The organism is Priestia iocasae (assembly GCF_016909075.1).
In the GTDB taxonomy this organism is placed as follows: Bacteria; Bacillota; Bacilli; order Bacillales; family Bacillaceae_H; genus Priestia; species Priestia iocasae.
Genome location: NZ_JAFBFC010000003.1, coordinates 55145 through 112815, shown reverse-complemented (window position 1 = coordinate 112815; position 57671 = coordinate 55145). Strand labels below are relative to the sequence as shown.

Genomic DNA, 57671 nt, shown 5'->3' with positions numbered 1-57671 from the left:
ACTTTACAGGAAGTGACACATTTACGGTATTGGTTAGTGATGAGCAAGGTCTCGGTGCTGTATCAACCATCACGATTAACGTTTTAGCGGTAAATGATCCACCTGTAACAGGTGATTTGAATCTTACTATCGATGAAGACACAACAGTGAATGGGCAAGTGGTAGCAACGGATCCAGATGGAGATCCACTGACGTTTACGTTACAAGCTGCTCCACAAAACGGTATAGCGATTGTGAATGAGGATGGAACCTATACGTATACCCCGAATAATAATTTCACAGGAATTGATCTCTTTACAGTTTTAGTAAGTGACGGTCAAGGAGGCACAGCTACTTCAACCATTACCATTACCGTGCTACAGGTAAATGACCCACCGATTGTTCCGAATTATACAGTTAGCACAGAAGAAGACGCGCCCGTCGTTGGGACGGTTGTAGGCACGGATCCGGAAGGAAGTCCACTAACGTACAGCTTACAATTGGAACCTAGTAATGGAACAGTTGTTGTGAACGATGACGGTATGTTTAAATATATGCCAAATGAGAATTTTACAGGAACGGATACGTTCACAGTACTTGTGACTGATACCCAAGGCGCGACAGCCATTTCTACGGTTACAGTCAAGGTTGTCGCAGTAAATGATCCACCTGTCACAAGTGATGTTAGTTATACGATTGATGAAGATACAACGGTAAGTGGCCAAGTGGTGGCAACTGATCCGGAAGGAGATTTATTGACATTTGAGTTAGAAAATAGCCCTCAAAACGGTGTAGCAATCGTGAATGTTGATGGCACGTTTACCTATACGCCAAATGAGAACTTCACAGGAACCGATATGTTTATGGTGTTAGTTAGCGATGACCAAGGAGATGCAGTGGTTTCCACGGTTACAATCAAGGTTATCCCAGTGAATGATCCACCAGTTGTTCCAGATTATACGTTTACTACAGAAGAAGATGTATCTCTAGACGGAGCGATTGTTGGAACAGATGTAGAAGGAAGTCCACTGACTTACACACTACAGTTATCCCCATCGAATGGAACAGTAGTTATCAACGTCAATGGCACGTTCACATATACGCCCGATGAGAATTTTACAGGAACGGATACGTTTTCAGTGCTTGTCAGTGATAGTCAAGGAGGCTCGTCGATATCTAGCGTGACAATCGATGTAGTGCCAGTGAATGATCCACCAGTTACATCGGATGTGAGTCTTACAACAGATGAAGATATACCTGTTAACGGCCAAGTCGTTGCGACCGATCCAGAAGGAGATCCGTTAACGTTTAGTTTGTTTAATAGTCCAACAAATGGTACAGCAGTTGTAAACGTCGATGGCACGTTCACCTACACTCCAAATTTGGATTACAATGGCACAGACGTATTTACGGTACTTGTCAGTGATGGTCAAGGAGGTACTGCAGTCTCCACGGTTATGGTGACCATTAATCCAGTTGACGATCCACCTGTTGCATTTGATCAATCCATTTCAACTGAACAGAACACGTCGATTATTAGCACGGTGCAAGCAACAGATCCAGAAGGATTGCCGCTCACCTATGTTGTTCAAACACCTCCAGCAAATGGTGTGGTTAGTGTCAATACAGATGGATCATATACGTATACACCCAATACAAACTTTACAGGGCAGGACACGTTTTCGATTGCTGCGAGTGATCCAGCAGGGCAGGCGGCAGTATCGAATGTGACGGTAACGGTCATTCCAACAAGCGGAGAAACAACGGCAGAAAATTTAACGACTTCAACTGACGAAGACACACCTGTGACAGATCAAATCATTGCCACAAATACGAGTGGAAATCCATTAGTGTATAGCATCGAAACAGAACCAACAAATGGAACCGTTACGATTGATGCAACAACGGGTGTGTTTACGTATACACCAAATGTAAACTTTAACGGATCTGATACGTTTAGTGTCCTTGTCACGGATAGTTTTGGAGGTACGGCGATTGCGGGTGTTGTCATCGACGTCATCCCAGTGAATGATCCACCAACGGTCCCTGACTATACGCTTACTACTTTAGAAGATGTGGCTGTTTCCTCGGTTATCGTTGGTACAGATGTTGATCGAGGTACAGTGTTAACGTATACCTTATTAGCAGCACCAACAAATGGAACAGCCGTTGTGAATGTAAATGGCATGTACACGTATACGCCAAATGAGAATGTTAGTGGAACGGATACGTTTACGGTACTTGTTGATGATGGTGCAGGAGGAACAGCTGTTTCAACCATTACCATTATTGTTGAACCTGTCAATGACCCTCCGGTTGTTCCAAACGAGTTAACTTTCACAACGCCAGAAGATACGGAATTCAATAGTCAAGTCATTGCGACAGACCCAGAAGGTGGTCTACTTACGTATACACTAGAGGATCTTCCGACAAATGGAACAGCCGTTGTAAATTCAGATGGAACCTTCACGTATACACCAGATCCAAACGTGACGGGAGAAGATGCCTTTTCAATTCGAGTGACAGATGAACAAGGGAATTTTAGTATCACGAATATCATTATTGAAGTGGTTCCAGTAAATGATCCGCCAATTGTTCCAAATTATGCGTACGTAACACCAGAAGATGTAGCCATTAACAGTGTTGTAATGGGCTCTGATATCGATGGAAACCCACTAACGTACAGCTTACAAATAGGACCAACAAACGGGGCTGCTATTGTCAACCTAGATGGAACCTTTACGTACACGCCGGCATTAAACTTTAATGGCGTGGATACGTTTACCGTTCTTGTTGATGATGGAGAAGGGGGCACGGCTGTTTCAACCATTACAGTGACTGTTAACCCTGTAATTGATCCACCAGTTGGACCAGATGAAATCATGCTTACTACACTAGAAGATACACCTGTTACTAGCGAAGTGGGAGCCTTTAATCCAGATGGAGGGTTACTCACTTATACGCTTGAAGATAGTCCAACGGTTGGTACCGTTGTTATTAATTCGGATGGTACGTTTACGTATACCCCGAATGAAAATGTAATCGGTAGTGATTCCTTTTCCATCCTAGTAACGAATGAACAAGGTGAATTTATTATTGTGAATGTTGTCGTGATGATTACGAAAGTCAATGATCCACCAGTGGTGCCGGATTATGCGTATACGACGTCAGAGGATACACCGTTTAGCGGAGAGGTTGTCGCTTTTGATGTTGATGGAAATCCATTAACCTACAGTTTAGAAGCCGTACCAATCAACGGTACAGTAATCGTGAATGTAGATGGCACGTTCACGTATACGCCGAATTTAAACTTTAATGGTGTGGATACGTTTACCGTACTCGTTGACGATGATCAAGGAAGTACAGCCATCTCGACCATTACGGTTACGGTTACAGCTGTCAATGATCCACCTATTGGACCAAAAGAGTTGTTTTTTATTATATTAGAAGATACAGACTTAAACAGTCAAATCGTCGCCTTTGATCCAGATGGAGATTCGTTAACGTTTACGTTAGATAGCAGTCCGAGTTTGGGGGCCGTTTTTATCAATTCGGATGGTACGTTTACGTACACACCAAACGCGAATGTGACAGGTATCGATACGTTTTCGATTCGGATTAGTGATAGCCAAGGTAATTTCATCATTACAAACATTGTTGTGACAATTACGGCAGTAAATGACGTACCAACCGTCCCTGACTATTCGATTACGGTGTTTAATGATCGGAAATTCTCAGGTCAAGTGGTTGGGAGAGATGAAGAAGGCAATCCACTTACCTACCTTGTGCAAGATTTACCTGAGCACGGTACGGTTAATGTGAATCCAGATGGTTCTTACACGTATGTGGCAGATCCAGACTACGTAGGTTCTGATCGTTTTACCGTCTTAGTGGAAGACACGAATGGAAGTACAGCGCTCTCGGTCGTAAATGTAACGGTTGTGCAGGCTAATCGACCACCCGTTACAAATGACTTTACAATTGAAACCATTCAAAATCAGACCATTAGTGGGCAGGTGCCAGGATTTGATCCAGATGGAGATCCGATTACGTATACCATTTCTGGAACACCATTTAATGGAACCGTAACTGTAGACGAAAATGGTGTATTTGAGTATACGCCAGAGCTAGATTTTGCTGGTGTGGATTCTTTCATTGTTCAGTTAAAAGATTCAGTCGGAGGAACGGCGCAGTCGAATGTCACCGTCATTGTTCAAAACGATCCACCTATCGTAGCGGATGTTAGTGTGACAACAATCGAAGGGGAACCTGTTTCGGGTCGAGTAACTGCAGAAGATCCAGAAGGAGGAACCGTCACCTATCAATTAAATTTTGAGCCACTTAACGGTACGGTTGTTGTGAATGCAAATGGTACGTTTGCCTATACACCAGGTCTTGGCTTTGTCGGCACAGATACATTTGCTGTTGCTGCAATCGATTCGGGTGAGAATGTCGGACTTGGAACGGTTACAGTCACGGTCTTACAAGGGGATATAGAATTTACGCTATTTGGAAAGAGTTTGACAACACCGATTAATACTCCAGTTAGTGACCAAGTGGACGTTGTGAATCCTGAAGGGCTACCAATCACGTATCAAATAACTAGATTACCTGATAACGGAACAGTTGAATTAGATCCAGACGGTTTGTTCACCTATACACCTGATCGTGAATTTGCGAATGAAGATTTATTTAATATAGAGGGCATCAATTCACAAGGAGTAAGAGGTATTGAAACGGTTACGATATTGGTTGTAGACAATGCAGATAGTATCGTTGCACGTGATTACGAACTTTCCACATCGTATGAAACACCTGTTTCAGGAGTAGTCGAGGCGATTAGCTTAATTGGAGAACCGTTAACGTATGCATTAGGAACCTCACCGGCAAATGGAACAGCTACTGTCAATTTAGACGGCAATTACACATACACGCCAAATGATGGATTCTTCGGTGTAGATTCATTTATTGTCATTGTCTCAGATCCATTAGGAGATACTGCTACGTCTGTTATTCAAGTATTTGTTCAAGGTCCACAAAACTTAGCGCCAGTCACAGCAGATCAAACAATTACAACGGTTGAAGAACAAACAGTTAGTGGTAAAATTGAAGCATTTGACCCAGAAGGCGGACAGCTGACGTTTACACTGCTTGGAAATACAGAAAACGGCACACCAATTGTGAATGAAGACGGGACTTTCACGTATACACCAAGACCGAATTTTATCGGAACCGATACGTTTAGTGTACTAGTGACGGATGAGATAGGACTAACGGCAACTTCGATTGTCACTGTTAATGTCACACCGTTTCCGAATCAAATTTTAGTTGAAAGCACCATTGTCCAGACGCTTGTTGATCAGTTTGTTACAAGTCCGATTTATGTCACAGACCAGCTAGGTCGACCACTCGCGTATGAATTAGCTACTCCGCCTGAATATGGCAAAGTCATCATTAATGCAGATGGTACGTTCACGTATACACCAAATCCAGGATATGTGGGAATTGATACGTTTACCGTTCTCGTTCAAAATGATCAAAGTGATGAAGCAATTGCCCCTGTTAATATCGTAGTAGTTCCGTTGCAAGGCCCAATTACAACTCAAGGTGTTTTTGTTGAAACATCCCAAAATCAGGAAATTTCAGGTCAAGTGGTTGCAACCGATTCGTTAAATGGACCTTTGCGGTATGATTTAGCTGTTGCGCCTATAAACGGTTCAGTCTTCGTAAATGCAGATGGAGCGTTTACGTACACACCATATCCATTATTCTTTGGGACGGATCAGTTTATCGTTGAAGTAAGAAATGAACGTGGTGATAGAGCGTTTTCGATCGTGACAGCGATTGTCAATCAAGTTCAAGATAAGATTCAAGGCAAAGATCTCACTGTCCAGACGATCGAAAATCAAGACGTTACAGGGAGAGTCATTGCAACCGATCAGCAAGGTCGGCCATTAACGTATTCGTTAGAGACTTCACCACTAAATGGTAGTGTGATTGTGAATAGTAACGGTACGTTTACGTACACGCCAAATCCTAATTTTGTCGGTACTGACATTTTTACCGTGCTTGTTCAAAATGATGTAGGAAATCAGTTGATTATCAAAGTGACCGTTAATATAACGGCTGAACCACTTCCACCTATTGTAGAAAATGAACAATTGAGCACTTCTGTCAATCAATCCGTGCGAGGACAAGTGAAGGCAAAAGATCCAAATGGATTAAGGCTCTTCTACTCTATTCAAACTCTTCCGCAAAATGGTGTAGTGGAATTGAATGAGACTGGAGAATTTACGTATACACCATTCAAAAACTTTGTTGGAGAAGATCAATTTATCGTATTGGTTACCAATGAAGCAGGTTTATCGTCAACTGCTACGATTACGATTGATGTATCATTCAGACTACAGTTTACATGCAAACGAATACGTTAAAGATTTTATCCAGAAGGACTGAGACAAATCAGGTAAAGAACACCTCTGTTTGACTCAGCCCGTAAAATCCCTTGTCCTAAAAAATCCAGGAACATGAATGGATCGAGAGGCAAGGGATTTTGTATATCTATCTTCTTTTCTTCGTTTTCCTCACTTATGTTTCAGTCTCTGTTCTCTTAGAAAGAAAAAAATCTTACTTCTTAAACGAATAGCTAATCATTGAGTGACAGTAGTATCGGTCTTGTTTACTAGCATTGTGCGTGATAACGATCTAACATACCTAGGACAAAATAACGATTAATCATCATCTCCGTATAGGACAAGTTACAAATTGGGAAGATTGATTTTAGGGAGGCGGTTAATCAATGAGCACATTTGAAGCATTGTCGTTAATGTTGGGCTTTGGGATGTTTGTTGTCGCGATTCTAGAGTTTAAAGGAAAAGATAAAGATTCGTGAACACGCTAACCATAGCGTGTTCTTTTTATTAAGTTGGAGGAGATAAAAAAGAAGGAAGATAAGTTGGATAGTATTGGATATAATTGTAATAGAATGACAGGCTTGGAGATAGGTGTGGCAATGAAGTCGCGGAAAAGCTAGCTTATAAGTTTACGAGAGATTGTAGATGGACAATGGGGTTGTCGCCTCATTTGTCCATTCAGTAGGTGGACGATAAGCATTTAACCGTAACTTATGAAAAGGCGTCTCCAACGTTTGAAATGGATGAAGTAGTCCATGGCGTGGAAATTCAATACATACGGAACTAAGATACATTCGCTTTGCAATACATATCGTTTAAAAGAAAGGTGGGAGTTCATAGGTGAGAGCACGACTTGATGCTATTCGGAAAAAGTCACAGGATGAACGCACGGTACAACGTAAGCTTACTTATTTGGTCCTTCTTGTTTTAGTAGGAGCAACTTTTGGATTTGTGTCTAAATACGTAGATGGTTCAAGTCTTGGTCTGATTGGAAGTGACATCAGCTTTTGGGTGGTCGTTACGACAATCATTGCGGCATGGAGTCGATCACCACGTGCGGCTGCTTTACATGCATGTCTTTTTTTAAGTGCGATGTTAATTGTTTATTACCTCTACTCAATGATCTTGTTTGGCTTTTTTCCAACCTCTTATTTTATCGGGTGGGGAAGTATTGCATTGTTGTCACCAATCGCAGGCTACATTATTTGGTTCTCGCGCGGAGAAGGCTGGTTAGCAGCTTGTATAGCAGCAGCTCCCATCAGCGTACTAATTGTAAATGGAAGCTCGTTTTTTTATGTTTTATCGTTAGAGGTTTCTTCGTTATGGACAACGCAGGGATTCTCCTTGCTTTCAGCTGTCATCTTGTTTCTCTTTTTACCGAACCATTCTAAACAGCGTTTACGAATCATTCCGCCGTTGATTTTGTTTTATTTTGTTATTGAATATAGCGATCTGATGTATTATTTTCCTTCATAGTAGAAAAGAATAGTAGGAGATGAGGAGGAAAGTCGTCAATTTTTCGTCGATAGGACTACAGCCATTTTTACGCAAATAGAATTCGTATCCATGGTCTTTCTTCAACAGCTCAGTTGACTTCACGAGTTGTTCGTGTTAACTTGTATATGCAAATGAAAAGAGGGTTGATTACATGAATGAAGAAGAACAAATATTAATTCATTGTCTTTACTTTACGGCAAGTCGTTTTGCTCGTAACATCACAAAACTAGCTGAGCAAACCTTTGATGTTGGCAACGTGGCGCCTTCGTATCTTTACATGATTATGATTGTGAAATTTCATCCTACTATTACACAAAAAGAATTGTGTCACAAGCTATCGATTGCACCGTCTACGAGCACAAGGTTTATTGATAAGCTTGAGAAATTAAAGCTGGTCACACGAAAAATGGATGGCAAACAGACGCATATTTCCTTAACAGATGAAGGAGAGGAAGTATACAATCAATTTCGCGTGTCACTAAAAGAGCTATTTAACAGCTATTCAGATGTATTAGGGAAAGAATTTAGTAAAGATTTAAGCAAGATGCTTCATGAAGCAAGCAATAAACTAGAGAAAGAGCTGTAATTTTTTTTACCCATTCATTTGCATATACAAATAAAAAAGGGGAATGAATCATGATAAACAAAACATTACTGATTATTGGTGCTGGTCCAGGAATTAGCTTATATACAGCAAAGAAATTCGGAAAAGAAGGCTTTAACGTGGCATTAATTGCACGCAACTTAGAATCACTACAGAACTATGAAGCAGAATTAAAAAACGATGGAATGAACGTAAAAGGATTTCAAGGAGATGTTTCGTCGGAAGAGTCATTAAAAGCAGCCATTCATCAAGTTGTGAAAACATTTGGTCGCATTGATGTTCTTTTATACAACGCTGCTTCAGGACATCCTGGCAAACCAACGACGTTACGCGTTGATCAAGTACTAGAAGATTTTAAGGTGAGCGTAGCCGGAGCTCTTACAAGTGTGAAAGAAGTACTTCCTTCGATGGAAAATGGTTCAATTTTATTAACAGGTGGCGGATTAGCGCTTTATCCGTATGCTGACTATGCTTCATTAGCTATTGGAAAAGCAGGCATTCGTAACTTGGCTTATAGTTTAAACCAAGAATTGAGTGAAAAAGGCATCTACGTTGGAACGTTAACAATTAAAGGATTTGTACAAGAAGGAACATATTTCTCACCAGATAACATTGCCAACGCTTTTTATGACATGTACGAAAAGCGTGAAGAGGTAGAAGTGGTTTTTGAAGAGAAGTAAACATTTTTAACCAATCGATTGTATATACAAATATAAGAAGCAAGCGTACTTTTTCACCTTCTTTTTGAATTTGACATCAACAGGAAGGTGATCTTTTTTATGTGTTTTACTGAAAAGAATTGGATAGATATGCTAAATTATTCAAGTCACTTCATCTATAGAAAACGAGAGGAGCTTTTATGTACGAATTCATTTCACATCGTCCTATTCTTCAAGGCTATTCAACGATTCGACCCATCAACAAAGGCTATTCACCCGATAAAAAATACGTGGTCACAAAAACGAAGATACGATGTTTCTTCGCGCTTCCCACATTCAGCATCTAAAAAAGAGAAAACAAGAATTTGAGTTATTAAAAGAGTTAGAGAAACAGCACATTCCAGCACAACAGCCTTTATGGTTTGAGGCTGTAGAAGACATCCACACATGCTTCATGGTTGTAACGTATATCGATGGTGAGCCTGCATCGGAAACGTTCACTCGCTTAACAAATGAGAAACAATATGACATTGGAGTGGAAGCGGGTAGGGTGCTCAAAAAGATTCATCAACTAAAAGCCCCATCTTCTGTTCAAAGTTGGGGAGAACGACAGCGAACAAAATTTCAAAGGTATGTACGTGAGTATGAAAAAAGCTCGTTTACACTTCAAGGTGATCAACCCATTTGAACGTAGTGTACCAAAGAGGTATACGAAAGGCTAAGGCACGAAGCGCATAACGAAGGAGGGGAGTGTAACGGATCTCCTTTTTGTTACGCTTGGAGGTTATTTTTACACACTAAAAGTAAAAGAAGAAGCGAAAATAGTCATTTTCTATAGGTGTATAGACATATACTTGATAACACTGACGACTAGTAAGGAGTGTATCGACATGAAAATTTCCCATTTTCGCAAGTTAAATAAGAATGAGCGATATCCTACTACTAAAAAACTTCTTAAGTCTGTTTTTGCTAATGTTGAACAATTAGATGTGCTGTTTGGTTTAAATCGGACCTTTGAGTCTGAGCGAAAATCTTTTCAAAATAAAATGGAAGGTACGGTCGTTGCATCTGTTACGTATCATCGAGACCGCACTATTCACTTTTCACTATTTCCTCAATCGAGTACACACTATACAGACAAAGCTACTGAAGATTTTAACACTCGCATCATGATGAGAATGAAACAATGGATAGAAGATCAAATGAACAAACCTGATACCGCTCTTTTAAGTATGGAAGAGTTAATTGTGGAATGGGATGGAAGAACACATTTGCTCCATATGGAGAGGAGAATCCCTCTAAAGCCTCCTTTAAAGCAGCAGTATGTCAGAAGAGAAGCAATCGATAAAGGTGGCAGTCATTATTTTTAATCATTCTTTTTACTAATATAGATAGATTTAGTTAAAAACTGTGCCATGGCAAAAGTGTTGTCGTGGCATATTTTGTAAATTTAAAGGTATTACATCATCCTTTACAGAAGTGATAGATGTTGTATTACGTAAAAGTCAAGGACAGATTCACATGATTGAAGAAAGATAAGCCGTTGTACAGCCGCTTAGAACGATGTGCAACATTCTCATCAAGTTCGCATAGTTATGAAACAAGGAGAAAAATGAACTTTTCGTATCGAACAGAATCGTAGATTATTCTTCCTACTAAAATGATTGATGTGTCAATCAATACGTATAAAGTAGATGAAGGAGAAAGAGGTATCTAACTTTATGAGAAAAGAATCTAAGAATTACAATCTACGCAGTATGGCTCTAGAGAATAGTGAAAAACGTTTTCGTCTTTTGACAGAATTTCTCCCTGATCCTGTCATTATTTATTCAAATGGTGATATCATTGCTAGCAATCGTGCTTGTGAGCACATTTTTGGTTCTATACAAAAAGGAGCCTCGATTGAGAGCTCGATTTTGCTTCATCTTGATTCTTATGACATTTCTTTGTTTACGACATGCCTTGTTTCACAACAACCTGGAACCATCAATCCTCCAGTAAAAATGAAGCTTATAACCATAACAGGAGAGATTAAAACGGTTGAAATGCACTCTGTACACATTTTATATGGAGAGGAGCCAGCTGTCCTGTTTGTTTTTCGTGATAAGACAGAAATGGATATTCTTAAACAGGAGCTCGAATTTTTAACGTATCATGATTTTTTAACAGGTTTGCCTAATCGACGATGGTACGAACAAAAACTGGACGAGATTATTCTGCAAGGTGAAGGTAGCCCTTTTGCAATTATGTGCGTAAATTTAAATCGGTTCAAATGGGTGAATGATTCCATTGGACATCGATATGGCGACCTCCTGCTTCAGAAAGTGTCAGAGCGCCTCGTACACTATGTAGGTCCTAAAAATATTGTCTTGCGTCACGGTGGAGATGAATTTGCCGTTATTGTTTTTGCTTCTATCTCAGAAGAGTTCCTTTGTAGCCTGGCAGAGGGGATTGTTAACGAAATTCAGCTTCCATATTCCATTTATCGTACAGATGTACAAATATCCTGTTCCATTGGCATAACCATTTATCCAAGTGATGGGATGGACAAGGATGTTTTAATGAGAAACGCCAATTTGGCTCTTCATAAAGCGAAGAAAGATGGCAAAACCAACTGGATGTTCTTTTCAGCTGATATGCAGCATGAAGCATTACGAAAAGCTGTAACCGAACGAGAATTGAATAAAGCATTGGAGAATAAAGAGTTTGAGCTTTACTATCAGCCTCTCATCAATACCATTACGCAAGAGGTAGTTGGTTTGGAAGCGCTCATTCGATGGAACCATCCCACAAAAGGTATGGTGCCACCTGGAGCGTTTATCTCAATAGCAGAAGAAACCGGACAAATCATTTCAATGGAAAAATGGGTCATACACGAAGCGTGCCGTCAAATGAAAGAGTGGGAGTCTCAAGGGATTCCACCTATTAAGATTGGTATTAATCTTTCACCTATTCATTTCCAAAAAATGAACTTCATTCAGGATATTAAAAAAATTGTAGATGAAACGCAGTTCGATCCTCAATACATTGACCTTGAAATAACTGAAAACCTTGCCTTGCAAGATACAGAGAAGGTACTGGAAAAGTTGCAAAGTGTAAAAGGCATGCATATCACCGTATCTATTGATGATTTTGGCACAGGATTTTCATCTCTTCTGTATTTAAAAAAGTTCCCAATTCAAACCTTAAAGATTGCTCAGGAGTTTGTACGAAACTTAGAAAAAGACGCTGAAAATCAATCAATTGTTACCTCCATACTCGCTCTGGCGAAAGCATTTCAATTGAACGTAGTGGCAGAAGGTGTGGAAACAATTGAGCAATTGAACATTCTTAGGCATCAACAATGTACGTATGTTCAAGGATACTATTATTCAAAGCCTCTGCCGGCAAAAGAATGCTTCCAGTTACTACAAAAGCCTAGAAGTTATGACAACCGATAAAAATAAAAAGGACGGAACACAGTTCCTCCTTTTTATTTTTGTTCCTTCTTTTCATACTCCACGCGATTGCGCCCATTTCTCTTAGCTTGATAAAGCATGTTATCTGCTGTTTTTAATAATTGCTTCACCGTTACTTCTGGATAATGAGCTACTCCGATGGATACTGTAACGGCTTGTTTTCTGTTGACGACAACAGACAGGCTTCTTTCCGTTTCACATCGGATATCTTCGCTAAGTTGTAAAGCCTCTTCAAACGTAAAGTTTGGAAGCAGGATACAGAATTCTTCTCCGCCTTTTCGGAACGCTACTTCCCCATAGGACTTCGTTAATCCTCTAATTTGGTAGCCAAATTGCTTTAAAATTTCATCGCCTTTATCATGACCGAATGTATCATTGATTTTTTTAAAGTGATCAATGTCTAACATAATGACGGACAAAGTTAATAAATCGACTATGTCCTCCGTTAACTGGTTGAACTTTTGATCAAAAAAGCGCACATTTCCTAACTGTGTAAGATGATCTGTCCTCAATTCTTGATTATAACGTTTGAACAGGTTTTGTGTGTGACGCAAATACCACTTTACAGAATAGGCTAATAGACAACCCAAAAAGGATGCGATGATGTAAATCGGTAGGATACTCCTTGATAAATCGGTATGTTGAATAAAAAAAACAAAATAAATGGAAAAAACAAAGACCGATCCCAAGCACATGCTAATCAACTTAAAAGATCGTCTTGCTATGCATCGATCCAACACAACATACAAAAGGAACATCGTTGACATATTGAAAATCGAATGGATGGCATACTGATTAATGCCGTAAAGAAACCGTCCTCCTATTACCAATAATGTACTAACCAACCCAGGAACCCATCCGCCAAAAATAAATGATACGATAATAGGGATATTTCTAAGATCAATCATCATCATATCGTTAATGTGGATCGAAAAGTACATAAGCATGTTGCCTAAGAATCCATGAGACGCTCCTGCCATGATTTTAACTTTAAGAGGGGAGTCACGGTATAAAGGAGACTGTTTAGTGAGAATGGTGTATACAAATAAATAGGAGGTCAAAATACATATGTTTACAAAAAAATCCTTGGCAAATTCCATTTGATGGCCCCTTAGTCTTAATATTGGATAAAGTTATTAGTAAGAATGAACTAACAAGCTTATTGCTATAATCATATTCATCTTTCTTTGAAAAATTTCCACAAACGATGTATTCGTTAACAAAATACAATAAATTTAACCAATGATTGTGTGGTTTATGGTTGATTTGGAGAGATTTATTACACCTGAAAGCGTGTTCAATTAAAATAGGCAGAGCTTTTAACTTGTGATAAAATGGAAGAATTATGGTTTATTAAAAAGGAGTGAAACAACTTGATTCATGTTGCAATGTTAAGTAAATGGCATGTGCATGCGGTTGACTATGCACGCGAGGCAAATGAGCATAAACATTTATCTATTAAACTAGTATGGGATGAAGATGTAAAACGAGGGAAAGAATGGGCAGACGAGCTGGGTGTTCCATTTGAAGCAGATTTACAAAAGGTTTTAACCAATCCTGAGATTGATGCGGTTATCGTTGATACACCAACAAATTTACATAAAGAAATCATCATTGCGTGCGCAAAGCATGGCAAACATATTTTTACTGAAAAAGTGTTAGCGTTTACGGTTCAAGACTGTGACGATATTTTTGCAGCGATAGAAGAGGCAGACGTACAGTTTATGATTTCTCTGCCGCGATTAACGGAAGACTATTATGTATATGCACAAGATATAGTGAATCAAGGTGTACTTGGAAGGCTGACAACGATCCGCTGTCGTGTTGCTCATAATGGCGCTGTTCCAACCGAGGAAAGTGCACATGGTTGGTTGCCGAAGCACTTTTTTAATCGTGAACAATGTGGAGGAGGGGCCCTTATTGACTTAGGTGCGCACCCAATATACCTCACGAATCGCTTAGCTGGAGAAGCATCTAGTGTTATGGCGTATCTTCAACCAACACTTAATGATGAAGTCGATGATAATGCAGTGGTGCTTGTTCAATATGAATCTGGTGCTCTAGGAACGTTAGAAACTGGCTTTTTATCAAGTGGCAGTCCGTTTCAATTAGAGTTATACGGAACAGAAGGAACATTATTAATTGAAGACCGTGATATTCGCTTGAAAATAGGGAAGCAGGGAGAATGGTTAACACCGACCGAGCTACCAACCCAATTGCTAACCCCTATGGAACAGTGGGTACAGGCCATTGAAGAAGGAGTTTCATCCACTATTACAAAGGAAGATGCGCGTAACTTAACACTTATTAACGAAGCAGCGGCCATTTCTCATAGTGAGGGAAGACGAGTGATACTGAAGGACATAAAAGAAAAAAGGTAAAACATTAGCTTCTGCATGTATGAGATCATTCTAGTCAGCTAAAATAAGAAATCTGTCCAATCTATTTTTAAAATGGTAAGACAACTGTACAAGCGATACAAACGTCCTTCGCATATTGTAAAGGGAGCCATTGACGAAATGGTATCTAAATATGAGGAGGACGTTTATGTTTTTTTGGCTAGGAGTGGCATTGGCTACTCTTTTCTTTATTTCCCTTTGGATTAATAGGTATAAGCCTTGGCGTTCGAAACCTGATGAAAACATGGTGAAAAACCAAGCCATTGTAAAATTTGTAGAGGGTACAACGACGGAGGAAATGAATAACATTCATACTCAAATGTGTTGTACCGTCATGAAAGAGAATGAAGAGGTTGGTTTTCATGTAATCGAGTTTGATGGAGACATCAAAAAGATGGTAAAGAGTTATCAGAATCTCGATCAAGTTGATTACATTGAACCGAATTACATTTATTCGGCATTTTATACACCAAATGATCCTTATTTATCGTATCAATACGGCTTACAACGTATCCAAGCAGCGGAGGCATGGGATGTATCTAAAAGTCGTTCAAGTGTGAAAATAGCCATTATTGACAGTGGTGTTCAACTCAACCACCCTGATTTATCAGCAAAAATGATCAAAGGCTATGATTTTGTTGAAAATGATTCCACCCCAAATGACCAAAATGGACATGGAACGCACGTAGCGGGAATCGCAGCTGGAGCAACGAATAATCGAGTAGGAATGGCGGGTGTTGCACCTCTTGCTTCTATTTTGCCTGTTCGTGTACTCGGTAGTGATGGCAATGGAACCTTGAGTGCAGTCGCTGAAGGAATTATTTATGCAGCGAATCAAGGTGCAAAGGTTATTAACCTAAGTTTAGGATCGACGCAAGGGTCAACCACATTACAAAATGCAGTCAATTATGCTTGGAGTAAGGGAGCGGTGTTAATTGGAGCAGCTGGAAATAGTGGGGTAAACGTACCAAACTATCCTGCTTATTATGCAAATGTCATTGCCGTTGCTTCTACGGACACAAATGATCGACGTTCTACTTTTTCAAACTTTGGCACGTGGGTGGATGTGGCTGCGCCTGGGACAGATATTCTATCAACCTATCTATCTAGCTCCTATGGTTATTTAAGCGGCACCTCCATGGCAGCACCCCATGTAGCAGGCATTGCAGCACTACTTGCTTCTCAAGGAAAAACAAACATCCAAATTCGTGACATTATCCGCAACACAGCAGACCCTATTTTGGGAACCGGGACAAGCTGGCGATATGGACGTGTGAATGCGAATCGAGCTGTGAAGTCATAGTTTAATGCAACAGTCAAGGTAAGTGAATAAATAGATAGTGCGCTTCTATAGAAAATGAGAAGCGCACTTTTTGTTTAGAATCCTCTATCTAACTTTTAAAAATACCTAGTCAAAAGTAGCATGTACAATTCATAAAAACGACAACAATTCTTGCTTACATAGTTGTTTATTTTCGGGAATAAATGTATATTTTTGGTATATAGATTTCTATCAACTTGGAAAAAAGTAATAATTGAAGTTTCCTATTTATCTATGTAAAAACATGCTTGCAGCGAAAAGTATGGGCTAAACTCAGAAGATGAAAGTGAGACGGAATGAAGTTAACCTAAAACGTATCATCAAAAATCGCCGTCGCACTCTATGTGAGTGCGTAGATTGACAAAAAGCTTATTGTAGTAAAAAGGGGTTGTGAGGTTTGTGAATTATATTGCACACATACGTGAAAGTGATAGACAAATTCAAACAGTTGAAGAACACCTACTAGGAGTTAAAGAGTTAGCGGAAGCATATGGCGAAAAGTTAGGAGTTAAGCATTTAACTGGATTAGCAGGAATGCTACATGATTTAGGGAAGTATACCGTTGAGTTTCGAGACTACATAACTGAAGCAGTTACTAATCCAACTAGTGCACCTAAAAGAGGAAGTGTTGATCATTCAACAGCTGGTGGAAGATTATTATATCAATTGTTTCATAGTAAGCCACCTTATAATAAGAGTAAAGCTTTGATTGCAGAAATTGTAGGGAACGCTATTATTTCTCATCATTCATATTTGCAAGATTTTTTAAGCCCAGATTTGGAATCAAACTATTTACATCGAGTTCGGGATAAGCAGGCAAAAGAATTAGATACATTTGAGATGATTATCGATCAGTTTTATTCTCATGTAATGGCAGAGGAAGAATTTCAACGATACATAGATCAAGCAGCAGCTGAATTAGATACATTTTTAATGAAGCAACCATCTAGTCATGACGAAAAAAAAATAATGTTTTTATCGAAGTTTATTTTTAGTACGCTAATTGATGCAGATCGAACAAATACAAGGTTATTTGAAGAAAATAAAGAGAATGATCCAAAATTAGAGCATAAACAGCTGTTTGATCAATATTATGAGCGCTTAATGAACAAGATGAATTCGTTCAAGGCTGACACTATAATCAATCAGTTACGAGCTGATATGTCAAATCAATGTGATCAATTCGCCCAAAAGCCCTCTGGTATTTACACATTGTCTATTCCAACAGGTGGTGGCAAAACATTAGCTAGTTTAAGGTACGCACTTAAGCATGCGTCTCTTTATCAAAAAAAGCGAATTATCTATGTAGTACCTTATACAACAATCATTGAACAAAATGCAAAAGAAATCAGAAGTGTGTTGATGGACGACTACAATATCTTAGAACATCATTCCAATGTTATACATGATAGCGAAAAAGATGATGAGGGTCTAGATGGTGTCATGAATATGAGCCAAAAGCTAAAGCATGCGAAAGATAATTGGGATGCGCCAATTATTTTGACTACGATGGTCCAGTTTTTAAATGTGTTTTATGCAAAAGGAAATCGCAATACGAGAAGACTTCATAACTTAAGTGAGTCTATCATTATTTTTGATGAGGTTCAAAAAGTCCCTATCTCGTGCGTTTCTCTTTTTAATGATGCGTTGAATTTTTTACATGCATATGGAAAATCTAGCATGATTCTATGTACAGCTACTCAGCCAGCCTTAGATTTTGTTGAACATAGATTAGAAATAGAGCCAGACCAAGAAATTATTAGCAATGTAGACACAGTCATTGAATCGTTTAAACGTGTAGAAATAGTTGATCGTGCCACAAATGAAACGTTTAATAATAATGAACTAATTGATTTTATTGATACAACAATGAAAAAGTGCAGGAGTATTTTAGTCATATTGAATACAAAATCAGTAGTTAAGAATTTATATAAAAAGTTACAAGAAAAGAATATGGGAATTGCTATTTACCATCTTAGTACGTCTATGTGTGCCGCTCATCGACATATAATCTTAGATAAAGTACGAAATGACCTAAAGAAAGGGCAGCCTGTTATTTGTGTGAGTACTCAATTAATTGAGGCTGGAGTTGATATAAGTTTTGATTGTGTCATTCGTTCTTTGGCAGGACTAGATTCTATCGCTCAAGCAGCAGGACGCTGTAATCGTCATGGTGAAAAGGATACTGGACATGTTTATGTGATAGATCATGAAGAAGAAAATTTATCTCGTTTGAAGGAAATAAAACAAGGAAAGCAAATAGCTAAAACAATTCTGTTAGACCTAAAACGAGATAAAGAACTTCATGGGGGACACATTTTATCAAGACAAGCAATGGAGTTCTACTTTAAACGATACTATACTGCATTCGAATCTAGTTTAGACTATTCTATTTCAACACTTGAAAAAACAATGGTGGAACTTTTAACAGAAACGAAGCACAACTATAGTTACCACAAAGCATTCTATCAAAAAGAAGGGAAGCAATTACCACTATTTTTAGCTAATAGTTATAAAACAGCAGCTAATCATTTTGAGGTAATCCCAGATTATACAACATCGGTAATTGTTCCTTACGGAGAAGGGAAACAAATTATCGCTGAATTAAATGGTAAAGGAACGATTGAAGAACTTTCAAGATTATTAAAAACAGCTCAGCAATTTACCATTAATATTTATCAACATGAACTACAACACTTATCTCAACAAGACGGGATTGTAAGCTACTTGGATGGACATATTTTTGTCTTAAAGGAAGGGGCTTATAGTGAAGAATATGGACTTAATTTAGAAAATGACAGCTTGATGGAGTTGAACATATTTTAATTGATGGCGTTAAAACCTATTTCCTATAGTTCATAAGGAAATAATGTACCGGTGAAAAGGAATCGCTATCAAGGAGATGGTGCGGATGTGAAGTGCACATGATTTCGTAGGAGCATTCGCACCTCATCATTTGTAGAAGTTTGCCGAATAATTCTAATTTAAGTATTCTGTTCTTTATTTTTGTAAAGAAAATAGCGGGCATTTAGTTGGAAATGTGTAATTAGTAGCCGTTTTTAACTGAAAATCGCTGTCGCACTCTATATGAGTGCGTGGATTGAAATACACAAGCAAAGAAGAAGCGCTGAAACTCGAAGGTCGCACTCTATATGAGTGCGTGGATTGAAATTTATCCTCTTTTGATTTAAAATACAGGGCGTTGGTCGCACTCTATATGAGTGCGTGGATTGAAATAAAGAAGCGGTTAAACTAGAGGTCGAGCAAGAAAGTCGCACTCTATATGAGTGCGTGGATTGAAATTAAACGACACCAAGAAGCGCACAATGGAAGGTGTCGCACTCTATATGAGTGCGTGGATTGAAATACCTACGGTTTTAAAACTAAGTTGTTGCCCGCTAGTCGCACTCTATATGAGTGCGTGGATTGAAATTTTCATGCTCACCCGCTTTGTTTTAATCATTCCTGTCGCACTCTATATGAGTGCGTGGATTGAAATGGTCCTTTCAGACATTAGCGGCAACTTAGGGACGTCGCACTCTATATGAGTGCGTGGATTGAAATAACTGTCCCCGCTTATTATGAAAATGCTTGTAAGTCGCACTCTATATGAGTGCGTGGATTGAAATTCGTGGAAATCCTTCTTCGCCACTATGTCGCCTGTCGCACTCTATATGAGTGCGTGGATTGAAATGAGAAAGCGGTTGGACAGACATTTAACGCGAAAGTCGCACTCTATATGAGTGCGTGGATTGAAATGCTTTGACTTTGTCCCAGTTTAAATAAAGCGCAAGTCGCACTCTATATGAGTGCGTGGATTGAAATAGTCACCTCGTAACCACTGTAAGACGTTGAGTAAGTCGCACTCTATATGAGTGCGTGGATTGAAATTGACTCATCATCTGTTGTAAAATCAACAACATCCGTCGCACTCTATATGAGTGCGTGGATTGAAATTAATTGTGAATTGTTATTGATTTCTTTTTCAAAAGTCGCACTCTATATGAGTGCGTGGATTGAAATTATACGATTTAACATCATTTGTTGTGCTTCAAGTCGCACTCTATATGAGTGCGTGGATTGAAATAGCGAAGTATTTAACGCCTTGCGCAATAGAAGCGGTCGCACTCTATATGAGTGCGTGGATTGAAATTATCATCTTGCTTTCATTCCTTGGAAAAATAATGAGGTCGCACTCTATATGAGTGCGTGGATTGAAATCCTCAAAACATTTGTTTTGAGGACGCTTAGCGCAGGTCGCACTCTATATGAGTGCGTGGATTGAAATTCCGCAACCGCTTTACGTAACACAAGCGCGTCTGTCGCACTCTATATGAGTGCGTGGATTGAAATATAACATGCCTTGTATCATCGTCACAAGGGACGAGTCGCACTCTATATGAGTGCGTGGATTGAAATTTGTTTGACAGTAATGTTATGTTAGGTTTCTTTATGTCGCACTCTATATGAGTGCGTGGATTGAAATATAGCCAAGTTTTTCTTTCTCAATGACCGCTTTGGTCGCACTCTATATGAGTGCGTGGATTGAAATCAGTACGCGCTAAGCCAACTTGAATTTCATCGGCAGTCGCACTCTAAATTCTAAAAATAACAATCTATACAAAAACAGCATGGACAAAAGACACCCTACCATCCTTAATATAAACGATGGTAGGGTGTCTTTTGTGTCTTACTTAATCATATATTATATTTTTCAATCCGCACTTTTAAAGTGACGCTTAATTATACCACACTCTTAAAGTTAACAAAAAGTTCATATAATATATTATTAGAAAATATTTACAATAAAAGCAGTTAAATGTTACTATTATATGGTAATATTTTCATATTTTAAGAGAGGAGGAAACTATGAGAAACTCAATAGAATTTGAATTGTTTGGTAATTATGCTTTGTTTACGGATCCACTTACAAAGATGGGAGGGGAAAAGTATTCCTATCATGTCCCCACTTACCAAGCGTTAAAAGGGATTGTGGAGAGCATATACTGGAAACCAACATTATTAATGGTTGTGGATGCAATACGTGTTATAAAGCCAATTAGGATGGAATCAAAAGGAATTCGTCCAATTGACTATGGTGGAGGAAATACACTTGCTAACTATACATACTTGAAGGATGTACATTATCAAGTGAAAGCTCATTTTATCTTTAATCCGCATCGACCTGAGATGTCATTTGATCGAAACGAACATAAGCATCACAACATCCTAAAGCGTTCTCTGAAAGCAGGAGGAAGAAGGGACATCTTTTTAGGGGCAAGAGAGTGCCAAGGATACGTGGAACCATGTGTATTTGGAGAAGGTAAAGGCTTTTATGATGATTACGGAGATCTTCACTTAGGAACAATGGTCCATGGTATTAATTATCCTGATGAAACCGGTCGTGATGAAATGGAAGTCCGCTTGTGGAATCCAACAATGAGAGATGGTGTCATTGAGTTTATTCGCCCTGATCAATGCACGCAAGTTAGAAAGATTATGGGTATGACGGCAAAGCATTTTGACTTTACAAATGTAGAATCAGTAGATCAGACATCTCTTCATATAGAAATGGAGATGAATCAATGAGTTGGCTGTTAAATCTTTATGAGACCTATGAAGCAAACATTGAACACGTGGGGAAAGTTAATAAGAAGCGGAATGGACAAGAATATACATTGTTACCGATTGCTCATACCACTCAAACTGCTCATATTCAAGTGAATATAACCGAAGAAGGGGAATTTCATTCAGCTTTTGTTATTGATAAAAGCGATGGGAACACACTAATTCCTTGTACAGAAGGGTCATCGAGTCGAGCTGGTTCTAAAATTGCGCCGTATCCACTGCACGACAAGTTGAATTACGTAGCTGGTGATTTTATTGCGTATGGAGGAAAGATAAAAAAAGAAGAGCCTTTTTCTTATTACATAAAAAATTTAAGTGATTGGGCTAATTCTCCATATGCTACTAATAAAGTAAAAAGCATTTATTCGTATTTGAACAAAAAAAGATTAGTAAGAGATCTACTTGAGGAACGCATATTAGGCTTAGATGAAAATGGTGAGCTTATTGAGAAATGGCAGCCTAAATATGACTCTTTGTATGAACAAAAGCCTGCTATTTTTTCAGTCATTCCCGGTGATCAATCTAGTGCTTTCATTCGCTTTAATGTACATTCTCCAATGAAAATTTTAAAGAATGTTTGGTCAGATCAACAGATGTATGAATCATTTATTCAGTACTATCGTGAAAGGTTAGGTGAAAGTGATTTATGCTTTGTCACAGGAAAACACGTACCTAGTACAGACAGACATGCAAATAAAATTAGACATGCTGGAGATAAAGCGAAATTAATCTCAGCAAACGATACAAGTGGTTTCACATTTAGAGGAAGATTTCACCATAGTGAAGAAGTCGCAAGTATTGGTTATGACGTTTCACAGAAAGCGCATAACGCGTTAAAGTGGCTTATTCAGCATCAAGGTAAGGTAATGGATCAACGTGTCTTTCTTGTTTGGCAGAATAATAGTGAGGCTGTTCCAGACCCTTTAGATGACCCATTTGCAATGAATGTTTCTACGATTAAAAAAGAGGGGTTTACTAACAAAGAGTTTGCTAGAGAAGTTGCAAAGGCATTAGATGGATATAGAAATGACTTAACAATGGGCGGGAAAGCAGATGTAAACATTCTCATATTGGATTCGGCGACAACTGGGAGAATGGCTGTTCTTTATTATCGTTATATGAATAAAGAGTTATATTTAAATCGATTAAAATCATGGTATTCTTCGTGCATTTGGCATCATCGCTATCGAAAAGATGAAAACAATCAGTACATTGAGTTTATCGGAGCACCATCGCCTAAAGATATTGCATTAGCCGCTTATGGAACAAAAGTGAACGAAAAAATCGTAAAAGGTTTGGTTGAACGTATTTTGCCTTGTATCATCGATGATAAAAAAATTCCAGTAGATATCGTAAGAAGTGCAATTCAACGTGCTTCAAATCCAGTTTCAATGGAAAGATGGGAATGGGAAAAAACGATAAGTGTGACATGTGCGCTAGTTAACAAAGAGGAGGGATATGAAGTGTCACTAGACAGAAATAATCATAATCGGGACTATTTGTTTGGTCGATTACTGGCCATTGCAGATGTACTTGAAAGACAGGCCCTTGGAAAAGAAGAAACAAGAGCAACAAATGCAATTCGCTATATGAACTCGTTTTCTAAACACCCTGCTAGAACGTGGAAAACCATCCAAGACGCTTTGCAACCATATCAAGCAAAATTAGGGGCAAAATCTCTTTATTTATCGAGTTTAATTGATGAAGTAGCGTCTCAAATCCAATTTGATGATTTTAATAATAAATCATTATCTGGCAAGTACTTGCTAGGTTTTTATAGTCAGCGTCATGATCTTTATCAAAAAAAAGTAAAAGATGAAGAAACGAAAGCAGTAACAAACTAAGGAGGAAAATAAAATGCCAATTTTAGATCGTAAAATTGATTTTGCAATTGTATTATCAGTAACGAAAGCAAATCCAAATGGAGACCCTTTAAACGGGAATCGTCCTCGTCAAAATTATGACGGCTATGGTGAAATTTCAGATGTAGCCATAAAACGTAAAATTCGTAATCGTCTTCAAGATATGGGAGAATCAATCTTTGTTCAGTCAAATGATCGAAATGTGGACGAGTTTAAAAGTTTAAGAGAACGAGCAGAAGCTAACGAATTACTTGGCAAAATGTTTAAAGCAAAAGAAATTTCAAGTGAAGAATTTGCAGGAGTCGCGTGTCGTGAATGGTTAGATGTTAGAAGTTTTGGTCAAGTATTTGCTTTTAAAGGTGCGAAAAGTGGTGTGTCTGTAGGTGTAAGAGGACCTGTATCCATTCATACAGCTACAAGCATTGACCCAATTGATATTACAAGTATGCAGATTACAAAAAGTGTAAATTCAGAGCCGGGGAAAGAAAAGGGATCTGATACGATGGGTATGAAACACCGTGTTGATTTTGGAACTTATGTGTTTTATGGAAGCATTAATACTCAACTGGCTGAAAAAACAGGCTTCTCAACTGAAGATGCAACAAAATTAAAACAAGCACTTGTTACGTTATTTGAAAACGATGCATCTGCTGCTCGTCCTGATGGAAGTATGGAAGTGAACAAAGTATTTTGGTGGGAGCACACTTCAAAATTGGGTCAATATTCTTCAGCAAAAGTACATCGTTCGTTAAAAATCGAGTCGGTAGAGCAACCTAAATCATTTGAAGATTATACGATTGTGCTTAAGGAATTAGATGGTCTAAAGGTTGAAGTCATTGATGGACAATAATGAAGATCATTACCTGATGCTTTCAGGCATTCAACATTTTCAATTTTGTCGAAGGCAATGGGCACTCATTCACATCGAACAAGAATGGGCTGAGAATGTAAAGACAGTTGAAGGTCAACATCTTCATGATAAAGCAGATCAACCATTTGTTCGCGAGAAACGTCGAGATAAGTTGATTGCTCGGGCCATGCCTGTGAAGTCAAACGACTTACAAATAACAGGTATTTGCGATGTTGTTGAATTTGTAAAGGATGACCAAGGAATCGAATTAAATGGGGAAGAAGGCAAATATATCGTTTATCCTGTTGAATATAAGCGCGGAAAACCTAAAATAGACGATTCAGATGTGCTGCAGCTAACAGCTCAAGCCATATGTTTAGAAGAAATGTTACTTTGTGAAGTGAACACGGGATATGTTTTTTATAATGAAATAAAGCATCGTATTGAAGTGCCGATTTCAGTTGAACAAAAGAGAAAAGTAAAGAATGTTGTGTTAGAAATGAGAGACTATTATGAGCGCCAGTATACGCCTAAAGTGAAAACTGGATCATTTTGTAAAAGTTGTTCTCTTCAACATATTTGTTTGCCAACGGTTATGAATAAGCAATCGGTCAAACGTTATATTGAAGGGAGGATAACAGAATGAAAAAGCTTTTAAATACGTTATTCGTCACTCAATCTGATGTGTACTTATCGTTAGATGGGGATAACATTGTTCTTTTAAAAGAACAAGAGAAATTAGGTAGATTGCCCCTTCATAACCTAGAGTCTATTGTTTCGTTTGGCTATACGGGAGCCAGCCCGGCCCTGATGGGGTATTGTGCAAAACGAAATATTTCGCTCGTATTTTTAAAAATGAATGGTCAGTTTCTTGCGAGGGTAAGTGGGGAAACAAAAGGGAACGTAACATTAAGGAAAGCACAATATCGTATCTCTGATGATGAAATAAAATCAGCAAAAATTGCACGTAACTTTATTATTGGGAAAGTGTACAACAGCAAGTGGATAATCGAACGGATGACCAGAGACTATCCAATGCGAATCGATGTGGCTAAGTTTAAAGAAACATCGAAACAGTTATCTTCACTTTTGATTGAAATACGAGAGTGCGATGATTTAGAAAGATTAAGAGGGTTAGAAGGGCAAGCTGCACTAAGTTATAACAAATTGTTTAACGATATGATCCTTCAGCAAAAAAATGATTTTTATTTTTATTCTCGGTCAAGAAGACCTTCTTTAGATAATGTAAATGCCTTACTTTCCTTTGCTTATACATTGCTAGCTAAGGATGTGGCAGGGGCATTAGAAGGAGTAGGTCTTGATGCATATGTTGGATTTTTACATCGAGATCGACCAGGTAGAGTCTCTTTAGCTTTAGATGTGATGGAAGAGTTAAGGGGAATCTATGCAGACAAGTTTGTTTTGTCATTAATTAATAAAAAAGTAATAAATTCAAATGACTTTTTGAAAAAAGAAAACGGTGCGGTTATCATGTCTGACGAAGCGCGAAAGAAGTTTTTAACAGCATGGCAGAGTAAAAAACAAGAAAAAATTACGCATCCTTACTTAGGTGAAAAAATTGTATGGGGTCTAGTTCCGCATGCGCAAGCATTATTACTCGCTCGTTACTTACGTCATGATCTTGATGAATATCCACAGTTCTTATGGAAGTAGGTGTGAAGAGTTGCTAGTATTGATCACATATGATGTAAACACAACAAGTAGCGGAGGACAAAAAAGGTTACGTAAAGTAGCCAAAGTATGTCAAAATTACGGTCAACGAGTGCAAAACTCGGTTTTTGAATGCATAGTAGATGCTACACAATTCACCTCTTTAAAGCTTGAATTAAGAAGTATTATTGATGAGAGTACAGATAGTCTTAGATTCTATCAGTTAGGTAACAACTATAAAAACAAAGTTAATCATATTGGAACAAAAGAATCAATTGATGTAGAGGCACCATTAATTTTTTAGTGCGAATGTGAAGTGAACATGATTTCGTAGGAGCATTCGCACCTCAAATATTGTTGGATGTTGTAGAAATATTTAAGTTTAAACACACTGTTCTTTGCTTTGGTAAAGAAAATGGCGAATAGTTGAGTTAGAAATATGTTATTAGAACCATTTTTAACTAAAAATCGCTGTCGCACTCTACATGAGTGCGTGGATTGAAATGAATACACCACGTAAGCGTATCGTCTTGCTCTGCGTCGCACTCTACATGAGTGCGTGGATTGAAATGATAGAGTCAAAGTCATTATCAATGTAGGTTGAACGTCGCACTCTACATGAGTGCGTGGATTGAAATAAGCAATGACTTTCTTCAACTTTTATTGTTAATTGAGTCGCACTCTACATGAGTGCGTGGATTGAAATTAACTTTTGAGATTGACTATTTGTTTTAGACAGGTCGCACTCTACATGAGTGCGTGGATTGAAATAAATGCAAAAAGAGTGGTTTTAAAAGGCGACTTTGTCGCACTCTACATGAGTGCGTGGATTGAAATTCTCATTTGCTGAATCTCTTCAAAAGAGTCATTGTCGCACTCTACATGAGTGCGTGGATTGAAATCACACCCTAAAACGCCTGGTAAACGCCTACCAAGTCGCACTCTACATGAGTGCGTGGATTGAAATTATAACAACAAACTTATGTCCTTTCTTTTCATAGTCGCACTCTACATGAGTGCGTGGATTGAAATATTGATAACAGTTAAATATAGCTCTGTGATTTCGTTGTCGCACTCTACATGAGTGCGTGGATTGAAATGCTCATTTCTAATATATACTATACTATATCATCTAGTCGCACTCTACATGAGTGCGTGGATTGAAATCGCTCGTGGTGTTCCTTGTTGTGACAGTCTTGGTCGCACTCTACATGAGTGCGTGGATTGAAATTTTTATATTTAAGTACTTTATCGACCAAGTAAATTGTCGCACTCTACATGAGTGCGTGGATTGAAATATTTGTAGCCCTTGCAGTACATGACACGAATCCTTGTCGCACTCTACATGAGTGCGTGGATTGAAATGTTTACTAACGTTTAAGATTGCTGTCTTGCGATCGTCGCACTCTACATGAGTGCGTGGATTGAAATAAGGGATTGCAGAAAAGAACGGTTATGTTTTATGTCGCACTCTACATGAGTGCGTGGATTGAAATATTTGCTCTGGTATACGGTCCAACACCCTTTGTGTCGCACTCTACATGAGTGCGTGGATTGAAATTGTAGCTGTTAACAAACGTTTTGCTTTTACCATGTCGCACTCTACATGAGTGCGTGGATTGAAATAGTTTGATTTGTATTAGCAAAGCTTGCTGTATACGTCGCACTCTACATGAGTGCGTGGATTGAAATTTTTTGTCCCATCCATAAAAATCTATTAAGTGTTCGTCGCACTCTACATGAGTGCGTGGATTGAAATCATTTTTTCGAGTTAAACCACCGACCGGCTTCGTCGTCGCACTCTATATGAGCGCGTGGATTGAAATTCATACCTAACTGAGTAATCATTTTTTCTTCTTCGTCGCACTCTATATGAGTGCATGAATTGCAATAAGCAAAGCTGTTTCGTGTGCTACAAGAAAAAACGTCTCACTCTATGTGAGTATTGAAATACCATCAAAACAAGTGGAAAAAATCAGACCGTATAATGGCTCCTCCGAAAATAGACACACAGCAACATGAAAGCAAAAAGCCAATTGTTCCATTAAAGAATCAGATGGAGGCTCATGAAAAACAGTGTATCGAGCAAGCGCTTAAGCAAAGCAACGGAAAAGTCTCACAGGCTGCGAAATTGCTAGGGGTGAGTAGACAAACCTTGCAGTACCGAATAAAGAGGCTGGAGATTAAGAGTAAAGAAGTGACGACTTCATCCTTTTAAAAAAGAGGCAGGGAGAGCAAAGCTTCTATTATTGACATCATGTAAAAACGCTTTAGAATAAAAAGAAGAATCATATATTTAATAGATTATCAGGGGGCTTTATGCATAAGGATAAGAAGTTGTATGAGTATATGTTAGATAAAACGTGGCAGTTAACGGAACAGTGGTATCAATCACTAGACAAAAGTCAGTCAACGGGTGTCTATGCATCAACAGACCCAGACGTCATTCAAACACTTAAGCAACAAAATCACGAGTTTCATAAGCGTTTTTGTAAAGTATTTCAACAAGAGAATATTCAATTTCAAAAGGAATTTGGGGAATGGGTCGTTGAGATTGCCAAAGACGATGAGCATTTAGGTACACCCATTCACTTTATTTTAAAAGAGTTTTTCCGAACACAGGAGCAATACTTAGACTTAATTCAAGAGTTTGTTAATCTTCATCGTGAAGAGTATTCAAAGGAAGTCATTCAGTCATGGACACGAATTGTGACAAAAACCTTTAGTGAAGTGATGACGTGGTTTACCGAAGAATATCATGATCATTTACAATTAAAGCTTCAAGCACAACAAGAAATGATCAATGAATTAAGTTCACCCGTCATTTTGTTAAATGAACAAAACGGACTACTTCCACTTGTAGGCGACATTGATACAACACGTGCAAAGTTTATTTTAGAATATACGCTCATGCAGTGTGTTAAAAAACGAATTACGCATCTTTTTATTGACTTATCCGGTGTCATCATTATCGATACGATGGTTGCTCACCAAATTTTTCAGCTTATTGATGCGTTAAAGCTAGTCGGTGTGACGGTTACGTTATCAGGCATTCGTTCTGAAATTGCACAAACAGCTGTTCAATTAGGCTTGTCATTTGGTGAAATTCAAACAACAGCTACGCTTGCACAAGCAATCGCTTTAAAAGAAGGAAAATAAATGTAGGAGAGGATACAGTGTCGATTGTTGATGATGTATCCTCTTTTTTTACACGATTAAGAACATGTTTATCCTACATAAGGAGTAAGAATAGATGAACATAGAAAAGAAAGTGAAACAGGTAGAAAAAGAAGTCATACAAAAGCCAAGAGATGCCCGCCTTCGTAATACGCTTGCTCTTGCATTAATGGAAAACAACGAATACGAAAAAGCATTTCATCAGTTTCAACAAGCGGTTAAGCTCGAACGAACGGTTCAATCACTCACAAACTTGGCGTATTTTATTCATCATGAAGGTGAATGGCTCGATGGAGAGTGGCATTATGAAGAAGAAAAGCCCATTCTGCTGTTAGAAGAAGTCATCACGATGAATCCTCAGTCGCACTTTCCATACAGCTTACTAGGGGAAATCTATGCACATCAAGAGAAGTACGAACAAGCGAAAAGAGTTCTAGAACAAGCAGTAAACCTGAAAGCAACCTTTGAAAACACAAGTAATTTGGCACTTTGTTGTGAGCAATTGGGTATGTTAGATGAAGCGATTACGATGTACAATCAAGCAGGTTCTTACGGAAGTGATGGATACCCGAGGCTTTATTCGCGTATTGGTTACGGCTTCTGTTTACTGAAAAGGGGGAAGGTAAACGAAACCCGACAACTTGCTAATGAGCTGATGACAATTAACACAAAAGAAAGTCAAGGAGATGAGGCTCAAATTGCGGATCTTTACTATGAGATTGGTGACTATCAATCGTTTTTAACCATCTATGCAACTCTCGACTTACACTTCTACTCCGTCGAGCACCTTCCTGCTTATTTTTATAGCCTTTTAAAAATCGGCAAAGTGGAGGAAGTTGAACGTATTGCTCAGTCGACTATCACAAGTAAACAAAACGAGATCAATCAAACTGCGCACGAAAAAGACTGGACCGAAGAGGAGCGACAAGAATGTATAGAAGAGATGAATAAAGACATTGAATACGTTCAACAAGCCGTTTCATCAGTCAAAGCCGGAATGCGACCTGATGTAACGTATGAGCTTGCTGTAGAGAGAGCGTGCTATTTGTTTGGATGCAATGTGCATGGACACCCAGAATATAAGGAGAAACGCAATGGCTGACTCACGAATGTCTATCGAAAAAAGATGGAAGGATCGTGACTTTTTTGAGGTTCACTTGCGTGTACGCAGTGACTCTTGTCAAGCATGTATCGATTTCTACACAACAAATGAGGAATTAGAGAAATTAAGGAACGGCATGCAGGATGTCGCGAACGTAAAGCGACAAGAATTTGTTTGGATATCTGGCGAAGATCGCGAACAAGTCACGCATTATCTAAAGCTTCGTCTTTTTATGTATGATCGACGAGGGATTATTGGTATTGAAGTAGTAATGGATAATAAACTGGAATCACCTTTTGGAATGCGAGCGGCGTTTGGCTTGCAAGCCGAGATTGGTCAGATCGATGACTTTACACAGAAGCTAGCGTATTTTATTCAAGAAAAAGTGGATGTGATTGAAGCACTATAAGAAAGGAAAATACGAAAAATTTGAAACAAAATCCTTTTTCACCCGTATGACTGATTAAGAAGATGAAAAAGGAGTGGCGAGAGGATGGAACCATTTATTATCTTTCCATACATATTGTTTACTATTGTGATGATGTACGTTGTCTATCGAAAGCGCAAAAAGCAAAGGATAACTGGTTGGAAAAGCGCGATGCCATCTGCCTGTATGTTTGGGGTAAGTTTATCGAGCTTAGCAATTCTTATCTTTAAGGATGGGGCCATTGTATTTGCTATGTTGAACGTCATTTTTTTACTAACTGGAGGCTATTTTCTTCAACATTTGCCAAAGCAAGTCAATTAATTTTACATCATTTGAAGAGGTAAGGTTCACGAAGATATCCAAGGGCTCATCCTCTTCTTTTTGAGTGTGTAGTGGACGTTAAAAAGCGTTGAGGTGGTAACATATATTCATTCGTTGACATATCGAGAAATACCGATTAATATAAAGTCATGAAAAATATAGACGTTTTTAAAGCATTGTCAAATCAAACGCGATTAGACATTTTAGAGTGGTTAAAACATCCTGAAGAACATTTCGAGAAAGATAGTGCGCATTTATCAAAAAACATTAATGAAAAAGGAGGCGTATGTGTCGGAGATATTCAAGAGAAAGCAGGGCTATCGCAGTCGACAATTTCTCAATATTTAACGATGATGCAAAAGGCAGGCCTATTAGAATCAGAAAGACATGGTCAGTGGACATACTATCGCCGAAATGAAGCCGTTATTCAAAAACTGGTGGATTCTTTAAAAGAGGAACTATAACCAGTTTTTCTTTCGTCTATACGTATCGATATTTCGCGATATATAAATAGATTATCGTTTAATATATCGAGATTTCTAGATATGCAAAAACACAAAAGAAGGTGACAACATGAAAGTCGTTTTATACGTATTAGCAGTGCTAGCGGGGGTAGCGTTAAGTATGGAAGGGGCCATTGCAGGGGTACTGGGTCATACGATTGGAAAGCTTGAAGCAAGTTACTACATTTTTATTATGGGAACATTCGTTATGGGGATTGCGATGTTATTTGTTGGACAAGGAAATAAGTTATCTTATGTTTTTCAAGCACCGAAATGGAGATTATCAGGTGGATTTTTAGGCATTATTTATTTAACAATCTTAGTGATTAGCATTCCGTTCTTAGGTGTGAGTGCATCGATGATCTCTGTTATTATCGGACAAATGATGGCCAGTATGCTAATTGAGCATTTCGGATGGTTAGGAAGCTCAAAAGTAAAAGTCGATAAATATCGCATTCTTGCTCTGGCATCCATGGCAGTGGCACTTATTCTAATTTTTTGAGGTGAACAGCAATGAGTATGGTTATGTTAATTGGCGCCATCATCGGTGGAATTGTGTTAAGTGCACAATCATCAATAAATGGCGCGTTCAGTAATCGAGTGGGAACGATTCAAGGTGTCTTTTTTACCTTTTTCACTGGAATGGTTTTCCTAACAATCGCAGTTGTCTTTTTCGGTCAAGGAAACATTACGATGATTTTTGAAGTGCCAAAATGGCAGCTTACAGCAGCTTTACTTGGAATCACATATTTAATTTTAATCATTTTAGCCGTACCGAAAATCGGTGTAACAGCGGCTAATATCGCAACGATTATCGGTCAGCTCGTTGCGGGAATGGTGATTGATCACTTCGGCTGGTTCGGAGGTTTACAAATTAGCTTAGATACAGAGCGTGTTCTTGCAATGATTTTTATGTTGTTGGCGTTATATTTTATTTTTAAAAGCAATAAACAATCACATGTAAATGCATCATGAGTGTCTTTGAAGTCCCGTATAACGGGGCTTTTTTTAGTTGTTTTTGGATATTTATGTTAAAATAAATGGAAATGGAGGGAGAACTAGATGAATAGAGTTGATGTGGCATATGCATTCCTTTACCGAGAAGTGGATCAAAAAATACTGGTTGTTCAAAATGAAAGTGGAAAGTGGTCACTTCCTGGTGGGGCAGTCGAAGAGGGAGAACCATTAAAACAAGCTGTCGTTCGAGAAGCAAAAGAAGAAACAGGGCTGACTGTTGAAGTAGAAGATCTTCTTTCTGTAAACGAAGCTTTCTTTACAGAGAGTGGTCATCATCTGTTGTTTTTTACGTTCCAAGCGAGAATCATAGATGGAGAGATTGAGATTCAACGTCCAGACGAAATTTTACAGATTGAGTGGGTAGATATTCAAACGGCAAATGAACGAATGCCGTACCACAAGGATGGAATTCAAGGGTTATTAGATCGAAAAAATATGTATACGTTACAGAAGTAAAAAGTCGTACGAAAAAGAAGCATCACCAAACGAATTGAGGAGGCAAGAGGGTATGAATCAACACTATCAACATGCCGCTCACTTACTGAACGAGAGAAGGAGTGAAGTGTATCCAACCTTTGCTTATTCTGTGTTAGAGCACTACATTCGTGGTCAAGTATACATGGATTCTTCACATGAGGCAGCATTAATTGGAACAGAATTCGGTATTTTTGTCGTAGCAGGAGAACCGAAAAATAATGAGCTTCACCATACGTGTCTAGAAATCTTTCATAATAGAAAGAAAGCAAACAAGCGATTTACGCTGTTTTCTCCATCAAGCGCATGGAATCAAACAATAAAGCAGCTGTTTGGAAAAGAAGTAAGGAAACTGAAACGGTATAGCTTTCAATTCAACCCTCATACATTTTCTACTTTCTTAGGTGAAAAAACGATTTATAACCATCCTACCGGAAGAATTGATGAAGCAATCATCAACCAAAGCACAGAATTCAATGAATCATACATAAATGAATATTGGGGTTCTCCATCAAATTATATTAAGAATGGTTTTGGGTTTTGTTTAATCCATAACGGTGAGATTGCTAGTGAATGTATTTCTATTTTTTCATCAACAGACTACGCTGAAATGGATATTGCGACTGCAGCAAAGTTCAGAGGACAAGGGTTTGCTGCAGTTGTAGCCACAGCATTCATTAAGCATTGTCAACACCATCGCATTCAACCGAGATGGGATTGTGATGTCGAAAATAGGGCGTCTATTAAACTTGCTGAACAGTTAGGATTTGAAAACCCGACTGAGTATTCGATCTTTGTAAGAAGCTGAAGAACGAAAAAGGACAGAGACATGAGGAATCCATATGTGGAAAGAGCGTCTTCTTATAACTCCCCATAATACTCTGCTACGTAAATAAAACCAATTTTTTTCACAAGATAGTTTCGTAGCTCACCCTGTGTTGCTTTTTCAATTGGCGGCTCAGTGAGTGTATAAGCTTTAGCATTCATGTTTTCAAACTTCTCACCGTCCACATCATTATGATACGTATCGTCGATAATTCCAGATGTTACCGCTGCCTTTGGATACCCTAATAAAAATACATGTGTACGCAATGCAGTATGAGGATGAATGTGCAAGAGTAGAAAAGCGGCAATCAGTCCTACAATCCATAGCCATTTTTTCATCTCATCCACCTCCAGTTCTCTCGTTATAAGAGTAATGTATCATAGAATGATTGTATTTGGATAGAAATGGATGAGTGAATTAAAATAAGAATAAGGAATTCGTCACGCGTCATGGTATAGTCTAATACGAGCTACATAGAACAAATGAATAAAGCAAAAGAATGTTGTAGGGGGTACATAATGAAAGTATATGAAAAAGTTACAGTAACAAAGGAAGTTCCAGCGCTTGTTACATGCAATAAGTGTGGTAAATCGGAAGCTTTAATTGGAGCGAGAGCAGAGCGTTCACATAAAAGCGATTTGTTTCATACATTTGAGATGATGTTTGGCTACGGAAGCTCATTTGATTCAGAGTGTTGGGATTTTGATCTTTGCGAGGACTGTCTCGTAGAGTTTGTAAAATCCTTTAAACATGCGCCCACTATTACGCATCGATAAGAACGTCATCATATCTAAAATGTATGAAAAAGAGAAGAGTTCAGTCGAACATTGGAACGAAAATAAACGGGATGATGGCTTCATCATCCCGTTCGTAAAGGTCATGTAACGTCTCTTAATCTTCTTCAAAAAAGTCTCCAAATTCAAAGCTATCTTCAAAATCTTCTTCCATATCACCAAGTGCTTCTGTCGCATCACCCATCATGTCGTCAAGGCCAAAGCCGTCCATCAATTCACTAAGTAACACACCACCAAGGACACCCACAGCAAGCCCACCAATCATACCAGGTAGCATACTGCTTGACTTTCCATGAGCTTGTTTAAATGAAAAGGGCTGTTTGAATGACTCAGGCTGTTGCATCATTTCTTCGATGTATTGTTTTAATTCTGCATCAAGTCTATGTGGAGTACTTACCATATCAACAGAAAGCATGAATTCGCGTTTGGCTTCAATTTCACCAAAGCCTGCTTTACAGTCCACTTCCATCCACACCGTTACACCACTTGCTTGCTCGGCAAAACGAAGCTCGACTTCACGAATTGTTTGTGCGTAAGAAGTAGTTGGGAAAAACTCAAATTCTTGTCCATACGTATCGAGCTTTCCAGATGTCGACTTTTCTTGAAAGCCAAGACGATTCATTGAATCAAGAATGGCTTGAATGCGTTGTGAACCTGTTACTTGAATGAAATCAACATCCGTGCGATCTACGCCACCTTCAATATCTAGCTGTGTATCAAAATAGTAGGAGACAGAGCCTCTTGAAAGAGGAAGAGTGGTTGGGATGGTATACGTAAACGGAATGACTTTCTTTTCTCCTGTTGTAATCGTCCATGCATCCGTAAGCGAAATGACTTCTACTTGACGTACGGCTGAATGTCCGTTTGGCGCCTGTACTTTCATCATAAAGTGAACAGATAGCTTATTAATTTTCTGATCGACTTGCCCACCTTGAAGAAGGACTTCTCCTTGAATCGTATCACCTACTGCATAAGAGCGAGGCTGAAATTGTAAATCAACCGTGGCTGCTCCTTTACCAAGCTTAGCTAAAAACTTTTTTAACATCTTGTACTCTCCTTTATACAAATATCATGTCTTTCATTATGTATGCCGAACAATTCTACTATATATGGACTTATTGAAAAATCAACTAAAAATGTTGCGTATAGACGACTATTTCTCCGAGTATGCCCAAAACGTGTGTGATTTGAAAGTTCAACATAAATGGAACACAATTATATACGAGGGAACAAGAAAAAGGTTTCAATAAAGTGTAACAGTCATTCTCTAGCTCTTTTCAAAGAATGTTCACAATTGTATAGAAGCTATCACTTTCAATTTTTGTTCAAATGGTATACGATATGGTCTAACAATTTTGGAAATCCATCGCCGTGACGTAATTGATGGTGTGGAAGCATGATGGTCACGTATTGAAGAATGAAGTGAAAGTGAAAAGTGTCTCACCACAAAGTGTGACGTTTATGCATTCTCGTGTTATGCTTCTCTCATAATAAGTGTAGTCAATCAAAAGAGAAAAAGTTTTAACAATAGTAGGAGGTGTACGTCTGTTATCCGATTTATTGGATGTGCAGACTTGTTCATTGATAACCATTAATTTACTTTTAGTCGCTGCTTTAATCGCATTAACAGGATTTTTCGTTGCGTCAGAGTTTGCGATTGTCAAACTTCGTAGCACACGAGTGGATCAACTCGTTACAGAGGGGCGCAAGGGGGCGCTTTCTGTTCAGAAAGTCACGACGCACCTTGATGAATATTTGTCAGCGTGTCAGCTAGGGATTACCATTACCGCGTTAGGATTAGGTTGGTTAGGAGAGCCAACTGTTGAGCGAATTTTAAATCCAATCTTTAAAGACATTGGAGTATCGTCATCGTGGTCTCATGTACTATCATTTGGGATTGCCTTTGTAGTTGTAACATTTTTACATGTCGTTGTAGGGGAGTTAGCCCCAAAAACAGTGGCAATCCAAAAAGCAGAGACCATTACGTTGCTATTTGCTCCAGCGTTGATTTGGTTTTATCGAATCATGTATCCTTTTATTTGGATCTTAAATGGTTCGGCTCGTTTACTTGTTGGAATGTTTGGGTTAAAACCAGCTTCTGAACATGAAGGAGCACATAGTGAAGAAGAGCTTCGGATCATTTTATCTGAAAGCTATGAAGGTGGAGAAATTAATCAATCAGAGTATAAATTTGTAAACAACATTTTTGAATTTGACAATCGAGTAGCGCGTGAAATCATGATACCTCGTACGGAGATTTCAATTGTGTCAACGGAAGACACGATTGAAGAGTTTTTACGAGTAGCGGTTGAAGAGCGTTATACCCGTTATCCTGTAGGAGAAGATGGAGATAAAGATAACATCATCGGAATGATTAACGTAAAAGAAATTTTAAATGATGTCGTGTTAAACGATGCAGTTAAAACACAATCTGTTAAAACGTATATGAAACCCATTATACAAGTAATTGAGTCAATTGCCATTCATGATTTGCTTGTAACGATGCAAAAGAAACGCACGCACATGGCTATGTTAATTGACGAGTACGGTGGAACGGCAGGTCTTGTCACGGTTGAAGACATTTTAGAAGAAATCGTTGGGGAAATTCGCGATGAATTTGATACAGATGAAACGCCACCGGTTCAAACGTTAGGTGAACATCACTATTTAGTTGAATCAAAAGTATTAGTAGATGAAGTAAATGATTTACTAGGCACACAGATTGATAACGAAGAAGTGGATACAATTGGTGGGTGGATGCTGTTAAATAAGATTGATCTTCAAGTGAATGAAACAATTGTTGAACACGGATATGCGTTTACGGTAAAAGAAATGGACGGTCATCAAATGAAGCTCGTAGAAGTAAAACAGGCAGTTGCACAAGAAATACAGGCATAATGATTGCAAAAGGAGTTGTTCTTACGTGAGCACATTGTCGGCTAAGATTGAAAAAAAACGAGCGCAGCTTTTACAATTAGTGTCTAAGTATGGCTTTCACCATGCACAAGTCATTAAATGTAGCCAAGAGCTTGACTCGTTGTTAAACCTTTTTGAAAAACAAAAAGAGATGCTTAGTCGAAAAGGCCTTTTGGATTAGAAAAAAGCAGTGAGTAGTGATGCTCGCTGCTTTTTTGCTTATAAAAAGATGGTTTCAGCATAATGAACGGATCTACTTACTACTCTAAAGGTAAAGGCTCTTCCCCAAATCGCGCCCACAACTTTGGATAGCGCTTTTTAAGCTCTGCTTCGTCGTCTTCATCCCAGTCAAATTCAATGTCAGGTCGTTCTTCTACTCCTTTTTCATCTAGTTTTTCAAGCCATTCATCGAATACATCCTCGTCCCATTCGAAGTCACCGGTTTTCTTATATGTATACGCATCAGAAGCGACGGTAAAGATGTCTTCATTCTGTGGATAGCCTTCTTCATCCAAATTTTCTTCCGTAATGTACTCAGCTAAATATTCGTGATTGGCTATTACTTTGTTGTAGATGTCTTCACCTTGAGAAATCAACCAGCCACAAAAATAGTCAAAAGCATCGTCTGAACAACCACCCATTAAAATGTAAGCAGCCGCCCATAAACTTGATTGATAACTTTCGTTTTGAATCATCCCAAACGTCATTTCAAATGCTAAAACCTCATCGACGCTTTTTGTTGATAATGTGTCTCGTAGCCACTCTACTTGTTCTTCTTGACTTTCAATCTGTCGAGACTGCTCAATCAATTGCCAAAATGCTTGTTTATTCACTCTCATTCCCTCCAATAACAGTAACGTTCATACGCTTATTTTAGCACGGAAATGAAAAGTTGTAGGTAGGAATTTAATTATCTAATTAATATATGTTCTAAATAATCAACATATAAATCATCTTGCCACTAAGAACATAATTATCATTGATTCAGTCGTCATGGCAAGGAAGAAAATAAGTGAAATTCAACTTAAAGACTTCCTTTATGCATATAGTAAATAAAAATAAGATTGAAAAAGGGGAGAGGGAAAGAAGATGATTACCTTTCAACAGTTACTACCAGTGCTTTTATTTTCATTCGTGCTGTTTGTGGGGGTTGTGATCTACTTAAACAGTGAAAAAAAGGGAGGTTCATTGTATCACCGCATGTTTAAGAAAAATCATCAACACGATAAAGAATAACTTTAAATATTAGTAATTGCTTATATAAGTGTATTGTTATATAATGATGAACGTAAATAAGGAGGCGACATCAAATAATGAATGTAAAAACGACCATTGAAATTGAAAAAGGAGCGCAGCTTTTAAAACTACTAGGTGACAAAACACGCCTCTCAATGATGAAGTTGCTTCATGCAAACGAATGTTGCGTATGTGAACTAGTGGAGATTTATCAAGCGAGCCAACCATCCATTAGTCAGCATTTGCGCAAGTTAAAAGATGCGGGTTTGTTAAAGGAAAGGCGAAAAGGGCAGTGGATTTTTTATTCAATCAATACGGAATGTGAGTATTATGAATTTGTGTCGAATTTACTTGAATCATTACCGAGTCAAACTCCGCATTTAGAAAACTTAGAGAAGCAAGGATTACGTATCAATTGCTGTGAGTAATTGGAGGTTTATGGATTGACATCAGTTCTATTAGCATCAGCGATCTTTTTAACTACGCTCATCTTTGTCATCTGGCAACCGAAAGGATTATCAATCGGTTGGTCAGCTTGTATTGGAGCGGCTGTTGCGTTACTCGTTGGGGTCGTAGATTTCAACGACGTTGTGGATGTAACGCAAATTGTGTGGAATGCCACACTCACGTTTATTGCCATCATCATTATTTCGTTAATTTTAGATGAGATTGGATTTTTCGAATGGGCTGCCTTACATATGGCCCGTGCAGCAGGTGGAAACGGTATTCGCATGTTTGTGTATGTATCGTTACTTGGTGCATTAGTTGCTGCGTTTTTCGCTAATGACGGAGCAGCACTGATTTTAACACCGATTGTCTTAGCGATGGTTCGAGCGTTAAAGCTTGATGAGAAAATGGTGTTTCCGTTTATTATTGCAAGTGGATTTATTGCCGATACAACGTCGCTTCCACTTGTCGTAAGTAACTTAGTGAATATCGTATCCGCTGACTTTTTTGGCATCGGGTTTTCGGAGTATGCATCACGTATGATTGTGCCGAACTTTTTCGCATTAAGTGCAAGCATTCTCGTTCTTTACTTATACTTCCGAAAAAGCATTCCACGCAAGTACAATTTAGAGCACTTACAGCAACCTGTTGAAGCGATCAAAGACCACAAGATGTTCCGTCTTTCATGGCTTGTGCTAGCGGTACTTGTAATTGGCTATTTCGTTGGAGAATTTCTCAACGTGCCAGTATCGATTATTGCGGGAATTATCGCGATTTTCTTCTTGTTCATGGCACGTAGAAGTCCGGCGGTTCAAACGAAAGCCGTTATTAAAGGTGCACCGTGGGCCATTGTGTTTTTCTCAATTGGGATGTACGTTGTTGTATATGGCTTACGTAACGTTGGATTAACGGAAGTCCTTGCAAGTGTCATTCAGTTAGGAGCCGATCAAGGCTTATTTGTAGCGACGATGTCAATGGGCTTTATCGCAGCCATTTTATCGTCTGTTATGAACAACATGCCTACCGTGATGATTGATGCGCTAGCGATTGACGCCACAACGGCAACGGGCACAATAAAAGAAGCATTAATTTATGCGAATGTCATTGGATCTGACTTAGGTCCAAAAATTACACCAATTGGTTCTCTTGCGACACTTTTATGGCTACATGTTCTTTCAACAAAAGGAGTGAAGATTTCGTGGGGGACGTATTTTAAAACAGGGATTGTATTAACCATTCCAACATTGTTTATCACACTCGTTGGTTTATATATTTGGTTACTTATTCTTTCATAATGATCACAAAAGGAGATGCACAACATGACTAAAAAAACAATTTACTTCTTATGTACAGGTAACTCTTGCCGTAGCCAAATGGCAGAAGGTTGGGCGAAGAAATATTTAGGGAATGAGTGGAACGTATACAGTGCAGGACTTGAAGCACACGGTTTAAATCCAAACGCTGTAAAAGCAATGAACGAAGCAGGAATTGATATTTCAAACCAAACATCAGATGTTATCGATTCTGAGATTTTAAATCATGCAGACCTAGTGGTAACACTTTGTGGACATGCAGCCGATCATTGTCCAGTGACACCACCTCACATCAAGCGCGTTCACTGGGGCTTTGATGACCCAGCAAAAGCAGAAGGAACAGAAGAAGAGAAATGGGCATTCTTCCAACGCGTACGTGACGAAATTGGTGAACGCATTAAGCGTTTTGCTGAAACAGGTGAGTGATTCATACAAGCACATAAGTCGAGAGTTTAATCACTCTCGGCTTTTTGTTTAAAGAAAGGGATGAAAAGATGAAGAAAGTTGAAATTTTTGATCCAGCCATGTGTTGTTCCACAGGTGTATGCGGTCCGAGTGTTGATCCAGAATTAACACGCGTTGCATCCGCGGTCTTTGCACTTGAGAAAAAAGGATTCGATGTTACACGTTATAACTTAACGAGCGAGCCTGACAAATTTGTAGAAGAAAAAGTAAACAAAATCTTAATGAGTAAAGGACCTGATGCATTACCCGTTGTTCTTGTGAATGGAGAAGTGGAGAAAGAGGGAAGCTATCCGACGAATGAAGAATTTGCGATGTGGTTCGGTGTAGAAGAAAAGGAATTAAAAGGCGAAAAGCCACGCGTTCGTATTAAGTTAAACCTTAGCGATATGAAGTAAGGAGAGAATTGTATGTATCAATCTTTTCAACCTGAACACGTGATGAAAACACCGTTTTTGTTTTTTACTGGAAAAGGCGGAGTTGGAAAAACATCAACAGCTTGTGCCACTGCTGTGTCTCTAGCAGATTCAGGTTATCGCGTTCTGATTGTTAGCACTGATCCTGCTTCGAATTTACAAGATGTATTTGACGTGCCATTAACAAATAAACCTGTGATGATTCCCGCTGTTCCAAATTTATATGCGTGTAATTTGGATCCAGAAGAAGCAGCAAAAGCGTACCGAGAAAGTGTCGTTAGTCCGTATCGCGGAAAACTACCAGACTCAGTTATTGCGACAATGGAGGAGCAATTGTCAGGTGCGTGTACGGTGGAAATTGCAGCATTTGATGAGTTTACAAACTTATTAGCAAATGAAGAGATGGTCAGTCAATTTGAGTATATTATTTTTGATACCGCTCCAACAGGTCATACGTTACGTCTTTTGCAATTGCCAAGCGCATGGACAGGATTTCTACAAGATAGTACGCACGGAGCTTCTTGCTTAGGACCGCTATCAAATTTAGAGAAAAAGAAAGGCCTTTATGCAAAAACAGTTGAAGCGTTAGCAGATCCAGCTCAAACGACTCTCTTACTTGTTGCACGTCCTGATGATTCATCGCTGCAAGAAGCGAACCGTGCATCAATCGAATTAAACGAAATTGGCATCTCAAATCAATGCTTAATTGTGAACGGTTGGTTAAAAGAACGTGTGAAAGAGGACCGAGTTTCAACTGCGTTTTATGAGCGTCAACAACATGCACTAAATCATATGCCGAATGAACTGAAGCAAATGGTTCGTTATTCACTTCCGTACGTATCGTATCCGCTAACAGGTGTTTCACACTTGCGTCAGCTATTTAAATCCGATACGGTGCCAGCAGCGGAAATAAACGACATTTCTCTTTCCCTTGATAAGTTGAGTTCGCTTAAAGCAGTCGTTGAAGACTTTTCAACAAATGGAACCAACGTTATTTTTACAATGGGCAAGGGTGGTGTTGGAAAAACGACAGTCGCATCAGCCATTGCCGTTGGGCTAGTTGAAAAGGGTCATTCTGTTCATTTAACGACAACGGACCCCGCTGCACATTTAGACTACGTGTTTCAAAGTAACGAAGCAAAAGAGCGCTTAAGCATCAGTCGCATCGATCCAAAAGTAGAAGTGGATGCTTACAAAGCAGAAGTGTTGTTACAAGCAAGAGAAGAACTAAGTGAGGAAGAGGTAGCGTATTTAGAAGAGGATTTAAATTCACCATGTACCGAAGAAATTGCGGTATTTCGTGCATTTGCAGATGTGGTAGCTAAATCTGATGAAGAAATCGTTGTGATTGATACCGCACCAACAGGCCACACGCTTCTTTTACTTGATGCAACAGAGTCGTATCATAAAGAGCTTGAGCGCTCTAATGGGGATGTACCTGAAAATGTGAAGAAGCTTCTACCACGTCTTCGTAACAAAGACGAAACGAGCGTGGTTATTGTTACATTAGCAGAAGCCACACCTGTGTTAGAAGCATCTCGTCTACAAGAGGATTTAAAACGAGCGAATATTAACCCAAGATGGTGGGTTGTGAATCAAAGCTTATATGCAACGAACACAACAGATTCTGTGTTGAAAGGGAGAGCACACGCCGAAAAAGCGTGGATTCAACAAGTGAGTGAGCAACTAACCACTCACTGTGCCATTATTCCGTGGCAACCAGAAGAAAAAATCGACTATGACAAAGTAAAAGAACTAATTGAGGTGGAATAATCATGACAAAAAACTATCAACCATTAGTAGACAATCGTATTTTTATCGGTGGAGCCGCTGATGTAAAAGATGTAATGGAGCATGAAAAAGCAGACGTTATTTATGATTTGCGTGCAGAAGCATTAGAGCATGACGCATCAGAAGTACGCGTTCATGCACCAATCGTTGATGATGCCGAGCAGCAAGATAAATCGATTCAAAAAGCGATTAACGAAGTAGTGAAATCATACGAAGCGGGTAAAAAGGTGTATTTCCACTGCGCAGGAGGAAGTAACCGTACAGGTACAGTAGCCATTGGAACGCTGCTTGCATTAGGGGAAGCCAAAACAATTGAAGAAGCGGAAGAAAAAGCAAAAGACGCTCGTGCAAAAATTAACGTAAAGCCTGAAATGAAAGCATCTCTTCAACGCTTATTTCCAGAATCGTAAATAAAACAAAGGGGAAACAAGATGAACATCACAAATGAAGCAAAAAGCATGTTAGAAAACGTCTTTAAACAGCAAGGTGCAAGCAACATTCGTTTTTATTCAGAAGGCGCAGGATGCTGTGGACCACAAATTGGCTTATCATTAGAAGCACCAACCGATGCAGATACCGTGAAAGAAGTAAACGGGATTCTAGTCGCCATTGAAACACAAATTCTTTCAACAACAGACGAACTCTCACTTGATGTACAAGATAGCGAAGAAGGACCAGGGTTTGTGTTAGTAGGAATGGATAATAGCTGTTGTTAATAGAAGAAAAACGTCCAGAGAACCTTTCTTTGGACGTTTTTTCTTCTATTTGTGTGTTAAATGAAACGATCGCTTTCTCATAAAGTGATTCATACGCCGCCATTGCATTTCATCCATCATGCTTTGTCACTTTCTTGTTTCTTTTCATCTTCCACACAACAAGTACCTTCTGCTTCCTTCATTTCAATAATTTCAATTTGACAGCAATCTTTTTTCTTTGGTTTAAATAGTGATAACAGTACCATTCTCTTCACCTCCTTTAACCTTCAAGTAGTAAGAACAAGTATCCTGAAAAAGTTGCGATTAAAAATACTGATCCGACAAATGCCCGAATGAGTTTTGGACGAAAAATGCTTTTTAACATAATGACCTCTGGTAAGCTAGCACCTGCACCACCAATTAAAAGAGCCATTGTTGGAGCGATTGGGAAGCCACTCACTAACAAAGATTGAGCAATTGGAAGCATCGTTGATAAGCGAATATAAAGAGGTACCCCGATAATCGCTGCTAGCGGAATAACCCACCATTGATTTTGATTGGAAATGAACGTAAGTACCTGTGTTGGAATGACTTCTTTAATAATGGCACCAACAAATGCACCAATAAGAATGTATGGTAGAACAGAGCGAATAAGGTTCATTGTTTCTTTTATGGATTCTTTGATGTTGAGAACAAGATGTCTTCGGGGTTGTTCATCTTGATTCAGAAGTGTTGCTTTGACAATGACGTTTTTGACTTGATTTTTGTATCCTTTCTTATCTAAATACCAGCCAATGATCATTGAAAAAACAAAGGTTGTAATCGTGTAAATGACCGTGACTTTTATTCCATAAATGTACGCCATTAAACCAATAATCCACGGATCAAGAAGAGGAGAGGTAAATAAGTATGTCATCACGGTTTGAAAAGGAACCTGTCGATTTAACATGGTAATTAATAAAGGAATGGTCGAGCAAGAGCAAAATGGTGTCACAAATCCTAAAATGGCCCCCGCTACATTTCCGACAAGCGGATTTTGACTTTGCATCCACTTTTCAATTTTCTCAAATGGGACATACGCTTGTAGAAAGCTAATTAAAAAAGAAATGGCAACAAATAAAAGTAGTAGATGTGTTACAAGAGATAAAAATTCTTTTGAAATCATGATTACATCAAACATAGTGAGCTCCTCCTTTTAATAGGTATTTACAATAGTTGCAATATACAACTATAGTTCAAAAAAGAAGAGATGTTAACAGCAACTGCTGTTTTGCATCGCCTCTAGAAGTAAATCAATGCTTTCTAATACTTGCCCGCGCTTTTCGACAGGAACATTTGATAAAATTTCTTGAATATATCCGTTCATTTGCATCGCAATATCCTCTTCGTACTGTTTACCTTCATCGGTTAGGGTAATTGTAACGTAACGGCGATCAGTTGGTGATTGTACACGATTAACTAAATGACGTTCGACTAACCCTTGAATATGACGGCTTAATGTACTATTGTCTAATCCTAAAGAAGAAGAAAGCTCATTAAGCGACGGTGCATGGGCACGACCTACTTCAAATAAAATGTGACTTTGTACGAGTGTAACACCACAACATTGTGCACCTTCTTTTTCAAGTAATCCAAACCGTCGGATTAAAATTTGAAGCATTTGCCGAAATTGATGTGACTCATGCTTGTTGTTCATTCCTTTTCACCTCTATTTGTTTGCTTGTTGAGATAATTGTATTATACAACTATATGTATGTCAATTAAATTCTTTTGAAAATGAAACTTTTTTCCAGATTTTTTCGTCTATACTAAAGGAGGGAGTGATGAATATGGCAAAATGTACAAACTGTCAAACAAGATGGAAAGCAAAAGACATTTGGTCTTTAGGTTTTTCAAAAATAGGAAAACCTTGTTCTATATGCGGAGAGCGTCAATACATATCAGCAAAAACGAAAAAGATGATGACGCTTGGCTATATTAGTCTTGCGTTTGCGCTTATTTTTCCATTTATTATTAAATTAAGCAACAAAGATGAGCCGTGGCTATAAGAATAGAGGGGGAAAGAGAATGAAAACCTATTTCAAAATCTTTTTCTTTTTTGGGGCACCGTTTGGATTAATTATGGCAGGAATTGCAGCTATTTTCACATGGGAGTATGACTGGTGGCTTGCAACATGGATAGGGGCATTGACTGGTGGAATTATGAGTGCAATACTCGGCACGTATGACGTGATTTCAAAACGAATTCATCGGGTACCACTAAAACAAGGAGTGAAGAAGCACCATGCTCTGTCGCTACCTTTCGCTTACGATCAAGCCTTTGAGTACTGTGTTGAAGCGCTATCTGAATTACATGAGCCAGAAATACAAATGAAGGACGAAGAGAAGGGATTCATTGAAGCGAAAACAGGGCAAACAATGGAATCCTGGGGCGAAATCATTACAATTCAGCTCGAAACAGTAAATGAACATGAAACGAACGTTACCATCACAAGTAAACCGTCGTACTCGTTAACCATCGTCGACTACGGTGTAAATGCGTTAAATGTCAAACAGCTAACCGCATACTTAGAAAAAAATAAGCAAGTGGGAATGTGATGAAACCGTTTTTCATCACATTTTTGTTTGGCTGTTTTGTAATCGCTATTGCTGTTACATTGAGAAATTGATTTCCACATCCTACAAGGAATAATAAGAAAGAAGACAAGCAAAATAGTTATAAAAGGAGGCTCGCGCATGAATCATGTAAAACCATTTTTCATTAAGTTTTTAGTTAGCTTACTTATTTTATACATTGTGCTTGGGTCTATTTTTGGTGTAGGATTTGTTTCAATTTTTATTATAGCAACGATTGTGAGTACCGTATCGTATGTTATTGGTGACGGTGTGCTATTGCCAAAAACAACATCGTTTAAAGCAGCACTTGCCGATTTAGCCATTGCCTTTTTTCTCATCTGGTTTTTTACGAGTAACTTCTCTTTAACATACAATGCATTTACAGCTGCACTCATGTCTGCGACAGGACTTGCGATTGCCGATTACTTCTTTCATCGTTATTTACGAAACGAGGTTATGGATAGTAAAAGTAAAAAGCCGCATTGGCACGTATTTAACTATCAAGCAGAAATGGCAGAAGAGTTCACACCTGTAAGACCTGACGTGCGGTCTGATGACGAAGAACGATAAGATCAATTAGACGTCATTTAAAGGGCTGAGCCAAAAAAGGGCAAATATCCTTGTTTGACTCAGTCTTTTTGTTTATACAGACTTCTCATACACCTTCAATACGTGCCCACTTAGTCCGATCGCTTCCGTTGAATGCGTCCAACCATACTTTTCATAATAGTTTTCAAGGTCCGTTGTTAAATAAAGTTGTGGATAGCCTTTATAGCGAGCTTCGTCTAATGCGTGTTGAAGAAGCTTTGCTCCTAGTTGTTGACCTCGATAAGTAGGGTCTACATATAAACAAGCAAACCAAGGAAATAAGTCTTGGCGGCTATTTAAGTCGTTGCGAAGAATCGCATAGGTACCTACAATTTTCTTATGATCTAACGCAACATAAAAGCGCGGAAGCCCATCTTTTGCTGTACAAGAATGTCGCATGCAATCTTCGTAAAATGTTTTGTTGTCCTCACTACCCCATTTCCCCCAAAATGCTTGTAGGGCATCATCAAACAACTCTAATTTTGTACTGATTTCGTGAATCGTAACCATTTGTTAAACCTCCGTTTGTTTGTCCTTCTCATCCATTCGACAAAAATGCTGCTATTCCTGTTTCTATTGACAAAAACAGAAAGGGTAACAGAAAATAGGAAATAAATAGAAAAAGAGGAGGCGTTCTATGTTTCAACCATTACAAAAAGGTGACACAATCGGTATTTTTTCACCATCCTATCCAGCAACGGTAGAGGCACCACTGCGTTTTCAGAGAAGTAAACAGTTTTTAGCAAGTAAAGGCTTTGAAATTGTGGAAGGCACATTAACAGGAAAAAGTCAGACATATCGATCTGGAACACCGAAAGAACGAGCCGAGGAGTTAAATGAACTTCTACGAAACCCTCGCATTAAGATGATCATGTCAACTATTGGTGGCACAAACTCCAATAGTATCGTTCCGTATTTGGACTATGAAGCGTTCAAAGCGAATCCTAAAATAATGATTGGCTATTCAGATGCGACAGCCGTTCTACTAAGTTTGTATGCAAAAACGGGTGTACCAACTTTTTACGGTCCAGCACTTATTCCGTCATTTGGTGAATACGAGCCGCTAGTTAATGATACGTATGATTACTTTCAGCGTTTTTTCATGAAGCAGCCTGTATGCCCTTATGAGGTTCCGATGCCAGGGTGGGGAGTGTAATTTCCTCTAGTGTTTTGAAGTGTCCACAAATATCTTTATATCAGGCTTTTGAGGGGATTATAAGAATTAAAATGAACTGTAGTTTCCGGCAATTTTCTGCCGTACGTGACCAAAATGTGACCAAAGTGCAACCAATACCTTAGTGTGAAAAGTGTACTTCTTATATGGGAAGTAGCAGGATTTTGAGATGTGATGGTATGCCAAAGATTATAAATAATAACAGAAGCTAAAACGAATTTTATCCTTTTGGTTTAGTAACCAAGGGGATTGTTTTTTATAAGGGTAATAGTGAAAGGTTAATACCTATTACCCGAGCAAATGTTGACATGTTGAACGAGTAACAGCAAGCTTAGGAGAAGCATAATAAATTTTTATATATGCTTATCAACTGAGGTATTGAGGATCAACCAGGCTGAATTCTACCATGAGTAAGCACAAAGTCTTCGAGTGAAGTATCAAAGAAAAGTTCAATATTTTTGATGCTTCGCTCTTTAATTTTATTTCCTTTGTTAACTATGATTTTATTTATGGCTGAATGTAACAAATTTTTTGTTGTTCAGTTATTACTGTTTCAAATAAGGTTGAAATGTTTGAAAGCTTCTTTTTAAGCATTAAATCATTACGTTTATTAATGGTAGTTATTAATTGCCAAGTACAGAAAGAAAATGAGGAAAAAATTCTTCATGTTCTATATCAGTATGACTAATAAGAGAGTATTATGTTAAAATTGTTGTTGAGTACTGTAATAATATAGATATTTTTTAACTAATTTAGTATCAGGATAAAAGGAGTAGGAATGCATGGAGAAGACGTATAAGCAGAAAATTCTAGACTATATAAAGAAGTACGATCCGAATAATGAAATTGTCTTAATTGATGAAGAAAAAAAGATAATAAAATATAACGACAACATAGTATGTCATAATCCTATCAAATTTGAAAATGAAGGTTATATTAGAGCATATCTTATTGTAAAACTTGTGAGAGAGTTAGATTATCCAGTAGATTGTATTGAGTTAGAAAAACACTATAATATTGGTTCAAGACCAGTGGACAAAAGTGCTTTTTTAGACATACTGGTGAGAGATAAAAGAAATAAGGAAGAAACCTACTTATTCATAGAATGTAAATCCCCAATTGAGTATGAAGCAAAGAAAGTAAATATTCAGACTCAATTATTTAATATGGCTGGTATCCAGGATACTCAAGAAGGAAAAGTGAAATATTTGATTTACTATACAGTCGATGAGTCACTAGAGGATAAGAACATAATTGTAGACTTTGAAAATTATAAATCCTACAAGCAGTGGATGGCTAGAAAAGATGAGGAAGAATTAAATGTTATTCCTGAGGATTATGGAATCTCATATCATGCTCATTATGCAAAGGTTGATGAGGAGGAGGGTAAAGAACAAGGCTTCAAAAAGTTAAATAATGAGTTGGGCAGAGATGAGTTTTGGAAACTAAAAGGTAAATTACATAACGTTCTGTGGGGTGGAGGATCAAGTAATTACAACGATGTTTTTTATTATTTAATGCATTTATTCCTAGCTAAAATATATGATGAACTATGGAGAAGAGACGGAGAAAAATACGAGTTTCAAATAGTTTTCGAAGATGGAAAAAGAGAACCTTATGAAAAAACTTTTGAGCGTATCGAAAAACTATATCGCCAAGCACAATCTCACCTCTTAAACCAACCTGATGACATTATCGAAAAATCTACATTCATCGATTTAGATAAGTTGTCATTGAACAAAGTGATCAATGCAGTAAAACTAATACAAGGCATCTCCTTAACTGAAAATAAAAATGAAAGTGATATATTAGGTGAGTTTTTTGAATCAATAATCTCGACACAGTTTAAACAAGATAAAGGTCAATTCTTTACTGATACAAACATAGTAAGATTTATTATTGAAGCATTAGATATAAAAGATGAAGCTATTAAAAGGTTAAATGGACAAGACGAAGTAGCAGGACTTTTACCTTACGTTATCGATCCTTCTTGTGGGTCAGGAACGTTTCTTCTAGAGGTTATGAAAATAATATCTAAATTTTATTTGGACAATAAAGATAAAATATCTGTTTCAAGACCTATAAAAAATATAATACAGCATCAGTTGTTTGTTGAGGATGCGGATGAAAAAAATAAGATTAACTCATGGGCTCACCAATATATCTATGGTATTGAGCCAAATATAGAGTTGGCAACAGCTACAAAGGTCAATATGATATTACATGGTGACGGTAATGCTAATATCTTTATTAAAGATGGATTAGCACATTTTAATGAATACGAACAACCTGCAAGAATAACATTGCAACATTCTCCACGATTACAAGTAGAACGAAAAGAAAACATGTTTGGTATGGAATATCCACTTAATGAGCAGTTTGATTTTATTGTAACTAATCCTCCATTTAGCTTAACTTTTGCAGAGGACGAGGATCAAGATACGTATTCTGATCGATTTGCATATGCAAGTAAAAAGAACTCAGAGAATCTTTTTATTGAAAGATGGTATCAGTTATTAAAAGAAAACGGAAGAATAGGCGTTGTTTTACCAGACTCAGTTTTCGATACAACTGAAAACAAGTATATAAGATTATTCTTATTAAAATACTTCAGAGTTAATGCTGTTGTCTCATTAGACAAAATTGCTTTTCAACCCTATACATCTACAAAGGTAAGTGTTCTTTTTGCAACTAAAAGAACTCAAAATGAGATAAAGCAATTTGAAAAGAAATGGAATCACTATACAAAAAAGTATTTGAAATTAAGGAACAGTAATTTGGTACATAGTATCTTAAAAAACGATGAGTTATTTAATGGTAAAAATGGCTTATTAAAGTTGTGTGAAAAATATTCAACTGATTTTAATGTTAGCCAAAAAATTCTTGATGACACTGTTTTCACTTCAGAATTATATACTGAATTGTTTAACAAAATGATACCTGAAGAGCTATATGAAAATTGGGAAAATTGCGGAGTGAGCTTGGAATCATTAGAAACAGAGGCTGATGTTATTAGATATAAGGAATTAGCTGTTATACCATATAAGGAAAAGTCAAAAGATGAGAAAAAAGAATTTAAAGAATTAAAAAGTAAAAAGCTAGTGCAGGAATTTTTAGCGGTAGATAAAGAATTTAAAGAACTAGACAAACAAGTTGTAAATAATAGTGATGTAAAAAATTTAAATGAGATAAGAGCTTTTGTTGAGAACAATCCTATACTAAATTATGATTATTCCGAAGGGACTAATATTCTTAAGAAATATATAAAAGATTATTTCCCTAATGATTTGACTTCATTAGAGGAAATTGTTGAAAGGTCATATGATGAGATTATTGAGATTTCAAAGCAAGATTACCCAGATTGGGAAACAACAAAAGCTAAACAACATCAATTAGGCTACTGTAACTCATGGTGGGTTTACGGAGAAGTAAGTAGACATTTTAATACTAATGTTTTTTATGCAGAAGCTGAACATCTTGGTTATAAAAGAACTAAACGAGGTCGTCAAGATCGACCAAATGAGCTTTACGCAGTGGATCGTTTGGGAAATATCATTACTAATACAGATAATCCTCAAACCATACTAGATATGATTAAGACAGAGGAGATTTGGAAATGAAAGTTTTTACTACAACGTTAGGAGAGATAGGAAATCAATTATCATTAAGGCTTGACTCGAAATATAGGGAAACTTGGGATAATGAAAAAGGTGACCCGATAAAGAAAACTAGTCTAAATAAAATAAAAGTAGCGGATCTAATTAACCGTCTCCCAATAAAAAGAGTAAAAAAAGGGGAACTTGAAGACGAGTGCAATCTGCTGAGTATTAGTGAAACAGAGGCCAAGTATGGAAGATTAGTGAATAGTATACAACCTGTTACGTCTGTCGGTTCTGACAAAACGATCTTAAACGAGGCCGAGATAATTGTTTCAAAATTAGTTATGAGTAAGGGATATATTTTTACTAATGAGGAAAGTAGTACTGATTTAATTGGGTCTACTGAATTGATTCCTTATAAAAAAAGAAAGAAAGATATTGATCTTACATTTATTAGACATCTTTTATTACTCGACGACTATTTAAAATATTATTCTGGACTCGAGACTGGAAAGACTCCTTCTCAAAAAAGGGTTAATCCTATAGATTTCTTACAATTATTAGTGCCTAATGTTCCATATGATATACAGAAAGAAATTGGAACAAAGATAAGAAAGCTAGAAAATGAAATGGATGAACTTAAAAAGGAGATCCAAAATAGAAATAAAATTATCAATGAGATTCTTGCCACTGAATTTAATATTGATTTTCAAGAGGTTTTAGACATAAAAAAACCTACCACATACAAAAAAGATTTGTTGTCAATAAATAACTCTTTTGATCTTCGCTTTAGTTATAAGTTCAATGCACAGAAATATAAAAAATTATTGTCCAAGATTGCTCAACACAAAGTAAGTCCACTTAAAGATTTTATTAATGAACCTATTCGATTAGGTTCAAGTATATCACCATCTGATTATGATGATGATAACGGAGAAGCTATATATATCAGCATGTCTTCCATTAAAAATTGGACTTTAGACAAAGACGGTAGTAGACGAGTTTCTGAGGAATATTTTGAAAAGAATAAGGTAGCAAATAGTATTAAAAAAGGGGATATAATAATTGCACGATCTGGTGAAGGCACAATAGGAAAAGTTGCCCTCATTGAGGATGACATTGACGCGATTTTTGCTGATTTCACTATGAGAGTTAGGATTTCTAATTCGCATAACCCTAAATATTTTTATTATTACTTTTGTAGTGACTTATTTCAACTGATTGTTGAAAAAGAAAAAAAAGGTCTTGGAAACAATACTAACTTTTTCCCAAATCAACTTAAAAGGTTTCCTATAATTCAGGTGTCTTTAAATCAACAAAACGAAATTGTAAAGAAAATTGAAGAGAAGTTAGAAAAAGTAAGGCAAGCTGAGATGGCACTAGTTAGTAAAAAACTCGAAATAGACAATCTTATTAGAAAAGCCATTGTTTAGGGATAAAACCATCTGTATTTATGCAGATGGTTTTATTTTTTTAAGTCTGATCTCTATGGCATTCATTTGGCAACAAACTTAAAGTAATTATAATTAATAAGCAATAATTAGAAGAAACAAAAAACTGCAACCCCTTGATAAATAATAATTCATAGATACTGTCGGTAACTATAAATAACCCCAAATAACGTACGACTCGCCCTTGATAGGATAGAAGTCAAATTGTAATAAAAACTTTATGTTCAAAATTAACTTTGTTATTTGATGAAGTTCGGTGAACCGTATCACAAGTGATAGTAAAGCGGAAGTTTGAATTAGAAATATAGATGGAGTTAGTATGGTTTTAAGCGATAAAGAGCAAGTTACGGAGATTTTAAGTATATATTACTATCCGCTCTTTTCAAATGCGAGGTACCCTTCATTATCATGTATTGATATTTCTATTCCAAGACTAACAGATACTGAATAAAAAACGACGGATTAAGATAGGAGCATGGAACAGCTCATCTATATTTTCTCTCTCTATAATTCCTCTTCTTAACGTAATTACTACATGTAGTACTGCAATATATGTTATTAGCTCTTTTTGGAGTAAATGGTGCATCACATGACTTACAAACGGATTGTTTTTTTGTTATTAGCATTAACAACAAGACATAGATTGATGAACACATATCTTTAATTTCTAAATAAGGATCTACTTTTATTTCCTGGATGGGTGTATATGAATTTCTTTGATTAATATTAATTCTCCCAGGTCTAATAAGTGTGGGTATGTTTAAGTCATAAAGAACTTCAGTTAAAAAAGTAAACCCAAGAAGTTGGTAGCTTGCCAATTCATTTTGTTGTATATCGTTTAAACTAGATTTGGTTTCGATAACACCACATCTAATGTTCCCACTAAAGGATACTATTGTTCTGGCACCTCTTTTTGCAGATAAAGTTTCAGCATTTTCAATACGGTATTGAACTCCATTAATTTCTTCGTAAACTTCTTTTCTCACCTCTTTTATTAAGATCCATTTCCTTAGAGAGTGTAAATCCTTGTTCATTATCTGGCTGTAGCGGGATAGTAATAGCGCTAAAATATTGATTTCATTCCAGAATTCACTCATTGACTGTTTCTCCAAATTACTAATAAATCCCCATTTCAAAACAAATTTTTTAAATAAACTCTTTTCATTACTTGTTGTCCTCATTTTATGAACACTTAATATTTCTTGTAATAAGCCTCGTTGGCCCATCCAAGTTTCTTCATAAAAAATGTTATATGTTCTATTAATTCCTTTAATCTTAATAGCAAAAAAATCATTTTCTTCTTCTATAAATGTTATGTTATAAACATTTTGAATATAGCGAACTTTTAATCCGAGAATCCTTTTTTCCATAAAGACCACCCTTTACTTTAATGCTACGTGTCCACCTGATTTTCCACTTCTTACATTCTTACCAAGTGGACAGAATTTATAATGCAACAACAACAATTTTTACATCTGAGGTGATAAAGATGCCCAATTATGAAATCAAGTCAAAAATTAAGGAAATGGGGTTATTTCAATGGCAAGTTGCTGAAAAATACGGGATAAGCGAAAGTCAATTCTGTAGAGTGTTACGAAATGAACTTTCGAAAGCAGATAAACAATGTATACAAGGTATTATCGAAACTCTATATAAAGAGAAACAAAATGAGAATAAAAAAAGCCATTAATACTGTCAAGGTAGTTCAATATTGTCAAAAGAACAGTAGTCAAGCCTTTTCAGGGTATTAGGAAAAAGACATTAATGCAACTTGAGGTGACTTTATGATTTTCAATTTTATCGATCCTGAAAAAGTGGAAGAGTTAGATTATCGATATGGTAGCCGGTTGATGTGGGTTACTCACTTAAAAGAAATAGGAATAGATGTTGAGCCAACAACTGATTATGCTAATTATTTCTCCAAAAGTAAAAATGGATCTTATAGATTTGTTCCGATGGCTGTAGCTAACGATATCATGAGTAAGTATCCAACTGTTTATTGTGAAGGATTAGGTTTACTTGTATATGAAGACGGTGTCTATAAATCAGGAAAAGAAATGTTCTTAAGGCAAAAAATTCAAGAACTATTAGGTTTTGAAGCGAATAATCAGCGAGTAGCGGAAGTAATTGGGCAGATCGAGAGGTGGAAGGTCTTAAAAGTGGATGCATTTAATTTAACTCCATTATTAAATGTAAAGAATGGTTTATTAAATGTAGATACCGGTGAATTAATTGAACACTCTCCAATGATTTTGACTACAATACAGCTTCCAATCGAATATGATCCTAATGCACAATGTCCTAATATAAAAAAATTCATTAATGAAGTTGTTCCAGCAGACACAGTTCCTATTCTGGAAGAATGGTTTGGCTACTGTTTGTTTTCTTCAACTAAGTATGAAAAAGCGTTAATGTTAACTGGGACAGGTGCTAATGGGAAAAGTGTTTTAATGAATTTATTTCAATGCTTTATTGGTAAGGAAAACATTTGTCACCATGATATACAAGATTTCGAAAAAAACAGATTTGCAACTGCAAGTCTCTTTGGAAAGCTAGCGAACACTTCAGCAGATTTACCTGCAAGTGCGTTAAAGGATACTGGAATTTTCAAAAAAATAGTAACTGGTGACGATCTCCAGGCTGAGAACAAAGGGCAAAAAAGCTTTACTTTTAAACCATATTCCAGGTTAATGTTCTCAGCAAATGAATTGCCAACTTCAAGCGATTTATCAGAGGGCTTTTTTAGAAGATGGATCATCATAAATTTTCCTTTCTCATTCATTGGTAAAAATGCAGATCCAAACTTATTGGAAAAGTTAGTTACAGTAGAAGAACTTAGCGGACTTTTAAATGTTGCTCTTCAAGGTATAAAAAGATTGAGGAGTCAAGGCGGATTTACAACTAACCAAGACACAAAAAATGCCCTTAATGAGTATAAGAGGGCAAATGACAAAGTTATACAATTTCTTGAAGAGGAATGCGTATTTTTAGAAAATGCAAGAATATCTAAGATGAGTGTATATAGAGCTTATAGTGAATGGTGTAAGTTGAGTGGTTATAAACCACTAGGGTTGCAAAAGTTTTATAAATCACTTCATTTAAAAGGTTTTAAAAGTGACACAGTTAGAGCTAATGGCAAAAGGGCGTTCTCAGGAATTGCATTAAGAATAGACAGTGAATTTAATTATTTTAATAAATGGTAATTACTAAAAAAAATCTGGTATGGAGAAAATCAAATAGTGTCAAGGTTTTATATAGCAACAATACCAGTTTAACCATTTCCAATAACAGTATACACAGATAGTCTATATAAAAGAATTAATATCAAAATAGCTTAGAGGAAATTGGTATTAACAGATCCTATAAAATATAACATTTTGTATGATAAAAATGCCTAAATGCCTTTATATTTCAGTGTTTTGAGAGGTGGGAATTTATATGACAGTTTCTAAAGGAAAAGTCAGGTTAAATAAGCCTCAAGACGTACGAAGGATGCTTGCTAGAGTAATTAATGAATTATTACAAGAAGAAGCTCCAACTATAGATCGAGCTAGAGTAATTGCCACATTATCAAATAGTATAATAAGGGCCATGGAAGTAGGCGGAATGGATGAAAAAATGTGTGAAATTGAAAAACGATTAGGAGAGTTAAATTCATGAGCATAAAAGGACGATTAAATCGTATTCAATCTAAGCTTCCCCCGTTAATAAAAGTAGAAAAAAGTGAACAAGATGATCTTTATGAGAAGATATCAGTTTGGCTTATTAAGCAAAAGCATGAAGAGTACATTGATTGCATAAGGAAAAGTTGGAGGATATCAATCAAGGGTGTTGAAGCAACAGCCCAAGAATTAAAAGAAATAGAAAGACTAACAGAGCGTTTATATGAAATTGTTGAAGAATACAGTCGGAAGGAATTGTTAATGTGAAATATATTGAAGTATCCTTAAATAAATGTACAGTTTTTTAACTGAAGCAGAAATGA

56 protein-coding genes, 1 pseudogene and 2 CRISPR repeat arrays (1 of these 59 cut by a window edge) are annotated in these 57671 nt (G+C 37.5%); of the genes and pseudogenes, 48 read left to right on the top strand and 9 right to left on the bottom strand.

The features are described from left to right. The 8 genes from JOC83_RS08705 to JOC83_RS08675 all read left to right on the top strand — a co-directional run. Positions 1-6413: the 3' portion of an Ig-like domain-containing protein gene (locus tag JOC83_RS08705; protein ID WP_205186307.1), read on the top strand. Its footprint begins 2131 nt before the window's first position; only the last 6413 of its 8544 coding nucleotides appear in the window; its start codon lies beyond the left edge, outside the window; the stop codon is at positions 6411-6413. A 365-nt stretch (positions 6414-6778) separates the two neighbouring features. Next, the gene (locus JOC83_RS19985) at positions 6779-6871 is read left to right on the top strand and encodes a putative holin-like toxin (protein ID WP_239583432.1); all 93 of its coding nucleotides are present in this window, start codon (positions 6779-6781) and stop codon (positions 6869-6871) included. A gap of 361 nt (positions 6872-7232) precedes the next feature. Next, positions 7233-7868 carry a DUF6518 family protein gene (locus JOC83_RS08700; RefSeq protein ID WP_205186306.1) on the top strand — a complete coding sequence of 212 codons (636 nt, stop codon included), beginning with the start codon at positions 7233-7235 and terminating at the stop codon, positions 7866-7868. A 172-nt stretch (positions 7869-8040) separates the two neighbouring features. Next, entirely contained in the window at positions 8041-8475 is a 435-nt protein-coding gene (locus JOC83_RS08695; protein ID WP_205186305.1) for a MarR family winged helix-turn-helix transcriptional regulator, read from the top strand. Between the two features lie 50 nt (positions 8476-8525). Further along, positions 8526-9173 carry an SDR family oxidoreductase gene (locus JOC83_RS08690; RefSeq protein ID WP_205186304.1) on the top strand — a complete coding sequence of 216 codons (648 nt, stop codon included), beginning with the start codon at positions 8526-8528 and terminating at the stop codon, positions 9171-9173. Positions 9174-9438: 265 nt separating this feature from the next. Beyond that, positions 9439-9840, top strand: coding sequence for an aminoglycoside phosphotransferase family protein (locus JOC83_RS08685; RefSeq protein ID WP_472924484.1), 402 nt, complete (start codon positions 9439-9441; stop codon positions 9838-9840). Between the two features lie 202 nt (positions 9841-10042). Then, positions 10043-10522, top strand: a complete 480-nt coding sequence (locus JOC83_RS08680) for a hypothetical protein (protein WP_205186302.1) — start codon at positions 10043-10045, stop codon at positions 10520-10522. Between the two features lie 351 nt (positions 10523-10873). After that, positions 10874-12592 (top strand): sensor domain-containing protein, encoded by a 1719-nt coding sequence (locus JOC83_RS08675; RefSeq protein ID WP_205186300.1) that lies wholly within the window; start codon positions 10874-10876, stop codon positions 12590-12592. A gap of 32 nt (positions 12593-12624) precedes the next feature. Here JOC83_RS08675 and JOC83_RS08670 read toward each other — a convergent pair whose 3' ends face one another. Continuing rightward, positions 12625-13710 (bottom strand): GGDEF domain-containing protein, encoded by a 1086-nt coding sequence (locus tag JOC83_RS08670; protein WP_205186298.1) that lies wholly within the window; start codon positions 13708-13710, stop codon positions 12625-12627. Positions 13711-13983: 273 nt separating this feature from the next. Here JOC83_RS08670 and JOC83_RS08665 point away from each other — a divergent pair, with 273 nt between their 5' ends. The 19 genes from JOC83_RS08665 (at position 13984) to JOC83_RS08575 (ending at position 34170) form a co-directional block, all read left to right on the top strand. Then, positions 13984-14991: a Gfo/Idh/MocA family protein gene (locus JOC83_RS08665; protein ID WP_205186289.1), complete on the top strand. Its 1008-nt coding sequence runs from the start codon at positions 13984-13986 to the stop codon at positions 14989-14991. A 166-nt stretch (positions 14992-15157) separates the two neighbouring features. Continuing rightward, on the top strand, positions 15158-16312 hold the full coding sequence (locus JOC83_RS08660; protein WP_338038891.1) for a S8 family peptidase: 1155 nt from the start codon (positions 15158-15160) through the stop codon (positions 16310-16312). 417 nt (positions 16313-16729) lie between these two features. Next, a complete protein-coding gene (cas3, locus tag JOC83_RS08655) occupies positions 16730-19156 on the top strand; it encodes a CRISPR-associated helicase Cas3' (protein WP_205186287.1) in 2427 nt (808 codons plus the stop codon). Between the two features lie 249 nt (positions 19157-19405). Beyond that, a CRISPR array of direct repeats spans positions 19406-20882; the repeat unit is 32 nt; unit sequence GTCGCACTCTATATGAGTGCGTGGATTGAAAT. Positions 20883-21199: 317 nt separating this feature from the next. Next, positions 21200-21919: a type I-C CRISPR-associated protein Cas5c gene (gene cas5c, locus JOC83_RS08650; protein ID WP_205186285.1), complete on the top strand. Its 720-nt coding sequence runs from the start codon at positions 21200-21202 to the stop codon at positions 21917-21919. Further along, a complete protein-coding gene (cas8c, locus tag JOC83_RS08645) occupies positions 21916-23802 on the top strand; it encodes a type I-C CRISPR-associated protein Cas8c/Csd1 (RefSeq protein ID WP_205186283.1) in 1887 nt (628 codons plus the stop codon). The genes cas5c and cas8c overlap by 4 nt, the downstream gene beginning before the upstream one ends. A 13-nt stretch (positions 23803-23815) precedes the next feature. Beyond that, positions 23816-24670, top strand: a complete 855-nt coding sequence (gene cas7c / locus JOC83_RS08640) for a type I-C CRISPR-associated protein Cas7/Csd2 (RefSeq protein WP_205186281.1) — start codon at positions 23816-23818, stop codon at positions 24668-24670. Next, the gene (cas4, locus tag JOC83_RS08635; protein WP_205186279.1) at positions 24660-25316 is read left to right on the top strand and encodes a CRISPR-associated protein Cas4; all 657 of its coding nucleotides are present in this window, start codon (positions 24660-24662) and stop codon (positions 25314-25316) included. The genes cas7c and cas4 overlap by 11 nt, the downstream gene beginning before the upstream one ends. Then, positions 25313-26344: a type I-C CRISPR-associated endonuclease Cas1c gene (gene cas1c, locus JOC83_RS08630; RefSeq protein WP_205186277.1), complete on the top strand. Its 1032-nt coding sequence runs from the start codon at positions 25313-25315 to the stop codon at positions 26342-26344. Before cas4 ends, cas1c begins: the two co-directional genes overlap by 4 nt. Before the next feature lie 10 nt (positions 26345-26354). Next, a complete protein-coding gene (cas2, locus tag JOC83_RS08625; protein WP_205186275.1) occupies positions 26355-26645 on the top strand; it encodes a CRISPR-associated endonuclease Cas2 in 291 nt (96 codons plus the stop codon). Between the two features lie 169 nt (positions 26646-26814). After that, a CRISPR array of direct repeats spans positions 26815-28233; the repeat unit is 32 nt; unit sequence GTCGCACTCTACATGAGTGCGTGGATTGAAAT. Between the two features lie 53 nt (positions 28234-28286). Continuing rightward, on the top strand, positions 28287-28559 hold the full coding sequence (locus JOC83_RS20320; RefSeq protein WP_419095375.1) for a helix-turn-helix domain-containing protein: 273 nt from the start codon (positions 28287-28289) through the stop codon (positions 28557-28559). Between the two features lie 101 nt (positions 28560-28660). Next, the gene (locus JOC83_RS08615; protein WP_205186271.1) at positions 28661-29500 is read left to right on the top strand and encodes an STAS domain-containing protein; all 840 of its coding nucleotides are present in this window, start codon (positions 28661-28663) and stop codon (positions 29498-29500) included. A gap of 94 nt (positions 29501-29594) precedes the next feature. Then, entirely contained in the window at positions 29595-30620 is a 1026-nt protein-coding gene (locus JOC83_RS08610; RefSeq protein ID WP_205186269.1) for a tetratricopeptide repeat protein, read from the top strand. Beyond that, on the top strand, positions 30613-31029 hold the full coding sequence (locus JOC83_RS08605; protein ID WP_205186267.1) for a hypothetical protein: 417 nt from the start codon (positions 30613-30615) through the stop codon (positions 31027-31029). The genes JOC83_RS08610 and JOC83_RS08605 overlap by 8 nt, the downstream gene beginning before the upstream one ends. 84 nt (positions 31030-31113) lie before the next feature. Next, entirely contained in the window at positions 31114-31368 is a 255-nt protein-coding gene (locus tag JOC83_RS08600; protein WP_205186265.1) for a hypothetical protein, read from the top strand. A 149-nt stretch (positions 31369-31517) separates the two neighbouring features. Next, the gene (locus tag JOC83_RS08595) at positions 31518-31832 is read left to right on the top strand and encodes an ArsR/SmtB family transcription factor (RefSeq protein ID WP_205186263.1); all 315 of its coding nucleotides are present in this window, start codon (positions 31518-31520) and stop codon (positions 31830-31832) included. Positions 31833-31941: 109 nt separating this feature from the next. Beyond that, positions 31942-32373 (top strand): DMT family transporter, encoded by a 432-nt coding sequence (locus JOC83_RS08590; protein WP_205186262.1) that lies wholly within the window; start codon positions 31942-31944, stop codon positions 32371-32373. Positions 32374-32384: 11 nt separating this feature from the next. Next, positions 32385-32846, top strand: a complete 462-nt coding sequence (locus JOC83_RS08585; protein WP_205186261.1) for a DMT family transporter — start codon at positions 32385-32387, stop codon at positions 32844-32846. An 87-nt stretch (positions 32847-32933) separates the two neighbouring features. Then, positions 32934-33344: an NUDIX hydrolase gene (locus JOC83_RS08580; RefSeq protein ID WP_205186259.1), complete on the top strand. Its 411-nt coding sequence runs from the start codon at positions 32934-32936 to the stop codon at positions 33342-33344. 52 nt (positions 33345-33396) lie between these two features. After that, positions 33397-34170 (top strand): GNAT family N-acetyltransferase, encoded by a 774-nt coding sequence (locus JOC83_RS08575; RefSeq protein ID WP_205186257.1) that lies wholly within the window; start codon positions 33397-33399, stop codon positions 34168-34170. A 53-nt stretch (positions 34171-34223) separates the two neighbouring features. Here JOC83_RS08575 and JOC83_RS08570 read toward each other — a convergent pair whose 3' ends face one another. Continuing rightward, a complete protein-coding gene (locus JOC83_RS08570) occupies positions 34224-34526 on the bottom strand; it encodes a hypothetical protein (RefSeq protein WP_205186255.1) in 303 nt (100 codons plus the stop codon). Positions 34527-34706: 180 nt separating this feature from the next. Between JOC83_RS08570 and JOC83_RS08565 the strand changes: the two genes are divergently transcribed. Then, complete coding sequence (locus JOC83_RS08565) at positions 34707-34964, top strand: hypothetical protein (RefSeq protein WP_205186253.1); 258 nt, start codon at positions 34707-34709, stop codon at positions 34962-34964. A gap of 115 nt (positions 34965-35079) precedes the next feature. On the opposite strand, the gene JOC83_RS08560 is transcribed toward JOC83_RS08565, so the two are convergent. Beyond that, positions 35080-36027: a sporulation protein gene (locus JOC83_RS08560; protein ID WP_205186251.1), complete on the bottom strand. Its 948-nt coding sequence runs from the start codon at positions 36025-36027 to the stop codon at positions 35080-35082. A 536-nt stretch (positions 36028-36563) separates the two neighbouring features. Between JOC83_RS08560 and JOC83_RS08555 the strand changes: the two genes are divergently transcribed. After that, a complete protein-coding gene (locus JOC83_RS08555) occupies positions 36564-37880 on the top strand; it encodes a hemolysin family protein (protein WP_205186249.1) in 1317 nt (438 codons plus the stop codon). Between the two features lie 25 nt (positions 37881-37905). After that, complete coding sequence (locus tag JOC83_RS08550; protein ID WP_205186247.1) at positions 37906-38079, top strand: Spo0E family sporulation regulatory protein-aspartic acid phosphatase; 174 nt, start codon at positions 37906-37908, stop codon at positions 38077-38079. Positions 38080-38158: 79 nt separating this feature from the next. On the opposite strand, the gene JOC83_RS08545 is transcribed toward JOC83_RS08550, so the two are convergent. Next, entirely contained in the window at positions 38159-38731 is a 573-nt protein-coding gene (locus JOC83_RS08545; protein ID WP_205186244.1) for a DUF4240 domain-containing protein, read from the bottom strand. A gap of 256 nt (positions 38732-38987) precedes the next feature. Between JOC83_RS08545 and JOC83_RS08540 the strand changes: the two genes are divergently transcribed. From JOC83_RS08540 to JOC83_RS08505, 8 genes are all read left to right on the top strand, one after another. Then, entirely contained in the window at positions 38988-39134 is a 147-nt protein-coding gene (locus tag JOC83_RS08540; RefSeq protein WP_205186242.1) for a hypothetical protein, read from the top strand. 77 nt (positions 39135-39211) lie between these two features. After that, positions 39212-39562 carry an ArsR/SmtB family transcription factor gene (locus tag JOC83_RS08535; protein WP_205186240.1) on the top strand — a complete coding sequence of 117 codons (351 nt, stop codon included), beginning with the start codon at positions 39212-39214 and terminating at the stop codon, positions 39560-39562. 15 nt (positions 39563-39577) lie between these two features. Continuing rightward, positions 39578-40876: an arsenic transporter gene (locus JOC83_RS08530; RefSeq protein WP_205186238.1), complete on the top strand. Its 1299-nt coding sequence runs from the start codon at positions 39578-39580 to the stop codon at positions 40874-40876. 24 nt (positions 40877-40900) lie between these two features. Continuing rightward, entirely contained in the window at positions 40901-41320 is a 420-nt protein-coding gene (arsC, locus tag JOC83_RS08525) for an arsenate reductase (thioredoxin) (RefSeq protein WP_205186236.1), read from the top strand. A gap of 68 nt (positions 41321-41388) precedes the next feature. Beyond that, positions 41389-41754, top strand: coding sequence for an arsenite efflux transporter metallochaperone ArsD (arsD, locus tag JOC83_RS08520; protein WP_205186233.1), 366 nt, complete (start codon positions 41389-41391; stop codon positions 41752-41754). A 12-nt stretch (positions 41755-41766) separates the two neighbouring features. After that, positions 41767-43545 carry an arsenical pump-driving ATPase gene (gene arsA, locus JOC83_RS08515; RefSeq protein WP_205186231.1) on the top strand — a complete coding sequence of 593 codons (1779 nt, stop codon included), beginning with the start codon at positions 41767-41769 and terminating at the stop codon, positions 43543-43545. A gap of 2 nt (positions 43546-43547) precedes the next feature. Beyond that, positions 43548-43973 carry a protein-tyrosine phosphatase family protein gene (locus tag JOC83_RS08510; protein WP_205186229.1) on the top strand — a complete coding sequence of 142 codons (426 nt, stop codon included), beginning with the start codon at positions 43548-43550 and terminating at the stop codon, positions 43971-43973. Positions 43974-43994: 21 nt separating this feature from the next. Further along, positions 43995-44279 (top strand): adhesin, encoded by a 285-nt coding sequence (locus tag JOC83_RS08505; protein WP_205186227.1) that lies wholly within the window; start codon positions 43995-43997, stop codon positions 44277-44279. A 116-nt stretch (positions 44280-44395) separates the two neighbouring features. Here JOC83_RS08505 and JOC83_RS20185 read toward each other — a convergent pair whose 3' ends face one another. The 3 genes from JOC83_RS20185 to JOC83_RS08495 all read right to left on the bottom strand — a co-directional run bounded on the left by JOC83_RS20185 (position 44396) and on the right by JOC83_RS08495 (position 45954). Beyond that, entirely contained in the window at positions 44396-44524 is a 129-nt protein-coding gene (locus JOC83_RS20185) for a hypothetical protein (protein WP_275580423.1), read from the bottom strand. A gap of 14 nt (positions 44525-44538) precedes the next feature. Further along, positions 44539-45438, bottom strand: coding sequence for a permease (locus JOC83_RS08500; RefSeq protein ID WP_205186225.1), 900 nt, complete (start codon positions 45436-45438; stop codon positions 44539-44541). A gap of 72 nt (positions 45439-45510) precedes the next feature. Beyond that, a complete protein-coding gene (locus tag JOC83_RS08495) occupies positions 45511-45954 on the bottom strand; it encodes a MarR family winged helix-turn-helix transcriptional regulator (RefSeq protein WP_205186223.1) in 444 nt (147 codons plus the stop codon). A 127-nt stretch (positions 45955-46081) separates the two neighbouring features. Between JOC83_RS08495 and JOC83_RS08490 the strand changes: the two genes are divergently transcribed. The 3 genes from JOC83_RS08490 to JOC83_RS08480 all read left to right on the top strand — a co-directional run bounded on the left by JOC83_RS08490 (position 46082) and on the right by JOC83_RS08480 (position 47444). Beyond that, complete coding sequence (locus tag JOC83_RS08490; protein ID WP_239583431.1) at positions 46082-46306, top strand: hypothetical protein; 225 nt, start codon at positions 46082-46084, stop codon at positions 46304-46306. A 19-nt stretch (positions 46307-46325) separates the two neighbouring features. Then, positions 46326-46856, top strand: coding sequence for a hypothetical protein (locus tag JOC83_RS08485; protein ID WP_205186221.1), 531 nt, complete (start codon positions 46326-46328; stop codon positions 46854-46856). Positions 46857-46994: 138 nt separating this feature from the next. Beyond that, entirely contained in the window at positions 46995-47444 is a 450-nt protein-coding gene (locus JOC83_RS08480; protein ID WP_205186219.1) for a DUF2512 family protein, read from the top strand. 72 nt (positions 47445-47516) lie between these two features. On the opposite strand, the gene JOC83_RS08475 is transcribed toward JOC83_RS08480, so the two are convergent. After that, positions 47517-47972 (bottom strand): GNAT family N-acetyltransferase, encoded by a 456-nt coding sequence (locus JOC83_RS08475; RefSeq protein WP_205186217.1) that lies wholly within the window; start codon positions 47970-47972, stop codon positions 47517-47519. A 127-nt stretch (positions 47973-48099) separates the two neighbouring features. On the opposite strand from JOC83_RS08475, the pseudogene JOC83_RS08470 reads away from it, so the two are divergent. The 3 genes and pseudogenes from JOC83_RS08470 to JOC83_RS08460 all read left to right on the top strand — a co-directional run. Then, positions 48100-48603 (top strand): annotated as a pseudogene (locus JOC83_RS08470) (LD-carboxypeptidase); the annotation flags it as partial. A gap of 815 nt (positions 48604-49418) precedes the next feature. Further along, positions 49419-52256 (top strand): HsdM family class I SAM-dependent methyltransferase, encoded by a 2838-nt coding sequence (locus JOC83_RS08465; protein ID WP_205186212.1) that lies wholly within the window; start codon positions 49419-49421, stop codon positions 52254-52256. Continuing rightward, on the top strand, positions 52253-53668 hold the full coding sequence (locus JOC83_RS08460) for a restriction endonuclease subunit S (RefSeq protein WP_205186207.1): 1416 nt from the start codon (positions 52253-52255) through the stop codon (positions 53666-53668). The genes JOC83_RS08465 and JOC83_RS08460 overlap by 4 nt, the downstream gene beginning before the upstream one ends. Positions 53669-54171: 503 nt before the next feature. Here JOC83_RS08460 and JOC83_RS08455 read toward each other — a convergent pair. After that, complete coding sequence (locus tag JOC83_RS08455) at positions 54172-55056, bottom strand: hypothetical protein (protein WP_205186206.1); 885 nt, start codon at positions 55054-55056, stop codon at positions 54172-54174. A gap of 119 nt (positions 55057-55175) precedes the next feature. On the opposite strand from JOC83_RS08455, the gene JOC83_RS08450 reads away from it, so the two are divergent. The 4 genes from JOC83_RS08450 (at position 55176) to JOC83_RS08435 (ending at position 57615) form a co-directional block, all read left to right on the top strand. After that, complete coding sequence (locus tag JOC83_RS08450; protein WP_205186200.1) at positions 55176-55376, top strand: hypothetical protein; 201 nt, start codon at positions 55176-55178, stop codon at positions 55374-55376. 94 nt (positions 55377-55470) lie between these two features. Continuing rightward, a complete protein-coding gene (locus JOC83_RS08445) occupies positions 55471-56889 on the top strand; it encodes a DNA primase family protein (RefSeq protein WP_205186198.1) in 1419 nt (472 codons plus the stop codon). Between the two features lie 235 nt (positions 56890-57124). Beyond that, the gene (locus JOC83_RS08440) at positions 57125-57346 is read left to right on the top strand and encodes a hypothetical protein (protein WP_205186196.1); all 222 of its coding nucleotides are present in this window, start codon (positions 57125-57127) and stop codon (positions 57344-57346) included. Then, positions 57343-57615, top strand: coding sequence for a hypothetical protein (locus JOC83_RS08435; RefSeq protein WP_205186194.1), 273 nt, complete (start codon positions 57343-57345; stop codon positions 57613-57615). The genes JOC83_RS08440 and JOC83_RS08435 overlap by 4 nt, the downstream gene beginning before the upstream one ends. Positions 57616-57671: the final 56 nt, after the last annotated feature.

Coding starts and splice junctions, on each gene's coding strand:
- JOC83_RS19985 (WP_239583432.1), top strand. CDS start 6,779: ATGAGCACATTTGAAGCATTGTCGTTAATGTTGGGCTTTGGGATGTTT.
- JOC83_RS08695 (WP_205186305.1), top strand. CDS start 8,041: ATGAATGAAGAAGAACAAATATTAATTCATTGTCTTTACTTTACGGCA.
- JOC83_RS08690 (WP_205186304.1), top strand. CDS start 8,526: ATGATAAACAAAACATTACTGATTATTGGTGCTGGTCCAGGAATTAGC.
- JOC83_RS08680 (WP_205186302.1), top strand. CDS start 10,043: ATGAAAATTTCCCATTTTCGCAAGTTAAATAAGAATGAGCGATATCCT.
- JOC83_RS08675 (WP_205186300.1), top strand. CDS start 10,874: ATGAGAAAAGAATCTAAGAATTACAATCTACGCAGTATGGCTCTAGAG.
- JOC83_RS08670 (WP_205186298.1), bottom strand. CDS start 13,710: ATGGAATTTGCCAAGGATTTTTTTGTAAACATATGTATTTTGACCTCC.
- JOC83_RS08660 (WP_338038891.1), top strand. CDS start 15,158: ATGTTTTTTTGGCTAGGAGTGGCATTGGCTACTCTTTTCTTTATTTCC.
- cas5c (WP_205186285.1), top strand. CDS start 21,200: ATGAGAAACTCAATAGAATTTGAATTGTTTGGTAATTATGCTTTGTTT.
- cas8c (WP_205186283.1), top strand. CDS start 21,916: ATGAGTTGGCTGTTAAATCTTTATGAGACCTATGAAGCAAACATTGAA.
- cas7c (WP_205186281.1), top strand. CDS start 23,816: ATGCCAATTTTAGATCGTAAAATTGATTTTGCAATTGTATTATCAGTA.
- cas4 (WP_205186279.1), top strand. CDS start 24,660: ATGGACAATAATGAAGATCATTACCTGATGCTTTCAGGCATTCAACAT.
- cas1c (WP_205186277.1), top strand. CDS start 25,313: ATGAAAAAGCTTTTAAATACGTTATTCGTCACTCAATCTGATGTGTAC.
- JOC83_RS08615 (WP_205186271.1), top strand. CDS start 28,661: ATGCATAAGGATAAGAAGTTGTATGAGTATATGTTAGATAAAACGTGG.
- JOC83_RS08610 (WP_205186269.1), top strand. CDS start 29,595: ATGAACATAGAAAAGAAAGTGAAACAGGTAGAAAAAGAAGTCATACAA.
- JOC83_RS08605 (WP_205186267.1), top strand. CDS start 30,613: ATGGCTGACTCACGAATGTCTATCGAAAAAAGATGGAAGGATCGTGAC.
- JOC83_RS08600 (WP_205186265.1), top strand. CDS start 31,114: ATGGAACCATTTATTATCTTTCCATACATATTGTTTACTATTGTGATG.
- JOC83_RS08595 (WP_205186263.1), top strand. CDS start 31,518: ATGAAAAATATAGACGTTTTTAAAGCATTGTCAAATCAAACGCGATTA.
- JOC83_RS08590 (WP_205186262.1), top strand. CDS start 31,942: ATGAAAGTCGTTTTATACGTATTAGCAGTGCTAGCGGGGGTAGCGTTA.
- JOC83_RS08585 (WP_205186261.1), top strand. CDS start 32,385: ATGAGTATGGTTATGTTAATTGGCGCCATCATCGGTGGAATTGTGTTA.
- JOC83_RS08580 (WP_205186259.1), top strand. CDS start 32,934: ATGAATAGAGTTGATGTGGCATATGCATTCCTTTACCGAGAAGTGGAT.
- JOC83_RS08575 (WP_205186257.1), top strand. CDS start 33,397: ATGAATCAACACTATCAACATGCCGCTCACTTACTGAACGAGAGAAGG.
- JOC83_RS08570 (WP_205186255.1), bottom strand. CDS start 34,526: ATGAAAAAATGGCTATGGATTGTAGGACTGATTGCCGCTTTTCTACTC.
- JOC83_RS08565 (WP_205186253.1), top strand. CDS start 34,707: ATGAAAGTATATGAAAAAGTTACAGTAACAAAGGAAGTTCCAGCGCTT.
- JOC83_RS08560 (WP_205186251.1), bottom strand. CDS start 36,027: ATGTTAAAAAAGTTTTTAGCTAAGCTTGGTAAAGGAGCAGCCACGGTT.
- JOC83_RS08540 (WP_205186242.1), top strand. CDS start 38,988: ATGATTACCTTTCAACAGTTACTACCAGTGCTTTTATTTTCATTCGTG.
- JOC83_RS08535 (WP_205186240.1), top strand. CDS start 39,212: ATGAATGTAAAAACGACCATTGAAATTGAAAAAGGAGCGCAGCTTTTA.
- arsC (WP_205186236.1), top strand. CDS start 40,901: ATGACTAAAAAAACAATTTACTTCTTATGTACAGGTAACTCTTGCCGT.
- arsD (WP_205186233.1), top strand. CDS start 41,389: ATGAAGAAAGTTGAAATTTTTGATCCAGCCATGTGTTGTTCCACAGGT.
- arsA (WP_205186231.1), top strand. CDS start 41,767: ATGTATCAATCTTTTCAACCTGAACACGTGATGAAAACACCGTTTTTG.
- JOC83_RS08510 (WP_205186229.1), top strand. CDS start 43,548: ATGACAAAAAACTATCAACCATTAGTAGACAATCGTATTTTTATCGGT.
- JOC83_RS08505 (WP_205186227.1), top strand. CDS start 43,995: ATGAACATCACAAATGAAGCAAAAAGCATGTTAGAAAACGTCTTTAAA.
- JOC83_RS20185 (WP_275580423.1), bottom strand. CDS start 44,524: ATGGTACTGTTATCACTATTTAAACCAAAGAAAAAAGATTGCTGTCAA.
- JOC83_RS08500 (WP_205186225.1), bottom strand. CDS start 45,438: ATGTTTGATGTAATCATGATTTCAAAAGAATTTTTATCTCTTGTAACA.
- JOC83_RS08495 (WP_205186223.1), bottom strand. CDS start 45,954: ATGAACAACAAGCATGAGTCACATCAATTTCGGCAAATGCTTCAAATT.
- JOC83_RS08490 (WP_239583431.1), top strand. CDS start 46,082: ATGAATATGGCAAAATGTACAAACTGTCAAACAAGATGGAAAGCAAAA.
- JOC83_RS08485 (WP_205186221.1), top strand. CDS start 46,326: ATGAAAACCTATTTCAAAATCTTTTTCTTTTTTGGGGCACCGTTTGGA.
- JOC83_RS08480 (WP_205186219.1), top strand. CDS start 46,995: ATGAATCATGTAAAACCATTTTTCATTAAGTTTTTAGTTAGCTTACTT.
- JOC83_RS08475 (WP_205186217.1), bottom strand. CDS start 47,972: ATGGTTACGATTCACGAAATCAGTACAAAATTAGAGTTGTTTGATGAT.
- JOC83_RS08465 (WP_205186212.1), top strand. CDS start 49,419: ATGGAGAAGACGTATAAGCAGAAAATTCTAGACTATATAAAGAAGTAC.
- JOC83_RS08460 (WP_205186207.1), top strand. CDS start 52,253: ATGAAAGTTTTTACTACAACGTTAGGAGAGATAGGAAATCAATTATCA.
- JOC83_RS08455 (WP_205186206.1), bottom strand. CDS start 55,056: ATGGAAAAAAGGATTCTCGGATTAAAAGTTCGCTATATTCAAAATGTT.
- JOC83_RS08450 (WP_205186200.1), top strand. CDS start 55,176: ATGCCCAATTATGAAATCAAGTCAAAAATTAAGGAAATGGGGTTATTT.
- JOC83_RS08445 (WP_205186198.1), top strand. CDS start 55,471: ATGATTTTCAATTTTATCGATCCTGAAAAAGTGGAAGAGTTAGATTAT.
- JOC83_RS08440 (WP_205186196.1), top strand. CDS start 57,125: ATGACAGTTTCTAAAGGAAAAGTCAGGTTAAATAAGCCTCAAGACGTA.
- JOC83_RS08435 (WP_205186194.1), top strand. CDS start 57,343: ATGAGCATAAAAGGACGATTAAATCGTATTCAATCTAAGCTTCCCCCG.